Here is a 52,646-nt window from a genome sequence, read left to right on the forward strand (position 1 = left end):
TTCATTATTATCAAGTTTAAATCCCAGTTCTTCTTTGCCAAAGACTCGCCAACAAGGAAGTAATTATCCTGCCAGTGAAAATAAACTTGCAACAGACTCTCCAAATACTTCTGCGGACTTAAATCCTTCAAATAACCTTTCCTCAGAAGAAATTGAGTCAACAATTCAACCTTCTGTGCTTTTGTTTTTACCTTCAGGATTTAAATTGAACTTTCAAGATGGCACTTTTTTGCATCTTTCTAGTTCTCAACTGGATTTGTTAAAAGAACAATCGCCCTATTTTAAGAATCTGTGGTCAGGCAATTTTAAAGAAACTCTTCAAACTCCTCTTGCTTTGACCCAAAAAGAGTTTACTTGTCTATTCCACTGCTTGCTAGATGCTCATTTTAAAGTTCCCTTAGAAGAAATCCCTTCTATTATTCAACGAGCCGATTATTATCAACTAACAGAAGTGGTGAAAAATTTAGAACAACAGCTGCTTGATGGGTATAAATCAGAGAAATTTGAGCTATTTAATTCCAGCGAAGACAGTCTAGTAGAATTAAAAGAACTTTTGAATTTTGCCCATCAATATCACTTAAACGCTTTAAAAAATTATTTAGAATCTACAGTCGTGAGCACCTTATTAAATCAGACGTCTGATTTAACGGAATTTGAAAAAATTGTAAATTACTTCGCAAATGACATAGAAGAACTTAATTTTTCAAAAAAAGCTTATTTGACTGATGCTCATCTGTTAGCGTTAAAAAATTGCAAAAATTTAAAAGCGCTTTATCTTGAAGGTTGTAAAAACCTCACTGATACTGGATTAGCACATTTGTCACCTTTAGTTGCTTTACAGCATTTGAGCCTGTTTAATTGCGAAAATCTCACTGACGCTGGTTTAGCGTATTTGTCGCCATTAGAGAATTTACAACATTTGAATCTAAGCCATAGCAAACATTTCACAGATGCGGGATTAGCGCATTTATCACCTTTAGCAGCTTTACAACATTTGAATCTGTTTGGGTGCGAAAATCTTACTGGCGATGGATTAACGCATTTATCATCCTTAATGGCCTTGCAACATTTGGGTCTAAATTTTTGCAGAAATCTCACGGATGATGGATTAGCGCATTTAACACCTTTAGTCATTTTACAGCACTTAGATCTGAGTGGGTGCCGCGATCTCACTGACGCTGGATTAGTGCATTTGACACCCTTAGTTGCTCTGCAACATTTGAATCTAAGCTATTGCGATAAACTTACTGACGATGGATTAGCGCATTTGACACCTTTAGTAGCCCTGCAGCATTTAAATCTGAGTTGGTGCTGTAATCTCACCGACGCCGGATTAGCGCATTTAAAATCCTTAGTCTCATTAGAGCATTTAAATCTGAGTTGGTGCTGTAATCTCACCGACGCCGGATTAGCGCATTTGACACCTTTAGCGGCCCTGCAGTATTTAAATCTTAGGCGTTGTAGAAATCTTATGGACGCTGGGTTGGTGCATTTGTCAACTTTAGTAGCTCTAAAGAATTTGGATCTGAGTTGGTGCCCTAATCTTACCGATGATGGATTGACGCATTTGACACCTTTAGTGGCCCTACAGAATTTGTATCTGGGTATGTGCAGTAACATAACTGATCCTGGGTTGGCGCATTTGACCTCCTTAGTGGCCCTGCAAAATTTAAATCTGAGTTTTTGCAGTAATCTCACTGACGCTGGGTTAACGCATTTAATACCTTTAGTGGCTCTGCAGCATTTAAATCTGGGTTGGTGTCCTAATCTCACTGACGCTGGATTAGCACATTTAACACCTTTAGTTGCTTTACAGCATTTAGATCTGCATGATTGCTTTAAGCTTACTGACGCTGGATTAGCGCATTTGACTCCCTTAGTGTCTCTACAGCATTTAAATCTGAGTGGGTGCCGTAAGCTCACTGACGCTGGATTAGCGCATTTAACACCTTTAGTCACTTTACAGCATTTAGATTTGAGTGGATGCCCTAAGCTTACTGACGATGGATTAGCGCATTTAACATCCTTAGTGGCTTTAAAGCGTTTAGTGTGGGTGCCGTAATCTCACTGACGCTGGATTAGCGCATTTGAGGTTTACAGGGGATTTAAAGCATTTAGTTCTGAATAATTCTGTGTGGTAGGTGCGAACTGACACAGCTTGAATTGTAATAATAAAGAAAAATAAATGTGGAACTAGTAAAAAAGATAGAAAAAGTGTTTTAAAAATATTTATATTCAAAAACAAAAAGGTTTTAAAATTAAATAAAGCAATTTTGAATAAACCCCTTCTGAATAATATAATTTTACAGTAATTTTTCTTTAATAAACCAATTTTTTCTAAAATTCGCTGAGAACTAATATTTGTGAGATCTACTAAAGCTTCGATTTTTCAACCTTAAGATTTTCGAAACCTGCATGAATTACTATTTGACTGCTTGTGTAACATTATTTTTCGATATTACGTAGCCTAACTCAACTTTACAAATTTGAGCTCCTTTGCCTTTATCAAGCGTGAAAGTTCCTAGGACTTTTTCGCCAAGATATCCTGCCTTAAATCATAGATGCTACTCAACAACATTTTTAAAAATTCTACAGCATCATTTCGAGAGAGGTAGCTGTTTCACATCATGTATTTTGTAAATTCACCATTTATTGCCCATTCTATAAAATTATCTACATCTCTTAGATAGTGTAGTCACGAGACTTCTGCCCATATAGCAATACATCTAATATGGGCTGCAGCCAAGAATGAGGCTGTGCTCTTTGCATAACGGGTCGCTATTCCTCTCCAGCGCTTCAAATGTAAAAATGCATTTTCCACCAAATGCCTTAACTTATAGAGATCTTTATCGTATTCTCGACCAGTTATGCGATTCTTTCGTGGAGAAATCACCACTTGCATTCCCTGACTTTATAGCTTGCTCAACGATTGCGTCACTATCATATCCTTTGTCTGCCAGTAACCGCTCAGCTGTAAGACCAGCGATCAAATTGCTTGCTTGAGTACAACCTGCTGTTGTGCCTTCTGTAATCATGACCCTGATCGGCAGACCGTGCGCATCCACGGCAAGATGCAATTTTGTATTGAGCCCCCTTTTGTATGACTCATGCTCTGATTACCACCTTTAGCTCCCGCTGCATGAGGATGCACTTGACAATGCGAAGCATCTATCACAAGCCATTCATCATCTGGATCGTCAATCAGCACCTCAAGCAACTTTTCCCAGACTCTCTGATTGCGCCATCGGATAAATCGCCGATGAGTATTGCTCCAACCACCGTAATCTGGAGGCAAATCCCTCCATGGAGCTCCCGTTCTTAATATCCAAAATACTGCATTGATAAAAGTCCTATTATCTCTTGTTATACCACCCCAAGCCCCTCTTTTTCCTGGCAAATGAGGTTCCAGTAAATTCCAAACTCTGTCGGATATATCATGTCTTCTGTGCGCTTCCATAAGATGCTCCATTGATGAGCTTAGAAGAGTAGCACATTTAAGCATTTATTTTATTTCTCGTGACTATACTATCTAAAATAATTTTTTTAAATTTATTTTTAGTTCTTGTTGTTTATAATCAGATATTAAATTTTCTCTCCAACCTTTTTTGGGATAAAACTATTCAAATCAAATAAAAAGAAAAAACTAACATCAACAAGCTTCTATACAGCGCATATACTTTAGTTATTAACCAGATGTTAGCGAATAGCCAACACAAAAGGAGAGAAATAATTATGCGCATTCTTGGACAAATAGGAAGCGTATTTAATTAAAATCATTCAGTTGCGTCGTTTTAATTTATTTTGAATTAGAATCCCTATGGCTATGCTAAATTAATTGATGGCTGACTAAGACTATCTAATTTTGTAAAATAAGCTATAGATCAAGCTAATTATAAAGGCGGTGGCAACAAATAAAAAATTATAGTAAGACTTGGAAAGATTTTCAGTCTTTTTTTGAAAAGGGTAGCTCAAAAGAATTATTGAGCTACCTTTTAATTTCAATTGATTGCAGAACTAGCAGTAGTAGATTTTCCATGAAGAGGATAAATTTCATCGTCAATAATGACAATCTCTTCGTTTTCCACTGTCACATGACAACGACGTCCTTCATTAGGATTCATCAAAATCCGCTCTGCTAAAGGGTCCTCCAGAAATTGTTCAATGGTACGTCTTAATGGACGAGCTCCCATTTCTACTTGGAAGCCTTTATCTACCAAGAAATTCTTAGCCGCATCATCAAGCTCAATAAATATTTCGCGTCGAGCTAGACGTTTGCTAAGTTTTTCAATTTCTAAAGAAATCACATGCAATAGATTGTCTCGATTAAGCGGATGGAAAATAACGATGTCATTCAAACGGTTAAGAAATTCAGGTTTAAATCGTTTTTTGACTTCGCTTTCAATTTTCTCCTTAATATGACTATAATCTAGCGACCCTTCAGATGCTCCAAAACCAATCTCAGTACTTTTCTTAATAAGATCAGCCCCCAAGTTAGAGGTCATGATAATAATTGTATTTCGGAAATCAACTCTTCTTCCAAAAGAATCTGTCAAACGCCCTTCTTCAAGTATTTGTAACAGAAGATCCATGACATCAGGGTGTCCCTTCTCAATTTCATCAAACAGGACCACTGAGTAAGGTCGCTGTCTAACTTGTTCTGTTAGCTGTCCACCTTCTTCATGCCCCACATAGCCAGGAGGAGAACCTGTCATGCGACTGACGGCAAATTTTTCCATATATTCCGACATATCGACTTGAATGAGTGCATCTTCGCCGCCGAACATGTTAATTGCCAAAAGCCTAGCTAAAAGTGTCTTCCCAACTCCTGTAGGACCTAAAAAGAGAAAAGCTCCAATTGGACGATTTGGATCTTTAATGTCAGCTCTACTTCGACGAATGGCACGGCAAACTGTTTTGATAGCGTCTTCTTGGCCAATAATTCCTTCTTTTAAGATCTCTTCCATTTTGAGAACTTTTTGTAGCTCACCTTCAGTTAATCGATTGAGAGGTATTCCTGTTTGCCTTGCTATCACATTTGCTACATCCTCATCCTCAACAATGACTTCATGCTCTTCTTTGTTAATTTCCCATTCAGCTCGAATTTGTTGTAACTGCTCACGCAAGGTTTTCTCTTTATCACGTAATTTGGCAGCTTTTTCATACTCTTGCTTACCAATAGACTCTTCTTTAGCCAACCTTGTGGCCTCTATTTCTGACTCATACTTACTAATGTCTTGTGGCTGATTCATCATAGAGATACGCAGTTTGGCGCCTGCCTCGTCAATTAAATCAATCGCCTTATCTGGTAGAAAACGCCCATGAATATAGCGATCCGATAAGACCGCGGCAGCACGAATTGCTTGGTTAGTGAAAATGACTTTATGATGTTTCTCATACTCAGGTTTTAAACCATAAAGAATTTCAATAGTATCATCAACACTTGGAGGAGCAACTAAGATTTTTTGGAAGCGACGTTCTAAAGCTGCATCTTTCTCAATGTGCTTCCGATATTCATCAATTGTTGTTGCGCCAATACATTGCAATTCTCCACGAGAAAGAGCTGGTTTTAAGATATTTGAAGCATCTATAGCTCCTTCAGCAGCACCTGCGCCAACAATTGTATGCAATTCATCAATAAACAGTAAAACATTCCCATTTTTCTTGATTTCATCCATAACAGCTTTAATACGTTCTTCAAATTGTCCTCTGTATTTAGTACCGGCAATCATTAAAGCTAAATCAAGTGTAATTAATTTTTTCTTACGTAAAGTATCAGGCACATCCCCTTTTACAATAGCTTGAGCAAGCCCTTCTACTATGGCAGTTTTACCGACTCCTGCTTCTCCGACTAAAACTGGATTATTTTTTCGACGCCGACACAGAATTAAAATGAGTCGCTCAATTTCTTCTTTTCGACCTATGACTGGATCCATTTTGCCTTCGCGACACATTTCAGTTAGATCGTGTCCATAAGCTCTTAAAGCCGGCATTTTATCATTAGCAGTTCCAGCAGCTACTTTTTCGTAAGAACCTTTTCCCCCACTGCCAGGTGATGGGTTACTTGGACTAATACCAGCTCCACTAATGGGAGGAAGTTGTAAGTTAAAAGTTTCAAGTTCTTTTAAAACCTCTTTACGCACTTCTTTCAAATTGACATTTAAATTTTCTAGAACTTGTGCGGCAACGCCATCTGTTTGTCTTAACAAACCAAGCAATAAATGCTCTGTCCCCACATAATTATGATTTAGATTGGCTGCTTCTTCATTTGCAAACTCAAAAACTTTTTTTACTTTTCCAGTTAAGGCTGGATCTCCGTAAACTTGGATTTCAGGTCCGTATCCTACTAATTTTTCTACTTCACTGCGCACGGTTTCAAAATCAATATTAAGGTTTCGTAAAACGTTAACCGCAACACCTTGGCCTAGTTTAAGTAGTCCTAAAAGGACATGCTCTGTGCCTAAATAATTATGATTAAGTCGCTGCGCTTCTTTTTTGGCTAATTTAATAACCTGTTTTGCACGATTCGTAAATTTATCAAACATGTTGAACTCGCTTTTTTTTAGAATATCAGATGCTTTGATTTAATGATGGTCTATTATCATTGAACCATTGAATAAAGTGCAAAAGACTCTTTCGCTGCAATTAAATTTACTCTCAAAATTCAATTATATAAGTCAGCGAAATGAATTTGAAAGCAATCAACTGTTTGTGCCCAAATGTAGTTTGCATCTCTATTTTTTGCAAAAAAAAAGTTTAAATAAGTAATTTGATTATAAATTATTAACTTCTAGGAAATTGGAAATAATGGATTTTTATTATTTTTAATAATAAGCTTTCATTTATTTTTTAGCAATCACATAAAGCAACTGCTAAATATTAAAACCTTTTGCAATTTTAACGGCTAATAAACGGGCTTGCAAAACTCTATCATTCACAGAAACCCCGTCAAAAGAATGACCTGTAAAAGTGAATTGGGGATAAAGAGATAAGGATTGAGATAAATTGATTAAAGTTAGGTAATGTCCAATTTGATATTGAGGGATCGCCTGTTTGGCTAAAGAAACATAAACTTCATCTGGCACAGAATCAATCGCCAAATGCCTTTCGATAGAAGATAATGCAAGGGCTAATCCTTTTTGCCTATCATCTATCTGAGGGTGCTGAGTTCCCCCCATCATAACTGTTAAGCGAGTGTGTTCAGGAGAAAAATTTTGCTTAGGAAACACTGCAGAATCCCATACACATCCCAAAATTGATTCTTTTTCTTGAAAGGGAATTAAATAACCAAAGCCAGATTTTTTTAAAACAGGTCGACGATAACCACAATTGACAACCATCACAGAGGTGGATTCCATAGACTGTAGCAGTGAAGCCGTTTCACTAAACTCTGAACCAAGTAAAGGAGCCAATTTTGAAGCTGGCAAAGTAGAAATCAAATGATCAGCTTTAAAAACTTTTTCGTTATCTAAAACAACTGTGGCCCCCTCTTTTTCCATTTCAATCGCTTTCACAGTAGAAGAAAAATGAATATTAGCATCTAGTTGATGCACGAAAGATTGTATTAAATATCCCATTCCTTGCTTAAAGGAAAAAAGAGGTTGTTTCATCCAATATGAAACAAAAGCGCTAGAGGATTTTTTTTCTTTTTTTTGATTCCATATCCCTTTAATTAAAGATCCGTTTTCCTGTTCCCACTTCCAAAAAAGAGGAAAACAGCTTTTCATGGATAATTTTTTGCAATCTCCGGCATAAATTCCTGAAACAAATGGATCAATTAAACGGGAGGTCCATTCTTTTCCAATACGTCGACTAAAAAATTCTTCTATAGATTCATCTTCTTTTAATGACCTTGGAGAATTTAAATCCCGATAAACCGCTTTGAGCCATCCTTTAACAAGAGGGTTAAAAAGAATATGAAAAAAGGAACTGGGTAAAGGCTGTAATTTTTTTTGAAAATAAAGAAAACGAAGGTTCGCAGAAGAATGTGCCCCAATGACTTCATCACATAATCCTAATTCTTCAATGAGTTGAAGCATTTCTCTTCCAGAGCCTTTCGAACGGCAACTGCGTGGACCTGTCTCAAACAAAAAATCTTGAGAATGAATCGTTTGAATCCACCCTCCGGCTCTTGAATTTGCTTCTAACAAAGTAAGTTGAACGGAAGATCCTAATAGTTTTTTCAAAAACCATGCTGTTGCAAGTCCGCTAATTCCAGCACCTAAGATCACGATATGTTTAACCACGCCTTTCCCTCACAGATTCAACTAAAGTGCGAACTGCCTCTTCAGAAACATCAGGAAAGATGCCATGCCCTAAGTTTAAAATAAATCCTCGATCTCCTTCCATTTCATCTAATAAAGCATTTACCTCTTCCTTGATTTTGGGCAAAGGTGCATAAAGCAAATCAGGATCTAAATTTCCTTGCAAAGCAATGGGATAAGGAATGACATCACGCATCCGTTTTACCCGACAATTCCAATCTAATCCAACAGCTGCAGGGTTAATAGAAGCTAAATCTGGGCCGAAAACCGAGGATCCTCGGCAAAATAAAATGAGAGGGATATCTTTTTTTAATCCTTTTAAAATGTACTTTAAATAATTTAAAGAAAACTCTTGAAATTGACGATAAGAAAGAGTATTTGCCCAAGAATCAAAAATCTGTAAAGCATGTACCCCCGCATCAATTTGCATATTGAGATAAGCAATCGACCAATCTGCTATTTTCCGAAGTAAAGTATGAAATCCTTGCGGCTCATGATACATCCAATGTTTAATTTTTTTGAAGTCTCGGCTAGTTTTTCCTTCGATCATATAACTTGCCACAGTAAAGGGTGCTCCACAAAAACCAATTAAAGGAACATTTAATCGGGGTTGTAAACATCTAATTCCTTCCTTGACAAATTCAAGGGAAGTAAGATCCTCGGGCATCGCAAGTTTTTCAATATCATGAAGGTTAGTGATAGGTTTTTCTATAATAGGTCCTACCTTATCTTCAAAGCGAACTCCTACTTTTAAGGCTTCGGGAATGACTAAAATGTCTGAAAATAAAATAGCTGCATCGACTTGATAAGCTTCGATAGGCAATAAGGTAACTTCAGCAATCAATTCTGGATTGTGACACATATCTAAAAAAGAATATTTTTCTCTTAATGCTCGATAAGAAGCTAAATGGCGCCCGGCTTGTCGCATAAGCCAGACGGGAGGTCTGGAATTATTGCGACAATGCAAGGCTTGAAGCAGTCGATCATTAAATGAACTACTAATGATATTTGAAACAACAGAATTAGGTGCGTTATTTTGGCTATAAAATACGTTCAAGTATAGCCTCAACAGTAAAACCAAATTCTTTTGCTAATACACCCGCAGGAGCTGAGGCTCCAAAATGTTCCATACAAATTGCAATACCATCACGGCCAATGTATTTATGCCATCCAAGGTCAACACCAGCTTCAATACTGACCCTTTTACCAATATCTCCACCAAACAGACTTTCTTTATAATCTATAGGTTGCTTTTCAAATAAAGCCCAGCAAGGCATAGAAATAACGCGGACATTTTTACCAAGTTTTTCTAATTCATTTGCTACGTTCATCGCTAAACTCAATTCCGAGCCAGTTGCAACTAAAGTAAAGTCAGCCTTTCCTTTTTCTTTTTTTACGATATAAGCCCCTCTCCCCATTCCTTCCACATAAGGAATGTTTGTCCCAGCTAAATCAGGTAAATTCTGGCGAGACAAAATTAAAGCCGTAGGGCCTTTATATTGCAAAGCTGCAATCCAAGACATTTTCACTTCATAACTATCTGCTGGGCGGATCACTTGTAGTTGAGGAATAGCTCTTAAAGCTGCATAATGTTCAACAGGTTGGTGAGTAGGCCCATCTTCCCCTAAAAAAATAGAATCATGAGTAAATTGATAAAAAACTTGTGCATGTTGTAAAGCCGCCAAACGAATTGCATTACGCATATAATCAGAAAAAGTTAAAAATGTTCCTACAAATGGAAGAATCATTCCAGTCTGATAAAGACCAGTCGCTATTGTCGCCATCCCAAATTCTCGCACACCGAACTTAATATTGCGTCCATGAAATTCGTTAGGAGCAATTAAAGAAAACTTCTTTAACATTGTCATATCGGATGAAGATAAATCAGCTGATCCTCCATATAATTGAGGGATCATATCTGCTAAACTATTGAGAACTTCTTGAGAAGCTTTACGTCCGGAAATTGGAGCTTTAATCATCAGATGTTGAAGCTTTTGCTCGAAATCATCGGGAAGTTTGTGATGTAGCATGACTTCTAATTCTTGGAATTTAGAAGGATTTTCTTTTGCCCATTCTTCAAATATTTGCTTCCACTCATTTTGTTCTTTTGCATCGGAAACAAGCTTATTTTGAAAGTAGTTGATGACAGCTTGAGGAACATAGAAATCTTCTTGAGGAATGCCTAGTTCATCTTTAGCTGCTTTAATCTCTTCTACTCCAAGAGGTGATCCATGGGCTTTATAAGTCCCCCCTTTATTCGGGGCTCCTTTCCCAATAATAGTATGAGCTATAACTAAACAAGGCTTTTCCTGATAGTGTCGAATTTGAGAAAATACAGTATCAATAGCTTCAATATCGTTTCCATCTATTTCAAATACATCCCAACCATAAGCCTTATAACGAGTTTTAGTATCTTCTGAAGAACTTTCTGCTAACGGTCCATCTAAAGAAACGTGATTCGCATCATAAATAGCAACCAAATTATTCAATTTTAAATGACCAGCTAATGAGGATACTTCTGAAGAAATCCCTTCCATTACACAACCATCGCCCATTAACACATAAACTTTATTATTAAAAATGGGATGCTTTTCTGTGTTAAATTTTTCTCCAAGAATTTTAAATCCAAGTGCTTGACCGACAGCATTACCTACACCTTGCCCTAAAGGCCCCGTCGTTGTTTCCACACCATCCGTCATAAATGATTCTGGATGGCCTGGAGTTGGGGAATGAAGCTGCCTGAAATTTTTGATGTCTTCCAACGTGATTTTGTAACCAGCTAAATGTAAACAAGAATATAACCACATGGATCCGTGTCCAGCAGATAAAATAAAACGATCGCGATTGAGCCATTTAGAATCTTTGGGATTTTGCTTAAGATAATAACCATATAAGTATGCACCAAGTTCAGCACATCCCATTGGAAGCCCTGGATGACCTGAATCTGCTTTTTGGACAGCATCCATCGAAAGACCTCGAATGGTATTTGCTATTTGTTTCATGATTTGCTTTTGCTCAGAATCGAGAGGTTGAGGCACTGAAACTTGAAGATGGCTGCTCATATTTTTCACCAAATAAATTTAAAGATTAAAAAAACTTAATGTAGCTCTAATGCATAAAAAGGCGCAAGAAAAAGGGTTAAAACCTAAACTTGCCGTTTTCCCACCCCCTGGCTTTTAAAAAAATTGAAAGATAAATAAACTTTTAATAAGTATATAAATTTTAATTTAAATTCCATTTTTTAAAATTTACGACTACCGTTTATCCAGCTATTTATGAAATCGTCTAAGAACAAGCTCAAAATGAGTGACTAATTCCTCGTTATTTTGAGACATTAACTCAAGTTTTTACGCATGCTCATTGATTCTATCAGGTTTTTTAAGATATGACGCCTTTTTAAGTATTTAAGCAAAAAGAATGTGGTTATCCTACTGTTTATGGAGCAGTAATCCATTTTATAGAGGGGATTTTATCACTTGGGAAACTGATGCCTTAAAGTAACTTTATTGATTAAATATGTCGAAGAAATTTTTATTATTAATATCCCACACCTTCATTTTAGGCTTTACATTAAAAAAAATACGTTCTATCAACGTTTTTCTTACCCATCCTCTTGAAATGTGAAAATCTCTTCTTAAAACAACAACTTTTTTATCAGCTTCTTTTCAAGCAAAATTTTTAAATAAAGCTATTCTTTTAAAACACAATTTTTTAGCGCATTTTTAACAGCTAATATAGTCGAAAAGTTCAACTTTTCTATACAAAGTTAATTCAAAGCTGGTTTGATGTTTGGTAAAACTTGAATTTTACACCTTAAATCCTTACATTTAATTCTAAAATTTCATTAATAACCTAAACGATTTTTAAGTAAATAAACTCAAAACTCAGGTTAATAACTCTCTCGGTCAAAATCTTACACGAGCAATTATGTTAACACAATCTATCAGACGTCAATTCTTAGAATATTTTAAAAAACATCAACATCAAATCGTTTCTTCCTCTTCAGTTCTTCCTCACGACGATCCAACTCTTTTATTCAACAATGCAGGAATGAATCAATTCAAGGACGTTTTTTTAGGGAAGAGTTACCGCGATTATAACCGTGCAGCCACAAGCCAAAAATGTATTCGAGTAGGAGGAAAACATAACGATTTAGAAAATGTTGGTCACACGAGCAGGCACTTAACATTTTTTGAAATGTTAGGAAACTTTTCATTTGGAGATTATTTTAAAACTCAAGCCATCCAATTCGCCTGGGAAGTTTCTACGCAGGTCTTTGGATTCGAACCCGAACGAATTTGGCCAACAGTTTTCCGAGAAGATGATGAAGCATTTGAGCTTTGGACTCAATATGTTCCAGCTGAACGCATTACTCGTTTCGGAGAAAAAGATAATTTTTGGGCAATGGGAGATACAGGCCCTTGTGGGCCCTGCTCGGAACTCTTATACGATCGAGGATCTGATTACGGAAATGCCACAAAACCATCCGAAGATTCTTCTGGAGAACGATTCTTAGAATTTTGGAATCTGGTTTTTATGCAATTTAATCGACAAACTTCGGGTATTCAAAATCCTTTACCTAAACCATCCATTGACACTGGTGCGGGACTCGAGCGAGTGATCAACTTAAAAATGGGAGTTAATAGCGTTTTTGAAACGGATATTTTAAGAAGTATTATTGCTCAAATTGAATTACTTTCAGGAATTGCCTATCATCCACAAGATCAACAGTCTGCTGCTTTTCGAGTCATCGCTGATCATTTGCGTTGCCTCTCTTTTGCTATTGCCGATGGTGTTCAACCTAGCAATGTTGATCGAGGTTACGTACTAAGAAAAGTTCTTCGAAGAGCTGTTCGGTATGGACGAACATTAAAGCTTGAAAAACCATTTTTAGCCGAAGTTCTTCCTCAATTAGTTTCTACTATGGGTAGCGATTATCCAGAACTTGTTAAAGGGCAAGATCGTATTGCTGAAATTTTGACAATCGAAGAAGAAGCATTTATTCGCACTCTCAAGCGAGGTGGAAATATTCTTAATCAAGTGATTGAGAAATCACGGGCAAGTCATCAAATAATTTCTGGTGATGATGCGTTTAAACTCAAAGATACTTATGGGCTTCCAATCGAAGAAATTCTCTTAATCGCTAAAGACTCAGAATTAAAAGTCGACGAATCACGCTATCAACAATTAGAAGAAGAAGCAAAGCAAAGATCTCGTCATGTTCATAAGACTGTTCATCAAATTGCGGGAGAAAATATTTTCGCAGATTTTGTCAAAATTCGAGGTGAAACTAAATTTGCTGGATTTACACAAAATTCTTTAAAAAGTTCAGTCGTAGGGCTTTTTGTCAATGGAGAATTCGTCGAAGAAATGCAATCTGGGCAAGAAGGACTTGTCTTCTTAAGCGAAACCCCCTTTTATGCTGAAATGGGTGGACAAGTCGGCGATACTGGAACATTAGAAAATTCGAATTCCAGGTTCATTGTAGAGGATTGTGTGGTACCTTATAAAGGTTTGATCGCACACAAAGGAAAATTGAATACAGGTTCTCTCAAAAATGGTGAGATGATTACAGCCTCGATTGATAAAAAACGGCGACAAAAAATTGCCAACAATCACACGGCAACTCATTTACTGCATTGGGCATTACATCAAATACTTGGAGAACATATCAAACAAGCAGGCTCAGTTGTCGATCCTCAACGCCTTCGCTTTGACTTTAGCCATCATAAAGCTCTTTCTTTAGAAGAAAGCCGACAAATTGAAGACTTGGTCAATCAAAAAATTAGAGAAAACCTGCCTGTCAAATGTTATGAAATCAAGTATGAAGAAGCACAAAAAAAAGAAGATATTAAACAATTTTTTGGTGAAAAATATGGTTCAACTGTTCGAGTGATTGATATTGACTATTCAAAAGAACTCTGTGGAGGCACTCATACGCCAGCTCTTGGAAATATTGGACTTTTTAGAATTTTGAAAGAAAGTGGCATTGCAGCAGGAATTCGAAGAATTGAAGCAGTCACGGGTGCAGAAGCAGAACTTTTACAGCGACAGGATGAAGATTTAATTCGCACATTGGCTCAACAATTAAAAGTCCCTATTCACCAGGTATTAGAGAAATTAGAAAAACTTCAAGAAGAAAATAAGCAATTTATTGCTGAACTTAAAGAAATCAAAAAGAAAGAACTTAACGTTTTAATCGACGGTTTTATAAAAAAAATTGAACAATTAGGAAACATTTCTGTTTTAATTTTAGAAACCGCGCTTTCTGTCGAAGAATTGCGACTTTGTGTAGATTTAATCAGTGATCAAATTCCTTCTGCAGTAATTATTTTAGGGGCAGCTTTTCCTGATAAATGTCAAATTTTAGTAAAGATCAGTGATGACCTTGTTAAGCAAGGTATTAATGCCAACGAAATTATTAAAATTTTAATGCCTATTGTAGAAGGAAGCGGGGGTGGAAAACAACATACCGCACAGGGAGGCGGTAAAAAACCAGCTATGTTAGGAGAAGCCTTTAAGCAAATACGAATTTACTTAAAAGAAAAAATGAATGTGAAATAAAGATTTGACGGCTCAGATTTACACATCAAGCCGTTTTTTTAAGCTACCAAAATTTTTATTCATTCAGACTTGGCTACAGATTAATCTCAATTTGTCTAGCCTTAATCATTAATTTAATTGTAGAATGAGACTAGCATACCCTTAAAATTGGCTTATTCTTGATTGATTTCAAATATCACATGAACATTTGCTCGCATTTCAACGTGGCCAATTTCAATAGGAACCTCATAAGTATTTCCAGAGCTTTGTTTAGTTGCCATCAACATTCTTGGTGTTGAATAATTCTGTTGATTAGGGTCTAAATCTAGAGACAAAACACGAACAAGACGGACATTTGCAGCTTTAGCTAAAGCATTTGCGTCTTCAAATGCGTTTTGGGTTGCCAGTTGAATGACTTCCTGACGATAAGCTTGAGGATTATTCAAATTGAAATTGATTTGACTTAATTGATTGGCTCCGGCCTCGACAACAATCCCAATAATTTTCTCGATCAAACTGAGCTTACTTGTTTTTATATGAATCGTATTCGTAACTTCATAATGAGTAATTGTAGAGGCTTCTTTTTTTTCTATTGAATCAATAGAGTGATAAATAGGTTGAATCGTAAAATGCCCTGTTTGGTAATCTTGAACATTTAAACCTAAATCAGTGAGCTGCCCAACTACTTTACGCATTTTTTCATTATTAGCTTGAACTGCTTTTTTAGATTCAGGGTCTTGTGTGACGACAGAAACACTCATTTCCAATTGGTCAGCAGGTTTAAAAATAGTTGCTTCCCCTTTTACCGTTAATTGTGGCAAATTAGAGCTATTAAATTCTTCCCCATAAGCTTGAGGGGAAAAAAAATACAAGATTAAGAATAGCAAACTCATTTTCTGCTTCATGACTTTCTCCCTTTTGTTAAGCTTGTTATGACAACTGTGCTTAAACTAAATAAAAAAAAATAAACGATAATCTAGCAGCTGCATACCTTAAACTTAAAATCTATTTACTATGTTAAATAGTATTTTTAAAGTTTTATTTTTAGTAAATTTACTCATTCACAAAAAATTTGTTTTGGATGGTTAAATTTTTCAGAGGAGTTAATTACTTTGAATGGAAAAAAAGGAAAGGGAGTTGAAATGTTCTCTTATAATTCTACATAATAACTAAAAGTTATTCCTTTTTTAGACTAAGATGTTTCATTTGCCTCTTTTCGAAAGACATGATGACATAATATATAACTCAAATAATGGATTAAAAAACTCTTTGCCCATGATTTTTGAAAAGATGTTAAAAAGTGAGCGAATTCTTGCTCTTCAAAAAGCTTTACAGCATACCAAAGATATCCTTTTGATTGAAGAGTTATGGAATGCTCCAAAAGCCTTAATTGCAGCTCTTGCTCAACAAGTCACCGGTAAACACGTTTTAATCTTAACAGGCTCCAGTCAAGAGGAAGCTCGACTTTTTCATGATTTAAGCTTTTTTACAAACTGCCCAACTGTCGACTTTCCTTCTTGGGAAACACTCCCTTCAGAAAATGTTCCTCCTAGCCCAGATATTGTTGGCGAGCGATATCAGCTCTTAAAGAAAATCAATTCGTCAAGCGAGCCTCATATCATTTTGACTAGCTTACAAGCTTGTTTACAAAAGCTAATTGCTCCTTCTGCTTTTCAAAAGCTCTATCTCACACTTAAGGCAAATGAGAGCTTTTTTTTTGATGATCTTATCCAAAAACTTAATTTGATGGGATATCAACGAAAATTTATCGCTTCTGATAAAGGAGAGTTTGCAGTACGTGGTGGAATTATCGATGTATTTCCTGTTTCCTCTCCCGATCCTTACCGCTTGGAGTTCTGGGGAGATGACTTAGAATCTATTCGTATTTATGATCCAATTGGGCAAATATCGGTCAGAACAGTCGAGCAAATTGATATTGCACCCGGCTTAGAACTTGAATTGCTCAATCAATCAAATGAACAGGCTTCTTTTTTAGATTATTTAGGGCCTGAAACATTAATTATTTTTGATGATCTTCTTGCCTTAGAAGATCGATACGCCTCTTTAATTAGCTTAGGAGCGAATAATAAATTTTTTAGTTCTATTGAAGAATTTCTTCAACTATTGACTCCCTATCAAAAAATGTTTTGGTCACAAAAACCAATTGAAGAGCTTAGTGAAGTCAAACACCTAGATTCTAAACAAAGCGGTTATTATTCTCAGACGACAATTTTTCACAACCTCAAGTTTCAAATGTTTAATCGTGATTGGACCGTTAAACGTTGGCGTCATCCTTTTAACACAATTACAAATTATTTTATTTCTCAAGAAGAACAAGGGGACTTTAATGGGGATGAAATTCTTTATCGTCTGCCTTCTCTTTCCCATGAAACTTTTAGACTTGATCTTTTATGTGCAAGTGAATTAGAAGAAAATAACTTACGTCAAAAACTCCTTTCAAATAATATCCATTTACCTAAGCAAACCACTTATCAAATCGGTTATCTCTCAAGTGGCCTTGTCATTCAAGATGAAGAATGGATGATTTTACCCTTAACGGAACTAACGCATAGATATAAAATAAGGCGACAAAAGCTTCGAAGTACCTATCATACCTCTCCTGCTGAAACATATGATTTAACTCCTGGAGAGATGATAGTTCACTTAAATAATGGGATTGGACGTTATCTTGGAATCGAAAAAAGGGCTAACCACTTAGGCATTCTCAGTGAATTTTTCACAATCGAATATGCTGATCAAGCTAAGTTGTACGTTCCCTTTAATCAAGCACACCTTATCACTAAATATCTTGGATCCAATGAAGTCATTCCGAAATTACACACAATCGGGAGTAGTAAATGGAAAAAAACAAAGGAACATACAGAAAGAGCAATTCTAGGCTATGCTTCTGATTTACTCAAAAGCTACGCAGAACGAGAAATTAAAGAAGGCTTTGCTTATCCTATCGATTCTGCGGATTTACAATCTTTTGAAGGTGAATTTCCTTTTTCCGAAACCGAGGATCAACTGGCAGCCATCTCCAGCATTAAACAAGACATGATGTCTAAAAAAGCGATGGATCGTCTCATTTGCGGAGATGTAGGCTACGGTAAAACAGAAGTGGCTATGCGAGCGGCTTTCAAAGCTGTGACAGATGGAGCTAAACAAGTGGCGGTTTTAGTCCCCACAACAGTCTTAGCCATGCAACACTTCGATAATTTTCTAGATCGTATGGCTAATTTTCCAATTAATATTGGAATTCTTTCCCGCTTTCGTACTCAAAAGCAAATTCAAGAAACATTGGAAGGTATTGCTAACGGTTTTATTGACATCGTTATTGGAACACATCGCATTATTGGTGAAGATGTCAAATTCAAAGATTTAGGCCTTGTCATTATTGATGAAGAACAACGTTTTGGAGTAAAAGCCAAGGAACATCTCAAGAAAATTAAAATTGGAGTTGATTGTCTCACACTTTCTGCAACTCCTATCCCTCGTACTTTATACATGTCTCTCATTGGCGCAAGAGACATGTCAGTCATCAATACCCCTCCTCAGGATCGATTACCAACAAAGACTATTATCACAGAACCTAGCGATCAAATTATTCAAAATGCCCTTTTAAGAGAATTGTCTAGAGATGGTCAAGCATTTGTTATTCACAACCGTGTGGAATCAATCTACTCTGTGAGTAATCGAATTAAATCTCTTTTACCACAAGCGCGTGTTTTAGTCGCACATGGACAAATGCACGCCGATGAAATCGATGCCACATTCCATGCTTTTAAAAGCGGTCAAGCAGATATCTTAGTCGCCACAACGATCGTGGAAAATGGAGTAGACATTCCTAACGCAAATACGATCTTAATTGATCGTGCAGATCATTTTGGTTTGGCGGCGCTTTATCAACTTCGTGGAAGGGTTGGAAGATGGAATAGAAGAGCGTACGCTTATTTTTTGGTACCCAACTTAAGAGTAATGCCTGAATTAACACGTAAGCGCCTTCAAGCATTATCTGAAGCGAGTGGATATGGAAGCGGAATGAAAGTGGCCATGCGAGATTTGGAAATCCGCGGGGCAGGTGACATTTTAGGCTTAGAGCAATCAGGACATGTATCTTCGATTGGATTTCACCTTTATTGTAAAATGCTAAAACGAACAATTCAGACATTGCAAGGCAAATTACCAAGCATCGTCACAGAAACCAAAATCGAATTAGCTATTGATGCCAGACTTCCAGAAGATTATGTCAATGAAGTCAGTTTACGTATGGAAGTTTATCAAAGATTAGGTGAAGCTTTTTCACTTGAAGAAGTAGATTCCATTTGGTCAGAAATTCGAGACCGATTTGGGCCTCCTCCAGAACCAGCGCAATGGCTCTATCATTTAACACGCATACGAGTTCACGCTTCTCGCTTTGGATTTACTCTCGTCAAACAAGAAAAACTTTCTTTAACAATGGAAAAAGGCAAAAAAGGTAAAGATCTTATAATTCGGAAAATTCTGATGCCAAAATTTAAATCTCCCCAAGAACTTGAAACTAAAATTGTAGCAGAATTAAACCTAAAATTCTAAAGAATGTCATTAAATCTGCCTGCACAATCCGGTTTTTCAAAAAGAAAAAAACTTTTGCAAAAGTCAACTCCAACTCGCAAAGCCAAATAAAGAGACAAAGGAACAGTGAAAGCAAGGGAAAGATGTCGCTAACATTCAGGAGAAACAATAATTAAAAATTTTTTTTCATAAAGGATTAAAAAAATGTTGAGCAATATCAATAGATTTGCGTAAAAGATTTCACACTAAAAGAATGAGTTGGCTCTTATTTCGCAAAAAACATCACTGATGCAAATTGGAATCATTTTTTTATTTCCTCACTTAGAAAACGACAAAAGCTGGTAGGAAGATAGAATTGATAAAACCTACCTATACGACACAAGACTGCTATTTATATAAAAATAGGGAAAAAAGACCATTATCGAAAGAATGCATTGCTGCTCAGGCTGTGGATATAAAACAATCTGAGATTTCAATGCTCCGTAAAACAGTTTAGCCTCGGATTGGATGGCCGAAGAACAACTTCTAGAAGCCTTCGTTTTAGTCGAGAGAGCAGTCAGGACTTCCAACGATAGATCAATACTCTTTTATGCTACAGATTTGGAAATTTTTTAACCTAATTATCTTTTTTTGATCAATATCCCTTTGTTAAGGCTGGTATAGTTTGGCCTGCATCTTTGGATAACGAAGAAGGTATATTTTATAAAAATTTTCGGCTAATACTTTTAAAATGGCATAGAAAGGTGTAGCTAATAATAATCCTATTAACCCATACAGAGATCCTGCTGCTAAAAGAAGTAAAATGAGAGTTAAAGGATGAATATTTAGCCTTTGTCCCATAATTTGTGGAGACACAATATTTGATTCCGTTTGTTGAACAATAGCGAATACTGCAATGACTTTTAAAGTCATTGTAGGGCTATGGGATAACCCTGTTAATACAGCGGGCGTAATAGCTAAAAAAGGCCCCAAATAAGGAATCGTTGTTAAAACTAAAGCCATAATCGATAAGATCAAAGCGTACTTTAACCCAATGATTAAATAGCCTATAAATAACATACTTCCAACACTAAAAGAAATTAATACGAGTCCATTAATATAATTGGATAACGTTTCATCTATATTTTTTAAAATATTGCGCACATTTTGTCCAAAATCTTGAGGAAGATGCTGTAAAAATCCCGAAGCAAAATCACGATCGTCTTTTAACAAATAAAAGACTATGAAGGGGATGACTGCTAAAATTGTGGCTAAACGTGTAAGATATCCTACAATATCTAATAAATTTTGACTCAAAATTGCTGTCGCGTATTGGATTAAATTTAGTAGCCTCCGTTCAATTTCTCCCTCTAAATCAAGTTTAAATCCAGTTGGTAAAACAAAGGTTTGGGAAGAGTTTTTAACTTTTTCCAAAGTTTCTACCGAGGTATTAGCAAAAGCTACAATTTGCGTAGCTAAAATAGGAAACAAATAAGCAAAAAAGATTACTAATACGATTCCAATCAAGACATAGGTCAATAAAATACTAAAGAAACGAGACATTTTTAAATGTTCAAAAAAACAAACTAAAGGTCTTAAGAGATAGTAAAATAAAAAAGAAAAAACAATGGGAATAAAAAGAGAAGAAACAAAGTTAAAAATAGGTGATAAAGTAGTAGCGACATACGAAAATGCCAAGATAATTAATAAACCAAGTAAAATTCCGAAAGAATATTTAAAATATTGGTTATAATACCACGGAGAAAATATTCTTTTAACGACTCTCTTTTCTACAAAAGGCTTATCATTTTCCATAAGATTCCTGAATTTTTACAAATGCTTTTTTTTATTTCTTTCTTCGCGAGCTATTTATCTAACTGCCTTTACTTATTTAAAGCAATGCGTTTTCAAGCTCTTTATTGTGCTAATATTTTTTTTAAAATATAATTAATATAAAGAAGTATAACTTTTTTTTCCTTTGCAATTTGCTTGAATGAAACTAAAAATGGAAATACTTTTTATGAAAACTCATCGGCATGTCGATTTAGAAAAATTGGAGGAAATTAAGCGTATTTGCTTTTTACATCTTCTGGAAGATGGATTATTCTCAAAAAGTTCTTTTGATTTAGATCCAGAAAAAATGACAAAGCTTTACTCTAGAGCCTATCAATTATATACGGCTGGTAAATTTCAAAACGCTCAAGCAATATTTAGTTTGTTAGCTCTTGTAGAATATAATGAATTTAATTTTATTTACGGTTGGGCAAGCTGCTGTTTGATGTTGAAAGAATATGAAAAAGCAGCTGAAGGTTACATTCGATGCGGAATGCTTGATCTTAAAAACCCTCTTCCTTACTTTTATGCAGCAGACTGTTATTTGAATAAACAGGAACGAGTTTCAGCATGTATTGCACTGCAGATTGTGATCAGACGAGCGCAATTAAATTCTCAATACTCTGAAATTCAAAAACGAGCGGAGATGACATTAGAAACATTAATGCCTAGTCAACAAAAAAACAAAACAGCCGAGGCATCATGACTATTAATTCTAACTCTTTCTGGGCTGAACAACCAGAGCCTTTATCTATAGCTCTTTCACCTCCATTTTCTTCTATAAATTTACAAAAAACTTCTCTTGTTGATAAAGCGAATTCTTTCGAAAAAACAAATGAAGATTTTATTTCTTCCATCACCCCTTCGGATTTGCCAACTTTAATAGAGCCTAATAGCTTAACGCTTCAAACAACTTCCCTGCAAAAAGTGCTCGAAAAAAAGATTCAAGGAGCAACTGAAATTGTGGAAGAAGCTTTAAAGCTTTTAAACCCTAATTTGACTGAGAAAACGAACAATACGCTTTCAAAAGAAGTCATCGAGATGAAAGATTCTTTGCAAACTTTCTTAAAATTGATGGATACCACCCTAACCCATTTTCATCCCACACGAAGTAAAATGGATTTTCTAGAAACCTATGATAGCCGGGCATTAGTCAACGCAATACTAAAATTATCAGAAATACGCGTACGCTTTTCGCGAGAAAATAATTCTTTTCAATCTCTTTTTAAAACACTACCTGCCGCACAAATTAAGATTTTAGCCCCTCTTATAAAGTTTACTTTCGAAGAAATTTGTCAACGCCTTTTAAAATTAAACGAAGAAAAAAAAGATTTAGGTCACGATGAAAAGATAAATGAAGATCCCATGGACACATTTAAACTATTTTGGAAATCATTTTTAAATAAGGAAATTAGTTTCGAGCAAAAAGAAATTCACCCTTTAATTGCTCAAAATCTAAGTTTTCTTCCTCTTCCGCAACTCGCTAATAAAATGCTTTCTGAATGGTTATTAGAATCATCGTTACTAACATCTAATTCTAAAGAAGAAAAAACACTGGTTACTAATTCTCCCGTCGAATTCAATATCTTACCTTTTGATATTCAGCAAACTCTCGATTTACTGCTTATCAAAATTATCATTCATCAAGCTCTAGGTTTTGTAATGATTCATCAAATCAATCCATTATTTGATCCTTTTGATTTTGGGCTTCAGGTTATTCATCAATGGTTGAAGGAACGGATAGCCGAGCTACTGACTAACAATATCGACGGTTATGCATCTTTAGATACAGCGCTAGAAAAAAATCTTATTAAAAAAAGCTTAATTGTTTTTGCATTGATTATTTCTATTGGTTATGCAGAGCAAAGCCATTCCTCAAGAATCAAAATAGCTCAAACCCTAAAAAAAATAGCTTCTCAATCTACTTTACACGAGCCTTTTTTTTATGCTAATGCTGCTCTCATTTTAATGCAGGGATGTGAAAAAGAGGGAAATCAATTAAGGATTCAACAATTTATTCGCTACCTTGCGAAAGAAACAGAAATTAACGGCGAAGACATGGAAAAATGGAGAGTACTTCAATATTTATTAATTGAGATGGTGAAAAAAATTTTAACAATTTCAAACCTTCCCATTTCTTCGGATGTCGATCCTCTTCATGAAGAAAACTATTTTTCTATGATCATTCAAGGGTAAACTAGGCAAGAATAAATCCGTTTAAAAAAAACAAGTTGTCGTTATTTTTAAACGGATCCTTCGTTTTAAAAAGAGAATTTTAATCCAAAATAGTACTTTCAAATCGCTTTCGATTTCCTCTAAAAATCCCTTTAGCTTCATTTTTTAAGGCAATATCCAAAGCACGCATAATTTGAACGCCTTTTTCGACATGTTCTCCAGTATAAGTCTTAAAAACATTTTCAGAGCTTTTCTTGGTTTTAATCCCATCCTTATTCAATGGGAGATCTGAAATCAATAATAAAGCCCCTAAGGGAAGCTTATGGCTATAACCTCCCATAAACAATGTAGCACACTCCATTTCAATAGCTTGAGGACGCGTAGCTTTTAAACGTCTGCGAAATTCTTGATCAAACTCCCAAAAACGTTTATTGGTTGTATGAGTAATTCCCACATGATAAGCCGTCTGTGTTTCATCTAAGACATTTGTCACAATTTTCTGAACGAGAAAATTAGCCAAAGAAGGAACTTCCGCCGGAAAATAAAAATCTGAAGTGCCTTCCCCACGGATTCCTGCAATAGGAACAAAATATTCACCTATCACATAATGCCTTCTTAATCCGCCACACATTCCAAGTAGTAAAGCGGCTCGAATGGGCAAAAAAGCACAAAGATCCACAACCAATGCAGCTGCAGGTGAGCCTATCTTAAAATCTAAAATGGAGACTTTTTCAGTAGGAGAATGAGCTACTTTAAATGTCGACCCTTCAATGACAGGTACTTCTCGACTATCGGCAAAATATTGCACATACTTAGAAAAATTTGTCAGTAATACGTATGGTTGAAAATCTTCAACTGGAGATCCAGAATAACGCTCCAAGGTATCTCGGGCAATTTTTTCTTGCAATAATCGCTCTTCTTCTATTTCGAGGAAATTGTGATTCATAATCATTCCTTTAATCTAATAATCTAATCGTAAGGGCCAAGTAAAGGTCCAAATATTGGCTTTTTTTGTAACAGTGACATGATGGTAACAACAGTCACAGCAGATCTTTTTTGAAACAAATGCATCCGATGTTCATATTTATTGCGATTTTCTATAATATAACCCCATTTTGGACAACGATAATAACGGAGAACAAGATCCCGAGGAAGGTTTCTCTGTTGTCTTGGATCATTGATGATTTTTTTATTTCCAAAAAAGTTGATCATTAATGTCTCAAATAATCCTTTCTTTGTGGATTTTTTCTAATGATGATTTGTTCTCCTCTACATCAAGATCAGCCATTTTACAATCAATGATTCCATGATTGGGCTCAACTTATTCGTTTGGTAAAGGTTTATCATTTAGATAATCTTTATATTTCTTAAACTATATATTCAAACCTCTTGATGAATTTAAGCTAATACTAGTTTGATCTAACTTAGCAACTTCAGGAAAAATTCAGAAGTTCTTTTGATGATTCAACGATTTTGTTTCATTTAATGCATAAAATGGCGTTTTCAAAGAAAGCAAATTTCTGGACTTTCCATCACTTTTTAACGTATAGTGAATGATCTAAAAAATTCAAAATTTGAGTTATTAGGTTTTTAGTAAAAAGTTTTATCATTTATCAATGACATTAAAGCTTTCATTTAATTACCTAAAAACAACTTTTATATTTATCAAACGCGAATTTAGAATAAGTAATGGATTTTTTTACTTATTTCTAATCCCGTTATCAAAATAAGATTTTAGCAAAGGAATGTGATCTATGGCACAAATGAGCACAAGCGAAATCAGGGGTGGAGTAAAGGTAGAGGTCGAAGCACAACCCTACACTATCATCAGTAATGAATTTGTCAAACCAGGTAAAGGGCAAGCCTTTAACCGCATTAAAATGAAACATTTATTAACAGGACGTGTCATCGAGCGTACATTCAAGTCCGGAGAAAAGTTAAATCTTGCTGATGTTGCCGAAGAAGAAATGCGAATGCTTTACAAAGAAAGTGATGGGGTCATCTTTATGGATGAGAAAAGCTTCGAACAAATTAAGATTTCTTTAGAAAGCATTGGAGAGACTGTTCAATGGTTATTAGACGATCATGTCTATGAAGTGATTTTTTACAATGGAAATGCCGTTAACGTTGAACCTCCTACATTTATGGAAATGGTCATTACAGATACTTCTCCTGGCGTTAGAGGAGATACGGCATCAGGTAGAGTTTTAAAACCAGCTATATTGGAAAGCGGTGCAAAAGTTCAAGTTCCTATTTTTGTAGAGCAAGGTGAAAAAATTAAAGTAGACACTCGTACTGGAGAATATGTTTCGCGAGTTTCGAGCTAATCAGTGCAACTGTCTAAAATTTCAAGATTACATGATCGAGCTACCCTGCTCGGTCAATCCCGTCAATTTTTTGCGGCCCGCCAAATTTTAGAAGTTGATTGCCCCTGTCTCAGTTTAAGAGCATCTATCGATGCCCATATTGACTTAATTCCCGCACTTTATCATCAACAAGAAACCTGCTATCTCCATTCTTCTCCCGAATATGGAATGAAACGTCTTTTGGCTGAGGGCATAGGTGATTGTTATCAACTTTCTCACGTTTTTCGCGATGGAGAATTAAGTTCTAAGCATAATCCTGAATTCATGTTGGCTGAATGGTATCGTTTAGGATTTGATTTAGAACAAATGATTGAAGAAACAGTTGCTTTTATTCGTTTGTTCTTAGGTAACCTCTCCTATCAAACCATTAGTTATCGAGATCTTTTTCTTAAATATACAGGGATTGATTACTGTTTAGCAACGAATCAAGAATTATTTGCTTATATTCAAGCCCATCAAATTCCATTTTATACTTCCATTCTTGAAGAAGGACGGGATGCCCTCCTTAATCTTATTTTAGGAGCTCAAATTGAGTCGCAATTAGGACAACAAGAATTGTGTGTGTTAGCTTATTATCCAGCTACACAAGCTGCTCTTGCTTGTAGACGCAAGCATGGCGCAGAAGAGGTTGCAGAAAGATTTGAGATTTATTACAAAGGAGTTGAATTAGCAAATGGTTACCACGAACTTACAGATGCCAAAGAACAAGAACAAAGATTTTTAGCCAGCAACAAACAAAGAATCGATCTTGGCAAAAAATCACTCCCTTTAGACTTTTTATTTTTAGAGGCTTTAAAAAAACTTCCTGATTGTTGTGGCGTTGCTGTTGGATTTGATCGCTTGATGATGTTGCGACACCAATCGACAACTATATCAGACGTCATTGCTTGGGGATGGGTGGAAGCATAAAATCCAAAACTAATGGCAACAATAAAGAGCTTTCATTAATAAATTTATTTTGAAAAGAATTAAAGATTCCATCCCAATGTAAGAGTATTGCCTAATAACCCCGTAAGATTGACAACTAAGAAAGAGAAAAATAAGCAAATATAGTAAGAGCCCAATCCCTTGGAAGAATCGCGGCCATATTGATTGCGCAAGTGGCATGCCCATAGAGCCAGAATGACAGTGACTACGCCAAAATAGCGATGCCAAACAAATACATCATTTAGTGTATCAGGGTAAAATTGGCCTAATGACAGCGCAAATCCCAACAAAGCAGTAATGGGCACTAAAACTGCCGTAGAAATGATCATAAAAACAGCTGCATTCTCAAAAAAAGAAGTTCTATACCAAGCAAATAAAATTTCTGCAAAAACAGCCATAGTAAGCAATGCGATGGGAAAATGAACAAAAATGTGGTGTAAATGGCCAATTTTGACCACCCAATCAGTCCAATTTTTTTCTGGGATATAGTCTATACCTTGCATTTGAGCGATAAATGCCTTAGGATGATGTTCTTCATAAGCTTGAAGAAAGGCCTGTGATAAAAGTAATAGACCAATTAAAATCCATCGATTCTTCATTATTACTCCGCTTCCGTACAATTACAAAAAATCTTCTCACAAAAAAGCATTTTTGTGCAGCTAATTGCAGAACAGGCTTATTTTCATTAATTTTTATTTATTTACCCCCCAAATTCAAGCGGAAAACTGAAAATACCTTGCAGATCAATCCGAAAAACTCCAGAAAGTCCGCCAAGCAGCCTAGACTAAAGAATTAAAGATGCCTTAATAAGTGTTTCAACTCCCAAAATCATCTAAAATAATATTTTCTCGCGGAACTCCATACTCATCTAATAATTTAAGCACACTTTTATTGTGCATTGGAGGGCCGCAAACATAAAATAAAGATTCTTCTGGATAATCCATCTTTTTAAGCTGTCCTTCTTCAAAAGCTTTAAAAAGAAAGTTTGTTTTGATAGGATCTTTGGCAGGCCAGCCTTTTTCTAAATCTTCTGGGAGTGGTTCTGATAAAACTAATCGATAAGCAAAATTAGCATACTCTTTTTCTAATTTTTCATATTCATTTTGATAAATATTTTCTTTTAAAGATCTTGCCCCATACCACATGGTTAGTTTTCTTGAGGTTTTTTCAGTATTGAATAAATGAAGAATGTGGCTTCTCCCAAAAGAAGAACCAGCACCTCCAATTAAGAAAACCAATTCTCGCTCATCATGAATCATGAACGACTCTCCATAAGGGCCAGACAAACGAATTTTATCTCCAGGTTTTAAACCAAACGCATAAGATGAACAAATGCCCCAAGGAACATCATTTTGCATTTTTCCATTTACAAAAGGTGGTGTCGCAATACGAATATTAAAAATTAACTTCCGTCCTTCCGCAGGATAAGACGCCATCGAGTAAGCTCTTATGACTTCATTGGGTTTTTGAGGTAAATGGGAAAAGTCAATTTCTTTACCAAATAAGCCAAATTTTTCCCAATCGGCATAATATTTGGAGTTCATCGTTGTTTTCCAATTTTCTGTATTTGTTTTGAAAGAAGGGACATGAAATTGTAAATATCCTCCCGATTGATAAGGAACTTCTTCTCCTTCGGGAATTTCAACAATTAACTCTTTAATAAAAGTAGCAACATTATCATTACTTAAAACTGTTGCTACCCATTCTTTAACTCCTAAGGCATGCTCATCAACTTGAACTTGTAAATCCCTTTTTAATTTGGATTGACAGGAGAGGCGCCAACCATCATTCAGTTGTTTTTTTGAAAATGTATCCATATCAGTTTGTAAAGGAACACTAGCTCCTTCAAGGATTTGAACTCGACACTGTTTGCAAGTAGCTTTTCCCCCACATGGACAAGGAATGGGAATACCATGAGAGGTCAAAGCATGAAGAAGCGTTCCTCCTCCCGGAGTATGAATAGTTAAAGCATCATCTTGATTGATTTTAATTGTACACGTTTCAGAGTTAACAAACTTGGCCTTTGTAAAAAGAATTAAAGCTGCTAAACCGACACCTATCAACACAAAAGCAGCAATTGCATATAAACTTAAAACAGGATCAAATCCTCCAGAATCAGCAACAACAATCGGCAATATTTTTTCGGGAATAGTGAGCTGAAATAAACACCGGAAAGCGAAAACAGTATCTAGAAAAAAAAAGTAATTTATCATGCAATCCTACAGATCAACAAAATGTTAAATGATTTATTTCTACCCTCAGTCATTATATTATACAAGGTATAATCTGCTAGTATTTTCCCAGCAATAAAAATGGTAAGCTCATTTATTGATACCCTTAAGTTTTATTTTTCTTTGAGAGTTTGATCTTTTAAAACAAGTCTATTATTGGCAAAAACTTCCTAAGTGCATAAAATGCCAAACTTGATATTTTTTATGAATGAGGAGTTTTTTATGGTTAATTTAAAAAAAATTGAGACAATGCAGGCTCCAAAAGCTATTGGTCCTTATTCCCAAGCTGTGTTAGCAGATAAACATTTGTATGTTTCTGGACAGCTAGGCATTGATCCAACGACAGGGAAATTAGAATTAAATGATATTTCTCTCCAAATCAATCGGGTTTTAGATAATCTTGAAGCAATTCTTAAAGAAGCTGGATGTACATTTCAAAATATCGTTCGTTGCGATGTTTTTCTCAAAGATTTAAATGATTTTGCAATCGTTAACGAAGCTTATAGTAAACGATTTTCTCATTCTATTCCCCCAGCAAGACAAACTATTCAAGTGGCAAAACTTCCTCTAGACGCATTAGTAGAAATCTCTTGCATTGCTATAATTTCTTAATATTAATGAATTTTTAAAGGTATTCAAATGGAAAAAGGCTCTCTTCAAATACACAGTGAAAATATTTTACCAATCATCAAAAAATGGCTGTACTCTGATAAAGACATTTTTATGAGAGAATTGGTTTCTAACTCCTGCGATGCGATTCAAAAAGTTAAAATATTACGTGATCAAGGAGACGTAGAAGTTAAAGATGAAGATTTTCGTATTGATATTCAAATAGATAAAGAAACTCGTATCCTAAAATTTATCGATAATGGAATTGGAATGGATGCGGAAGAAGTAAAAAAATATATTGCGCAAATAGCTTTTTCGGGTGCTGAAGAATTTTTAAATAAATATCAATCAAATCAAGAAAGCGAACAAATTATCGGTCATTTTGGTTTAGGTTTTTATTCTGCTTACATGGTCGCTGATAAGGTAGAAATCAACACACTTTCTTATAAAAATGAGGCTGAACCTGTTCTATGGATTTGTGACGGATCATCTGATTATGAAATGGATCGTGGGACTAAAAGTAGTAGAGGAACAGAAATTACTCTTTTTATTAGTAAAGATAGCGATGAATATTTAGATAAAGAACACTTAAAAAAAATCTTAATACACTATTGTTCGTTTCTCCCTTATCCCATTTATTTAGATGGTCAGCGAATCAATGAGTTTGAACCCTTATGGATTAAATCTGTTTCTGATTGTACAAAAGAAGATTATTTAAATTTTTATCACCAATTATTTCCTCTAGAAGAAGACCCTCTTTTTTGGGTTCATCTTAACGTCGATTATCCTTTTCGTTTAAAAGGAATTCTTTATTTTCCTAAAATCAAACGTGATTTTGATATGAATAAAAGTCATGTTAGCCTTTACTGCAATCGAGTTTTCGTCTCAGATAACTGCAAGGATTTAATTCCCAACTACTTAAGTGTTTTAAAAGGAATTATTGATAGTCCAGACATTCCATTGAATGTCTCCAGAAGCTATTTACAAATGGATCGCACTGTTCGACAACTTGCAAGTCATATTTCTAAAAAGGTTTCGGATAGCTTGTCTACCCTTTATAAAACCGACCGGGAAAGGTTTATTCAAGCTTGGCAGGATAGTTCTGTTATCGTCAAATTAGGAATCTTAGAAGATGATAAATTTTATGAAAGAGCTAAAGAGTTTTTAATTTGGAAAAATACTGATCAAGAATGGTTGACTATCCCTGATTATTTAGAAAGAAATAAAGAGAAAACGAAAGATAAAGTTTTTTATGCTACTGATGAGAAAATTGGCGCTCACATGATGGATATTTATAAACAACAAGGTATTGAAATACTATCAGCTAATAGCCCTTTAGATCCTTATCTAATCAATTTTCTAGAAAATAAATTAGCCCCTATCACATTTCAACGTATTGATGCTGAAGTACATGAAAATCTAGTGGATAAAAGCCGAGAAAAAACAGTTCTGGATGCTGAAGGGAGAACTGAAGCAAGCAAGCTTGCTGAATTTGTGCAAACTAAACTGAATGATGATAATGTTGAAGTCCAAGCGAAAAGTTTGGCCTCTGATTCACTTCCAGGTTTTATTGTTATTGATGAGAAACAACGGAGAATGCGTGAATACATGATGCGCTTAGATCCAGAAGAACGTAATATCCAAATGTCTTTGTTTAATAAAAAAACTTTTGTGATTAACACAAACAACTCTCTTTTTGAATCAATTCAAAAGCTAGACCAACAAAATCCAAATTTGGCAAAAGATTTGACCCAAGAAGTTTATGAGCTTGCCCTTCTTTCACAAAGAGAAATGGAACCTCATTCTTTACATGAATTTGTTAATCGAAGTAATCGTGTCTTAGAAGCTTTAACAAAAGAAGCTCTTAAAAACACATAAATCTCTTCGCTTGAACTCAAAGAGGCAATATGCTACATATGGCCTCTTTTTACTTTTTCAAAGCGTTAAAATTATGACAACCACGTATACGTCCAACTCTAGTATTGAATTCAAATACAAGCCATTCTGGTTTTCTTATTTTATTTCCCTTTTAAGTATTTTTTTAAATTTGTCTTTATATGGTGATGATCTTGCCTCAAAAACTGTTTACTTAACTTGGCAAAAAGATCCTACAACAACAATGACAATTCAATGGATTTCTTCTAAGAAAGAAAAAGAAGTGCAATTATTTTACCGACAAAGTACAGAAGCCAATTGGATACAAGTAAAAGGAATCATTTTTAACTTTCCTCATTCTCCTTCGTATTTTATTAACAGGGTAGAACTCACTAATTTAGAACCCGACACTGAGTATATTTTTAAAATTGAAACAAATAGTCAAACTCATCTATTTCGTACACTTCCTTGCTCTTTACAAAGACCTCTTCGATTTGTCGTAGGTGGAGATATGTATCATGATGGGATTGATTTGATGATTGACATATGCAAACAAGCAGCCAAAACAAATCCTTCTTTTGCGCTTGTAGGAGGCGACATAGCTTATGGTGTTGGAGCATCATACATCCCTTTCCAAAAAATCGAGCGTTGGATAGAATGGTTAAAAGCTTGGCATCTATCCATGATTACTCCTGAAGGAAGATTAATTCCCATTATTGCAGCAATAGGCAATCATGACCTAATAGGACATTATCAACAAACCCCAGCACAAGCCAAAATCTTCAGTTCTCTTTTCCCAATGGCTGAAACTAGCATTTATAATGTCTTTGATTTTAATTCTTATTTAAGTATCTGGTTGTTAGATTCAGGGCATGCCAACCCTGTATCAGGTCAACAAACCACTTGGCTAAATCGAACTTTAAGGGAAAGGCAGCATATACAACATCGTTTTGCGATTTATCATGTACCCGCTTACCCTTCCATTCGTAATTTCAATAATAAACGAAGTTCTATTATCCGAAAATTTTGGGTACCTGCTTTTGAACAAGGAAATCTTCACGCAGCTTTCGAACACCATGACCACGCCTATAAAAGAACTTACCCTCTCTTGCAAAATAAAATTCATCCCAAAGGAATAATTTATTTAGGAGACGGTGCTTGGGGAATTAAAAAAGCGCGACAGCTTAAACATACGCAACCCTCATATTTAGCTAAATTTATCTCTATACGTCATGTAATTATTGTAACTCTTCAGCCAGATAAACAATATTTTATGTGTATTAATGAGTACGGCCAAATAATTGATGAATATCAGCAAAATTTAGAGAGCTCCAACCCAAATACCATACCAAATCTCAATTATCCTTAAAAAAGCTAACAATCTAATACATTTTATAATTTACTGATAATCAAAACATTCAATTATTAAAATGTTGTTTTTGAAATTTAAAATTTGATATAAAACTTATAAATAAAATTATAATTATACATAATACATTCTAAGGAGATAGGCGTGGAAAGGTTGATATATTTGTTAACCGTGCTACTATTTTGTTTTGCTCCTGTTATTAATCTTTTAGGAGAACAAACACAAACAAATAAAGTAGGTACATTAATTGTTAATTATCAAACAAATGAAAAAGGTCATCGCCTAGATCGTGTCCGTTTTTGGTTAATTAATGAGAACAACGAAAAAACACTATACCCAAAAAAAGATGACTTCCTTGCGAATACCCACACCTCTTCAGAACGTACAGTTGTTATCAGCCATTTACCAATTGGCCAATATCGAATTGAGTTTGTGCTTCCCAATGCTGATGATTTTTTTGAAGAAATTCCGGTTCGAAAAATTATTTTGACAAGTGAAGCTGTTCTCAAAGTGGATCAAGAAATTCATATTCGTCATAAAACAGCTCATGACGTCGCCATGTCTGATTTTAAAGGGCCAAATAATACCTTATCTATAAGCAATCTCAAGTTTTTTTCCCCTTCTTTTTCTTATTCCCTTTTACCTCGTTATATTTTTCCTTCTGAAAGTATTCCTCTGAAAATGGCTAGATTTAGTTTAACAGTTAATCGATCCGTTAGTTGGAAACTCTTATTAAATGGACAAATCATTCATTCTTCTATTGGATCTATCACTAATTTACCGATTCCTCCCGGAAAACATTATTATGTGATAGCAGAAGAGCTTGCTGGTTATACCACCAAAACAATTCCATCCTCATCCTTTGATATCGCCCCTGATGAAAAAGTTTTAATTAAAATATTTTATCAGAAAGACTCCGGATATGTGAACTCAAAACACACAACTGCCAAATGAGGAAAAATCATTTAACATTAACTCTTACTTCTATTAATGATTTTAATTAGCTTTTTTTAAAACTTAATTTAGATAAACAAAATGGAAGTATTATTTGACAAAGCAGCGCTTGGGAACAGGTGAGCATCAAGTTTCTTATCAATTACCCAAATAGCTTACTACAACCTATCCAAATAAAATCTCATCCTTGAAAAACAATAGTTCACATCAATTAAATCCATACATTCTTGTTGAAAAGTCAGTTAAATATTTCAATAGAACTTTTTCAAGCTCTCTTTATTCCTTATCGCGAGAATGGTTAGGAGTTAAGCCAAGGTTGAGAAAATCCTTATGTATTTTCTCATTATTTTGGAAAATTGAAGTCGCAATCAAACCAATTTCTTTACAAATGATTTTTTACCTATGAAATTTCCAAATAGAAATACAAAAAACCAGTGGCAATAGAAATTTTTCCTCTAAACTTAATAAAAAAGAAGACCTACAGTTAAGTTTTGGGCTAGATTGGATTGATCATGCTTAGGCAAATCACAAAAATATCTCCAACTCTTTAAATAATAAAAGGGTATCGATCATGCCTGAGGGTTTTTACGATAGTTTTCACGCTTTCCCTCTAGCTCTTAATAATCACAAACCATACCTATACTCAGCACAAAAATTCAAGAGGCTGCTTTGATTTTAGTAGAAATGTATAGGAGGGAATGGGTATCAATTTTGGAATAAGTCTAAAAAAAACCCACTCACAAGATTTTGAAAAGAAGATGTTAGGCTAATTTAGCAAAGAAGTCAGAATTTCCGAAAAACTCCCTTTATTACCGGAATATGCCGATATTTATATGGACTTCAGTTCAGAGCAGCAAAAACATCTTCCTAAAATTCAAAAACTCTCTATCTCACATATAACACAGATTTTATAACTAAAGGCGCGAATGTTAAATTGATGAGTTCTCACGCTTTTTCTAAATTTTTATACTTTTAAATATTTTTTATTTACTTTTGACTCCTACTTAATTTTCTCAATATAAAATCAAAAAAATGTCTAAAAATCTCTTGGTTGGCTCAAAAAATTCAACTTAATTCCTTTATAATTAAAAATATTAAAACAAATTCAATAATTTTTAATTATTTTATCTGTTTAATTATAAATTAATAATCAAATTATATAATTCAATTATACATTTATTATTATTATTGTTTTAGGAGGAATTTATGGCTTCACCTGCTGGAGGTCCAATCCATTCAAGTAATCTTATTCCTTCATATTTTTTTGAAACAAAAAAACAAACAACTTATAAATTAATTGATAATAATCCCCTTTTTCCAGTCAATCAAACTTTATTACCCCCACTAAAATTTTCAAATTCCGAGCGATTGAATTTATTATTGGAGGAAGAATTAGATGCTTTAATTGTTCAAAAAGAAAAACAAATTACGCAAACTTTAGAAAAAATAGATGAAGTAATACACGGTAGTCGTTTTTATAAAATGATTTTGGATTTCACTAAATGGGCACATGAATATGCTGATACTGGGAATGACACTGTGCAAAATGGAATAGAATATCTCCAAAATTTGCTTCCGGAAAAATTAATCAAAGAAGGAACGATCCTTGGAAATCATTTAGAGTCTTTAGATGAGATAGCTGACCATGCCGGGAAATTTTTGAATGCTCTTGATTTAGGAGTAAGTGCTTTAGTGTTAATGCATAAAACAAAGATTTTAGAAATTTCAAAAAAAGTTTTTTTAAGTTTAAAAAACGAATATGACATAAAAAAAGAAATGCTTCAGGATAAGAAAATTTCCAAAAGCGAACAAAGAGAAATTAAAAAAATTTTAGCTACATTGGGAAAAATTATTAGTGAATTAGAAATTAAGCTTAAAATTCAAGAAAAGCAAATCAACTTACAAAAAACTAAGTATCAATTAAAAGTCGGTAAAAAATTCTTTTCATTCGTCAAAATTCCTTTAAAATATCTTCCCATTGATCAAACTACTAAGGCCTTTCAATTCCTCTTAACAGGTGTCACTGTTGCAAAAACAGCTTTATCACTTATTCTTTCTGGATTCGTTTTACATAGAGCTGTGACTAATCACTGTGTTTATACAGGGTGGACAGAAGCGTTTAAGCAATGGAAAAATCGTCAACAACCAACTAGTCATATAGCAACCCAAATGGAGCCCCCCCTTCAAGTTCAATTTCCTGAAATTTTAAATGAAATTTCTGAAAAAAACTTTCAGAAATTTCAAGAAGAGCTAGATAAGCTCATTTATCACCCAACGATGGTTTTTGAAGAAATTAAACAAGAGCTTAAAAATTTTGGTATTGAATTAATGGAAGATATCAATACAACGAGTGAATTAATTGATCATTGGGAACTTCACGCTGAATTTAAGCAAGATTTGATTTTTAAATACACGGACTTTGCAATAGTTTTAGGTCAGCTCGATTATCTTATTCAAACAAGTAAAAACTTACTGATTAAAAGAGAAGCTGTTACCAGAAAAAAAGTCTTACAATTAACTCCTCATTTTGAAGAACTCAAACCTAAAATTGTTGAATTGAAAAAGAGACAGTACGAACAACTTGCTGGGCAATTTAGAGTTTTATATGGAGAAAAATTTTCTAAAAAAAACTTATCTCCCCTTCTTTTTGAAAACCTACCGGAAAAAGAAATTGAACGTATTTTAAAAGAACAAGAAGCTATTTTTAATGAACAGAAAATCATCAAGTTACAAAACATTGCGAATCAGCTTCAACTCGGTTTTACAATTTCTCGTTTTAAGGACAAAGCTCACATAATCAATGCTTTTGAACGTATAATCGTTTCAGATAAACAATTTGATCGATTTATGAAAAATTATACTTCAGCAGACCTGTTATATTTTTATGTGGACCATCAAGAAACTTTAGAACATATAACGAAAAATAGCCTTAAAGAAATGATTTCAAAAAAACATGAAATCGAGCGAAATTTTACAAAATTTAAATTAGTAGAATCAGGGACACTTTTTACCATAGCTTCGATTTTTGCCGTTATTTCTACTACCTTCGCTATTATAGGATTATTAACCACACCTGTCGCTGGCGCTGGTTTTATCTTAATAGGCTTATCTATCGCGTCGACAATTTTTTCGTTGGGGTTTTTAGGTGCTAGCTATTATCAAAAATCTAAATACAAATCTGCTTCTACTGCTGTAGAAACCAATTTGACAGATGTGAAATTAATGTTCAATCGAGTCCGAGCAAGAATTGAAGAATATTGCTCTCTACGCAAAAATAAAAAATTACAAGATATAGCTTTTATTTTAAAAAACTTACATAAAAAAGACGTTTCAACTGAGGAATATCAAAAAGCATTTAAAAAATATGAAGAAGCTAAGACTCAATATGCACTGAGTCAATCTAAAGTCCAAGAGTGGAATCGAAAAATAAAAGCAATACAAACTCGGATTAATAATGCACGTTTGCAAGACTTTGCAAAATCTGCGTCTTTAAGCATTACGGAGAGTCCACAAAATTTTGATACTTGGAAGGCTTTAAACGAATCATTATTAGCTATGGATTTAAGCTTATTGAGCGAAGAAACCAAAGTACTTCTTCAAACACAATTAGGGTTAGACATTGAAGTTTTACAAGCTCAAGCGATGAAAAATCCAGAATCTTTAAAAAAAGCTTTGCAAAAATTCTTCACATTAGAAGATTCTGAAATAGTTGAATTTATTCAATATCAACAAGCTCGTATCCAAGCAAATCTAATTCCTTCTATGAATCCTAATTAAGTGAAATTATGGTTTTACAACGCATTTCTTCTCTTTTAAAAGAAACTTTTTTTGATTGTTCCTATGTTGCAGCCTCTGAAATAGAGCCATTTGATTATTTGGTTGCCATTGCAGAAACGAACTCTAAAGAAAAAAGGAAAATGATTAAAATCATGGCTTTTGAACAGCAACTTGATCCCTCAATACTCAAAAAGATCGATAAAGATCGATGTTTCAGAATCCAGTTTTTGTATCAATTACCATTTGAAGTCACTCCACTTGCAGTAAATCAAATAGCAAGTTTGTTACTATTTCTCAATCAAAACTTAGATTGGCCTGGATTTGAATTAGATGAGTTAAATAATAGACTAACATATCGTTACAATTGGTTAATCAAAGAATCGGCTATTGACACAGCTCAACTAATCATTATTACAGGAAATCTACTTTTAAGCCTCGACATGTTTAATGATGCCATCAAGCAAATTGCCGACGGACAGCTGACTTTTAATGAATTATTAAGAGGAATTGCTGAATTCGGACATCGGACAAAAAATTAAAAAAATTTATAGAAATTTATCTTCAAGTTTTCGCTCATTTACCTTTTTTATTTTAAATTCAAATTTTGAAGCTGCATTAAAAAATTAAACTTTCAATTTCTTTTTTTAAACCTATCAATCTTAATTTTTAACGCTTAATTTTCAAAGAAAAATTATAATGATCTTTTTATCCAAACTCGGATAAATCTTTCTGCTTTTTTACTTTTATAAATTAATTTTTATCTTGGACATATTTTGTTTTTTATGTTAGATTTCAAATTAGGATTTTTTTAACCAATCTTAACTCTCTACTTAAGAGATATTTATGCAAGTTTCTGAAGCATTAAAACAAGTGCTCGCAACATCGGAAATGCCACTTAATAACGCTTCTAATGAATCAAGTTTTAATCTTCCAATTATTTTCTCTCAATTCTTAAAAGAAGGTTCTTTGATCTTTAATCCTAAAAGATTTACTTTTTTTAACGAAAGAAAACATCTTTTGGAAAAAGTGGGTATGGAGTTTTTGAAAGATAAACAGTCGGTTAATGCTGAAGATCTTATTTACTTAGATTTTATCAAAGATTTTTGCCAGTGGCATCAAGAATTTCAAAGCGTTCTTTTAAAGCACAATCAAAATATTGATAATTTTTTTTTTAATAGTGTTAAACATGTCGACACTATTCGAGAAAATGTTCAAGCTTTCATTAATCATGAATATGTTAAAGGCTATATTGCTCCCAGCTTTCCTTCCGAATTAATTAATAAAATTTGTGACTTTTTAGGATGCTTGGCTACCTCTATTAAATCGGGGAAACCTGTAAAAGCTTCTTTATCGAATGTCAATGAATGGTCATTTCAGCAAGAAGCTAAAAAGCAGTTAGATCAACTTTGTGCAAAATATTCTCATATTAAATTAGAAAAGAAATTAGAAAGAAGAATTAACAAGTGTTACATAAATATAGCTAAACAACAACAAATAGCGCTAAGCAATCGCTGGCAGAATTTAATAAAAGCCGGTTTCCATGAAATTCTTCCTCGCGCTTTACCTAAAATTTTCTTTATTTGTGCTAACTGGAGTTCTCATAATTTAAAGAAATGCGTCAAAAATGCTTATGATTTTAAAAGTTCTATAAAAGATTTACTAGATTTTAAAGGGATAAGTGCAGTGAAAGAAGATTGGATTGCAGACTTAGCTGCTCCAATGATTCAAGTTAATGTAACGGCAGAAGTAAATAACCAAGAGCAACTAAAAATAGATATTGATCAATTCTTAAGTTCTTTATCTAATTGCCAAACAATCGATAATATTCAAGAAATTTTAAAGAAATATTCTATTCGGATCGAACTTCCTGTCGATATGGAAGAATGGAAAGAAAACTTAGCAAATGATCGTTTTGTACTATTTTTATCGAATCGCTACCAAATTTATAAAGGTCAAAGGTTAGCAATCAACTCGGAAACAATTCTTTCTCATCTATCCAAAGAAAAAGAAGCTTACGAAAAACATTTGATGATTGCTAGCATTAATTTACAGCCTTTATTCGACGATCTTACAGCACTGTCTTTCGAAACAGGTACATCCAAATTAAAAGAACATCATTTGAATTTAAACTTTGAAGGAGCTCCTAATAATGAGCAACAGTGGAATGCCCAACTACAGGCAGGAACACTTCAAAAGATTTTATGTAAACAATGGGTAGACTATCAACAAACAGTTGCAAAGTTAACAGAGCAAGGAAGTCGAGTTGCTTTACTTACAAAAATTCAAATAGAAGCAACCTTATTGAACGTATATATATGTGAACAAATATTACGTATCTTTCTACTTATTTTACGATTTGCTATTTTCATGCCTTCGACCTTTTGGGATTTAAATAAATCCTTTTTACATTATTTGGTGAAAGATCTTCCTATTCCAGGCATAGGTTTAGTTTCTATCTTCTCTTCGAGAGGAGGATGCTCAACTGATAACTTATTTTTAGCTGGAATAAGCCACCTCTGTAGATCTGGCTATAAACCTAACGAATATAGTTTGGAAGGGTACCAAGCATACTTACAATTGAAAAAAGCTGAAGTTGTTGCCCAATTGTATTATTTTCATTATCTTGTTCGAAGGTTTCAATTGTTTATTCGCGTCAAAGTACTTGAAAAATTCATCTTGAAACCTCAAACTGCATCGGAACGAGAATTAAAGCTTGAAAAGCTTATTGGCCAGCTTGAAAGCTATCAACAAGAAAATCTAACTTATCAAAATCAGCTTAAAGACAAATTAGATAGATTCAAGATAAAAGATATTAATGCCTCTTTTCATCCAAAGTCATTAATACAAGATAAAAAGGGAAATGATTACACACCCCTACAACATTTAACAGATGCATTGTCAAATTTAGATTTGTCTTGTTTAAACGAAAACTCTCGGGATTTTTATGAAAAAAACTTAGGTATTGTGTTAAACGAGAAAACTCAGTCAAGTATTAAGGAAGAATTTCGAAAAATTTTTATTCAAAATGAATTTAATTTTTTTAAAGAATTTGAACATAGACAAGAAGCGTTTGTGAGAGTTTAAATTTTTAACAGATATTTTAAAAACACTTGCATCTTCAATTATTTTTTTTATTCAAACTTTTATATTGAAATTAATCACTACTACTGAATTTGTTATTTAATAGCAGTGATTAATCATGATTATTCTCTACTGATCTTCAGATAGTAATTCTACTTTTTTATCATTTTCATCTGCTTCAGGTAAAATATCTGTGATAGCTGCCTTATAAAATTCTAATTTGGCTCCATCATACATTTTAACAATGACAGTCTGCTCTCCCAATCGAACCACAGTTCCAATAATCCCCATTGCAACAACCCGATCTCCCTTTTTTAAGGCACTTCGCTGATCTTCTAAAGCTTTACGTCTTTTTTGTTCTGGTCTCCATAAAATGACATAAAAAAATAAAAAAGCAATTCCGATCATTACGAGAGTCTGCCAAAAACTTTGGTCTGGAGGAGGCAGGGCATCTTCTCCTTCACCAAATAGATAACCATTTGACAGGAATAGCAATGTTGTTAAAAAAGCATATAATTTAAATTTCATTTGTTTTCCTTTGTTCTAATTCGTTAAAAAAATACTTTTGACTGAGTTTATACCAAATTATAGAAATAAACTTATACTAATATTGAGAATTAATTTTTGAAATAACCGAATAATAGAAGAAATTTAAAAATCAACTTTACAAAAATTTATGGGAGTGTTAACAAAGCGATATTTTCCACATGAACAGTTTGGGGAAATTGGTCAACAGGTTGGACAATTTGCAATTGATATCCCCCATCTATGAGAGGGCCCAAATTCATCACTTGAGTTTTGGGATTACAGGAAATGTAAACTAGTTTAGGGGCTTTAAGGTCTAAAATATGTTTAATCGCTTTCGCATCTAAACCGATCCGAGGAGGATCTACCATTACAACATCTGGCTTTAGAGAGTTTTCCTGCGAAAGTGCTTCAAGAACTTGTCCCACATCTCCCGATTTAATGGTAACATTCGAAAGACCATTTTCTTTCACATTTTCTCTTGCATCTAACACAGATTCTCGACTTAACTCTATTCCAATAACCTCTTTGACATATTTAGCCGAGCAAATTCCCAGCGTCCCAGTTCCGCAATATAAATCGTAAACAACATGAGAAGCAGATAAATCGGCTAGCTTTAAAGCTTGGCTATAAAGCTTTTCCGCTTGCTCAGTATTAGGTTGAAAAAATGCTGAAGGGCTAATTCGAAAATTCAATGTTTGAATAGCTTCATTGACATCCGGTAAATAGAGTTTTTCTCGAATATGATCTGGACCATACAGGAGCATTTCATAAAAGTTGGTAGGTCTTCCCTTTGCAATTTGTTGTATTCGTAGAAAAACTGATAACTTTTGATCAGAATTAGAAAGCTCTATAGAATCCCGTAGAACCTGGACAAAACTTTGTAATTGGGATTTAGTTAAGGCATAATCAGGATTACCAGATACAGTAAGCATTACTAAGCGGTCCCCTGTCCTCAAACCTTCTCGTAGCGTTAATGTTCTTAAAGATCCTTTATCTTTAATAGCATGGTAAGCTTGTACATCTGAATTATCCCACCATTTCTGTATAGCTCTAGCGGCCTGAGCAAACCACCCATTCGCTAATAAACATTCTTTCATTTGAAATACATGTCCGCGTGTTCCTTGCATAATCAATCCCAAATAGCGACGACCAGCTTTATCGCTTGAAAATGTCAATTCCATTTTATTCCGATAATGCCAAGGAGAACTTGGAATAATTGAATGCCATTTTACATTTTCATTCAAGTAGGGTTTAAAAAGATCCTGAATAGATTTTTCTTTTTGCTTTAACTGCAGCTCGTAAGGCAATTGTTGCCAGCAACACCCTCCACAAGAACCAAAATGCATGCATAGCGCGTCAATACGATTATTTGAAGGCATGGTTACTTTTGGCAAACGGCTTAAATATTTGTCTTTCGTTTTTTTATATAAAATAGCATTGACCTGATCCCCAGGAATCGTAAAAGGAACTTCCACTTGAATTTCTTTTTGATTTGATAGGAGGAGGGTTGAGCCCATTCCGTGTCCATCAGTTGAAAATTCTTTAATTTGGACATCAATTGAACGTTGTTTCATTTAAATAACTAAGGGGGTAAAAAGAAGAATAAAGAAAAGGGGAGGTTTATAAAACCCCCCTGAAACTTTTTTTGCCAAGTTGGCTTATGCGCTAGTTTTTCTTGTAGGAATCTTAGCTGTTGCGCGCTTAACAGACATTTGTCTTGGTCTAAAGCTTGTTGATTTTGCTTTTGGCTTTGCTTTTACCGCTGCAGCTTTTTTCGCGGGTGCTGCTGCTTTTTTCGCTGGAGCAGCGGCTTTTTTAGCTGGGGCTTTAGCAGCTTTAGGAGCTGTTTTTGCAGGCTTTTTCTGGCCTTTTGTTTTCTTTTCAGAAGCAATAGACTCTTTACGGAATAATTTAGCAATTTTTTCTAATTTAACTGTACCTGTGCGAACGCGTTGAGAAGCTGCCTTATTACCATTTTCAGACTTTTCCAGATCTGAAGTGATATTTGATAATAATTCTCTTAAATTTTTAAATGTGTCTTTTAATGACATGTTTTGAACTCCTCCTATTTAGAGTTATAATTTCACCATTAACTAAATATTAACTTTGGATATATTGTGCAACATTTTTCTCATAAATTCCAATTTTTTTTCATTTTTTTTAAAAAAACACCCCATTTAGGACCTTTTGTCGTTCAATCCCCATTCTTTTGAAGTAGATCTGAACCTAGATTGAAATTTCATTTTCTCTTTCATATAAATGAAATCAAAAACGTTTTAAAGTTTGCTGTAGAGTATTTTTCACTCTTTTCTTAATACTCAGAGGTCAATAAATATTAAATCTTTAATCAAATCAAATTTCGATTTAACCTCTAAATCACAGTCTTAATCCACACAGCCAGTTCATTCTAATTGCATTCAACGTTAATTAGCTTGTGATAGCAGAGTCAAGACTCCCAAACTCATTCGATGATTTTAGAGACATGATGAAAAATTGTCGCCATTCTGCTATATTGTTTAGATAAATTGACTCTCAGAGGACTGATGAAAAAATGCCTGTTTTTCTTTTTTTATATTATTAGCTGCAGAACCTTTCTATCAGCAGAGTTGGCAGATTTAAATTCCTCGAAAAAATTTCAACATGCTGAAAGGTTAAAAGCTGAAGGACACTATGAAGATGCTCTGCACTATTATTTTTTCATGGATGAACATTTTGAAACGACACCTGAGCTTTGTCAATCAATGCATCTATCACAAGCTCACTGCCTCTTAGAATTACATCAACCTGAGCTCGCTATTGATTTATTGACTCAGGATTCCAACCCTCACTCCCCCTATCAAAACTATTTGATTGGCCTAGCCTATCGACAACAGAAAAATTATCAATTAGCTTTGAATATTTTAAATACAATAGATAGTGATCGAGATACTGCATTAGGTGATAAAATCAATTTTGAAAAAGGGATCAATTACTTTTATTTAGGAAAGTCAAAAGATTCCGCTTTTTTTTTAAAAAAAATTGAGTGGTCTCCCCTTGAGCCAACTATGTATTATTTATCAAAGCTTTATCTCATTAGAATGGCTTTATTAAATAAAGAAACTTCTTCCGCAAAGGCTTCCCTTTTACATTTGCACGATAAATTACCCGATACTCATCCTCTTCATTTTGAAAAAAATTATTTAGAAGGAATGATGTATTTTCAAGATGGCAAATACCAAGAAGCAATTACTTACTTACAAAAAGTCAATTTTACTTCAAACTCTTATCAAAAAAAAGTTCAAGCTCATTTAGTAAAATGCTTTTTTAAATTAGCTGAGAAAGCCACAGATCAGGCAGAAGTAGTAGATTTCCTGACACAAGCAGAAGCAATTTTAAAAAATACTTCTGAGGAAATAAAAAATCTTCTTCTCTGCGATTTTTATTTGTTGAAAGCAGCTCGTTTAAATGATCCAAATGCTTACCAGCAAGCTAAAGAGATTTTGAAAAATTTAGCCACCTTTAACACAAAAGAAGGTCAAAGGCAAGCAAAGCTCAAACTTGCAAATGCTGCTCCTTGTCGAGTCGAGCGAATTGAACAGTATAATAAGCTTATTCAAGATGCCCAATCTGATCTCATTTTGCAAGCCGATGCTTGGTATTTGAAAGGTTTAAACGAGCTAGAAGAAGGACAAATTCAATGCCTATCTATTTCCTCACTTCCTCTCTCTAATATTTATTTTGAAGAAGCGGCATTATCGTTCAAACAGGCTCATCAACTCTATTTAAATATTCAACCGCAATCCGCAGGAGATGCCTTAAAAAATCAGATTTTAGCGAATTTTTATCAATCAGACGATTCTAAAAAAAAACAAGCTTTTAAACTCCTGACTGCGCTCACAAAAAATGGTCCTGATTCAGGTCAGTTATTAATCTTAGCAGGTTTAATTGTCACTTCCATAAAAAATCCTGATTCAGAAAACCTTTTGAATGCAAAAACCCTTTTAAAAACCTCTCCCAACTTTGATCAAAAAACCAATGAAAAAATTCTCAAGCTTCAAGGAATTTTATTGACCAAAGAAAATGATTGGAAAGCTGCTTACAATCATTTTTCTGACTTTTTTAAATGTTACCCTCATTCCATTGAAATAGGTGAAATTCTTTTTTGGATGGCCGATTGTTGCAGCCATTTAAATAATGAACAAGTGAGGCAGGAACATTTAAGGACTCTTTATCTGAATTATCCTCAAAGCCCTTTTGCGGCCCCAGCATATTTTAATTTATTTTCTTACCGAGAATATATGCAAGGACAGCGACAATCGATTAAGCACTTAGAAGCAATGCCAGAATTATTTTCTGAAAGCCCTTACGTAATTAGTGCTTATTATTTAATTGGCCTTGACCATTTAAAAAACCACATGACTTACAATGGCAAGACTCATCGCCGAAAAGATGAGATTGCTGCGATTGCCGCTTTCCAATCGGCAGAAAGTAAATTTGATGAGTTATTTGAAAAAAAGAAATTAACCCCTATCGACACAATTTACTACATTCATATCAAGTATCAGGCTATGCTGGAAAGAGCATTAGCAAATTTAGCAATTGCCGATCAATCCACATCAACCAAAAAAATGATTTATTTGGAATATACCGAAGATGTTTTTAAAGAACTAATTCAGGTCTTTCATAACCCAAATCCTCTTATCCAAACTACTCTATTTAAAGATCAATCCTATCCTAAAATCTTACAAGAAGCAGAGTTTGGACTCGCGCAAACATATACAAGACGAAATAAAATAGATGAAGCTTATCAATTATTCGATCAATTGACTCAAAAAGCTCAGCAGAATATTACAGAAAACAATTATTTACTTGCGAAGGCTTATTATGAAAAAGGAGTACTTTCTCAAAAAAAATACAATTACTCCCAAGCTTTAAATGATTTTCTACAAGCGGAAGAAGTCAATCATGCTTTCAACTTCTTAAGTCCCGATGAAAAATTGGATTTATGGATTCAACAAAGTCAGTGTTATAAAGAGCTGGGACAACTAGAAGAAGCTATGTTACTTCTCTCGAAAGTCATTAATGACGAAGCCATTTCAAGTTTACGGGTTAAAGCTATGTATTTAAGAGCAGATATTTATACTCAACAAGGCAGACCTGAGCTTGCCTTGAAGCAATTGGATGCTACCTCAAAAAAGGGGGGCGAATGGAGCAAAAAAGCAAAAGAAAAAATGGAAAAAGATTATGCCTATTGACTATTTATTGTTTGAACCCTGTTTAGCAAATCTATTTTTTTATGGCTCTAATTGGAACATTATTTTATTAATCATCATTGGCTGCTCAATTCTAAGCGTAACGATTTTTATTGAAAGATTGATGCAAATACAAAAATCAGAAATTGATACTAATCAATTTATTATCTCTATGAGAAAAACAATTAAAGAAGGAAATATTGTTGAAGCTATTCAAATTTGTGAAAAAACTGGCGGAACAATTGCTACTATTATCAAAGCAGGATTGATCAAACATAATCGTGATAAAGAACAAATTGAATCAGCCATGGAAATTTCAGGGCTTGTAGAAATTGCCCGTCTTGAGAGAAACGCCAAAATTTTATCTATTATTGCTTACATTGCACCTTTAATTGGCCTGTTAGGAACTGTTTTAGGATTTATTCAAGCTTTTTCAGAAATGCGTTTAAGTGGACTTGTAGATATTTCTGCCACAAGGATTGGAGAGGCTATGGAATATGCTCTAGTTACAACTGCGGCTGGACTGGTAGTGGCAATCCCTTCTGTAATAGCTTATAATTATTTGGTGAGTAGGGTTGAAGGATTTGTTTTAGAAATTCAAACAGCCTCTGCAGAAATTGTTGATCTCCTTTTAGATCGTGAAGAGGAGTTTTAATGAAATTTAAAACTCGCTTAAAGTCCTCGAATGCATTAATTGATTTAACACCCCTTGTTGATGTTATTTTCTTGATGCTTATATTTTTTATCGTGACTTCAGATATTCTTCCTCTGAAATCATTGAATATTGAAAATCCTCAATTAAAAAAAGACTCTACTCCCCTAACAACTCAGCTTCTTTTAGTGATGGATGCCCAACAAGTCATCTATTTAGGATCCAAAAAAAGCATTGTCGATTTTTCTTCCTTGCAGAGCGATTTAGAAAATGAAATACAAAATTTAAAAAAACAAAATGGAGGTATTTGGCCCACCGTTGTTTTAAGTGTAGACCGACGCATTGAGTATGGATTATTTTTAAAGCTCTTTGCAATTGCACAAGAATGCTGCCCACATTTAAGGCTTGTTTATCAACCTTTAGAACATTTGGAAGAATTTTGAGATGTTGAAACTAGAAAAATGTGCAAAAAGTTGTCATATTACCATCTCTTTAAGGCACCGGGATACATTTTTTTCTCCTTTACTGATCAAAGCATTGGTGTTTGCACTCTCCATGCATTTCGTTGCAATCCTTTTATTTCATATTAAACCCTTTAAAATTACCTCAACTTTTCTTTATCCTCCAATTCAAGTAGAAGCGGAGCCTTCTTTCGAGATTTCTTCTCCATTCCTTCTACTACAAGAAGACGAAAGCGTTCAATATCTAACCCCTCCAACACCGATTGACAATCTCTCCTATTTCTTTCCCGTCTCTCACTTTCAAAATCAAACACAACTTCAATTAATCGATTTTGCTTCTATAGAAGAAAAATACTGGCCTATTTATTCACCTCCTCTAACCATAGAAAAACCTGCCATTACACTATATGTTTCGGGAGATTTATCTGCTTATCCCTTATCAAATTCTGATCCTCGCCTAGAATCTAAAATATTGCTCAACAATCCAGCTAAAGATCCTTATTATATAAATTATAAAGTAAAATTAGATGAAAAATCTGGAGTTATTTTTTGGTATGAACGTGTTCAGTCGAGTGGAGTCGTTGAGAAAGATTTCCTTACCGAGCAAATCCTTTTAAATACAAAATTTAAGTCTTTCTCAACCACCTTTGTACCAGTATCAGGTTGGTTAAATTTTGTCATTTACTAATAGGGGTTAAAAATGATTGAGCTTAACTTTACAACAGCGTTTATGCTTTACTTGGGTGTTACCATAAGTGCTTTATTAGGAACATGGGTTTACTCCCATTATCGAACACGTAAGCAAACTATTTTTTCAACAGAACAATCTTTATTTGTATGCGAATATTGTCACTTTGCTTATTTAGAAGAAAATATAAAAGAACTCAATCGTTGTCCGCAATGTAATCTTTTTAATAAACAAAATTATTACAAACACCTAAATAGATAAATTTAATTTATTTATTAAATTAAAAAATTATTAACACTAAAATGTATAAATTATTCCCAATTCAGAAAAGTTTTATTATTAACTTCAAACTATTATTAAAGGTATTGTATTAGCAATTATTAGTATTAACATTTCACCTAACTTGTCTTATTATCAGCAAAAAACTTATTTAGTGGTCCTCTCTCCCAAAAAATTTTTGATAGATTTACTCTTGGATCCTTTAAAAACTCTAAAAAATAATTTATGGCGGATAAAAAAATACTTACTTTTAAGAAATATTGAAAACAATACTAACAATGTCTTGTTATTTGCTTTATCGTTTAAAGTTTCTTAATCAACTATCTAATTGCATGGTTTTCTTATTAAAATGCTTTCTGTCACAAACCATCTCGTCGATTTGCTTAATAAATCCCCTTAATATTTAAGTTTTTATATTCCTGCAAATAAAACTTTTGTCTACCTTGGATACAACAGCTTAACGGTAACTTTAGCAGAAATAGTTTTCTTTTAAAGTAGAAGCAAGTTGGCATCATTTTGATGATAGCTTATCGATAATGTTGACTTCCTTTCGTTCGACTGAATTTTTTGAGACGCTAATATTAGCTCTAGATTTAATTCTGTATTGGATAAATTCTCGCCAAAGTCATTATGATTTTTTCATATTTTTGTAGAAAATTTTGCCCAATTTTGTTTTCAGATAATTTATTTATCTTTTCTCAATTTCCTTTAAATAAAAAACATGAGCGAATTCATGAATAGCTTTATTGGGGGATGCCAGGGCAAATAACAGGCAGTTGGCAAGGGAGCCTAAAAGAAAAGGAAGGAGGCAAAAAAAAGGGCCTTAAAACGGGGTGTTTTAAGGCCAAAAAGAAAAGTTTGGCGGCGACCTACTCTCCCACACTCTTGTGTGCAGTACCATCGGCGATGAAAGGCTTGACTTCTGAGTTCGGAATGGGTTCAGGTATTTCCCTTTCTCTAATGCCACCAAACGAAAATCATAAAAGGTTTAAGTTTCACTTATCAAAATCAGCTCTTGAAAACAATCTCACACGCTTGATTTTTTATTTCGCACCACACTGTTTGTGCTAAAGGGAATGGTTTTCATCCTTTAGAAAAAAAGGTGGTCAAGCCGATCGACCGATTAGTATTGGTAAGCTCAACGCATTACTGCGCTTACACACCCAACCTATTAACCACATGGTCTATATGGTGTCTGATAGGGATACCTTATCTTGAGGGAGGCTTGGCGTTTATATGCTTTCAACGCTTATCCGTTCCGAACATAGCTACCCGGCAATGCTCTTGGCAGAACAACCGGCTCACCATTGGTTCGTCCACTTCGGTCCTCTCGTACTAGAAGCAGCTCCTCTCAAGTATCCTACGCCCACAAAAGATAGGGACCAAACTGTCTCACGACGTTTTGAACCCAACTCGCGTACCGCTTTAATTGGCGAACAGCCAAACCCTTGGGACCTTCTTCAGCCCCAGGATGCGATGAGTCGACATCGAGGTGCCAAACCGCCACGTCGATATGAACTCTTGGTGGCGATAAGCCTGTTATCCCCGGAGTACCTTTTATCCGTTGAGCGACGGCGATTCCACATTCCACCGCCGGATCACTAAGCCCGACTTTCGTCTCTGTTCGACTTGCAGGTCTCACAGTTAACTTGCCTTATACCTTTACGCTCTACTCGTGATTGCCAACCACGATGAGGCAAGCTTTGGACTCCTCCGTTACTCTTTAGGAGGATACCGCCCCAGCAAAACTGCCCGTCTGACAATGTCCGAATCCCAGCTTCATGGGATTTCGTTAGATTCCCGACTTATCAAGACCAGTATTTCAACGACGACTCCAGCCCACCTGACGATGAGCTTTCTTAGTCTCCTGGTTATTCTACACATGACAAGTCAAGAGCCAATATCAGAGTACAGTAAAGGTTCACGGGGTCTTTCCGTCTTATTGCGGGTAAACAGCATCTTCACTGCTACTACAATTTCACCGAGTCTCTTGTTGAGACAGTGCCCAGATCGTTATACCATTCGTGCAGGTCGGAACTTACCCGACAAGGAATTTCGCTACCTTAGGACCGTTATAGTTACGGCCGCCATTCACCAGGGCTTAAATTCAATGCTTTGCACTTAACGTGCTAACATCTCCTTTTGACCTTTTGGCATTGGGCAGGCATCACACCATATACTTCGACTTAGACGTCTTTGCATAGTGCTGTGTTTTTGTTAAACAGTCGCCTGGGCCATTTCTCTGCGGCCACAGGATGCTTTAGCAGCGAGTGCTATCACAACTTGTGGCTCCTCTTCTCCCGAAGTTACGAGGATAATTTGCCGAGTTCCTTAACAAGAGTTCTCTCGCGCGCCTTAGAATATTCTTCCCACCCACCTGTGTCGGTTTTGGTACGGTCACCATCAACGATTAGAGTCTATTTCTTGGAAGCCTTGCGCTACGCTATCGGTTCCCCCGAAGGTTTCCCTTAGTGACAACCTGGTCTTCCGTTAGCGGATTTACCTACTAACCAACCTCATTGCCCCACGGACACATCCAATGGTCCGCGCGCTTAACGTACTCCGTCGACCCGTCACCAATGTTTTAGGTGGCGCAGGAATATTTAACCTGCTTTCCATCACCTACGCTTTTCAGCCTCGGCTTAGGGACCGGCTAACCCAGGGAAGACGAACTTTACCCTGGAAACCTTAGGTTTTCGGCGAGGAGGATTTTCACCTCCTTTATCGTTTACTCATGCCATGCATTATCACTAGTATGCGCTCCAACGCTCCTTACGGTACATCTTCGACGCTGCATACTACGCTCTCCTACCGCTTATTCTTTAACAGAATAAACCCGCGATTTCGGCTCTATGCTTTAGTCCCGGATATTATCGGCGCAGAGTTTCTCGATTGGTGAGCTGTTACGCACTCTTTAAATGATGGCTGCCTCTAAGCCAACATCCCAACTGTTTTAGAAACTCCACTTCCTTACTCACTTAGCATAGAATTAGGGGCCTTAATCGGCGATCTGGGCTGTTCCCCTTTTGACAACGTAGCTTATCCCACGCTGTCTATCTCCCGGACGACTTTACAGTATTCGGAGTTTGATTTCCTTTGGTAGGTCGGTAAGACCCCCGCGTGAATTCAGTGCTCTACCCCTGTAAAGGGCTGTCCGAGGCTAACCCGAAAGTTATTTCGAAGAGAACAAGATATCTCCAAGTTTGATTGGCCTTTCACCCCTATCCACAACTCATCCAAAACTTTTTCAACAGTTACTAGTTCGGTCCTCCACAAGGTGTTACCCTTGCTTCAACCTGGTCATGGATAGATCACTTGGTTTCGTGTCTGCGCCAAATGACTTAACGCCCTTTTAAGACTCGCTTTCGCTTCGGCTTCGGAATGAGATCCCTTAACCTTGCCATTTAACGCAACTCGCTGGCTCATCATGCAAAAGGCACGCCGTCAGCCATTCCCAAATTATTGGGCATAGGCCTTCGACCGTTTGTAAGCTATTGGTTTCAGGTTCTATTTCACTCCCCTAACAGGGGTTCTTTTCACCTTTCCCTCACGGTACTGGTTCACTATCGGTCATTAACGAGTATTTAGCCTTGGAGGGTGGTCCCTCCGGATTCAGACCGGGTTTCACGTGTCCGGCCCTACTCAGGTGCTCATCTAGCTAGCTCTCTTTTTCGCATACGGGGCTTTCACCTTGTATCGCCTAACTTTCCAGAAATGTTCTGCTAAAGTTCGCTAGCCATTGTGATGAGTCCTACAACCCCACTAATAAATTAGTGGTTTGGGCTCTTCCCACTTCGCTCGCCGCTACTATGGGAATCTCTGATTTGATTTCTTTTCCTCTGCCTACTTAGATGTTTCAGTTCGGCAGGTGTCGCCTCCTTAACCTATGGATTCAGTTAAGGATAACCAGACATTACTCTGGTTGGATTGCTCCATTCGGATATCTCCGGGTCAATGCTTTTTTCCAGCTCACCGAAGCTTTTCGCAGGTTTCGCGTCCTTCATCGCCTGTTAATGCCAAGGCATCCACCAATAGCCCTTAATAGCTTGACCAAAAAATTTTAGTCTCAAGCAATTAAGTATGAGTTACGACTCACATAAGCTGATCGCTTATGTCACTTAAATTTTTGTGTGAAGATTATTCTCAAGCGCTGATTTTGATCAGTGAATTTGTGATGACTTTGGTCATCTTTACTTTTCACGTTTCTTGTTCTTTCGAACAATCAACGTTTCAGATTAAACTTGATTCTTAAACTTTTATGACTTTCAAAATA

31 protein-coding genes, 2 rRNA genes and 3 pseudogenes are annotated in these 52,646 nt (G+C 35.0%); 19 read left to right on the forward strand and 17 right to left on the reverse strand.

Annotated features, from left to right (window positions below; all coding sequences use genetic code 11):
* The coding region (locus TY19_RS10465; protein ID WP_042282379.1) for a BTB/POZ domain-containing protein at nt 1-2,062 on the forward strand (2,062 nt) is incomplete at its 5' end.
* A gap of 633 nt (nt 2,063-2,695) precedes the next feature.
* On the opposite strand, the pseudogene TY19_RS13085 reads toward TY19_RS10465, so the two are convergent.
* The 6 genes and pseudogenes from TY19_RS13085 to tkt all read right to left on the reverse strand — a co-directional run bounded on the left by TY19_RS13085 (nt 2,696) and on the right by tkt (nt 11,323).
* A pseudogene (locus TY19_RS13085) lies at nt 2,696-3,457 on the reverse strand (IS5 family transposase).
* A 541-nt stretch (nt 3,458-3,998) separates the two neighbouring features.
* Nucleotides 3,999-5,993 (reverse strand): annotated as a pseudogene (locus TY19_RS10480) (ATP-dependent Clp protease ATP-binding subunit); the annotation flags it as partial.
* A gap of 87 nt (nt 5,994-6,080) precedes the next feature.
* Nucleotides 6,081-6,542 (reverse strand): annotated as a pseudogene (locus tag TY19_RS27380) (Clp protease N-terminal domain-containing protein); the annotation flags it as partial.
* Nucleotides 6,543-6,869: 327 nt separating this feature from the next.
* Nucleotides 6,870-8,243, reverse strand: a complete 1,374-nt coding sequence (gene hemG, locus TY19_RS10485; RefSeq protein ID WP_042282385.1) for a protoporphyrinogen oxidase — start codon at nt 8,241-8,243, stop codon at nt 6,870-6,872.
* A complete protein-coding gene (gene hemE, locus TY19_RS10490) occupies nt 8,236-9,318 on the reverse strand; it encodes a uroporphyrinogen decarboxylase (RefSeq protein ID WP_226988517.1) in 1,083 nt (360 codons plus the stop codon). The genes hemG and hemE overlap by 8 nt, the downstream gene beginning before the upstream one ends.
* The gene (gene tkt, locus TY19_RS10495) at nt 9,302-11,323 is read right to left on the reverse strand and encodes a transketolase (RefSeq protein WP_042282387.1); all 2,022 of its coding nucleotides are present in this window, start codon (nt 11,321-11,323) and stop codon (nt 9,302-9,304) included. Before tkt ends, hemE begins: the two co-directional genes overlap by 17 nt.
* A gap of 865 nt (nt 11,324-12,188) precedes the next feature.
* On the opposite strand from tkt, the gene alaS reads away from it, so the two are divergent.
* Nucleotides 12,189-14,825 carry an alanine--tRNA ligase gene (gene alaS, locus TY19_RS10500; RefSeq protein WP_042282388.1) on the forward strand — a complete coding sequence of 879 codons (2,637 nt, stop codon included), beginning with the start codon at nt 12,189-12,191 and terminating at the stop codon, nt 14,823-14,825.
* A gap of 152 nt (nt 14,826-14,977) precedes the next feature.
* On the opposite strand, the gene TY19_RS10505 is transcribed toward alaS, so the two are convergent.
* The gene (locus TY19_RS10505) at nt 14,978-15,709 is read right to left on the reverse strand and encodes an SIMPL domain-containing protein (RefSeq protein WP_052354913.1); all 732 of its coding nucleotides are present in this window, start codon (nt 15,707-15,709) and stop codon (nt 14,978-14,980) included.
* A 385-nt stretch (nt 15,710-16,094) separates the two neighbouring features.
* Between TY19_RS10505 and mfd the strand changes: the two genes are divergently transcribed.
* Nucleotides 16,095-19,379, forward strand: coding sequence for a transcription-repair coupling factor (mfd, locus tag TY19_RS10510; RefSeq protein WP_042282425.1), 3,285 nt, complete (start codon nt 16,095-16,097; stop codon nt 19,377-19,379).
* A 627-nt stretch (nt 19,380-20,006) separates the two neighbouring features.
* On the opposite strand, the gene TY19_RS10515 is transcribed toward mfd, so the two are convergent.
* Nucleotides 20,007-21,152 (reverse strand): AI-2E family transporter, encoded by a 1,146-nt coding sequence (locus TY19_RS10515; protein WP_052354914.1) that lies wholly within the window; start codon nt 21,150-21,152, stop codon nt 20,007-20,009.
* 190 nt (nt 21,153-21,342) lie between these two features.
* On the opposite strand from TY19_RS10515, the gene TY19_RS10520 reads away from it, so the two are divergent.
* Together TY19_RS10520 and TY19_RS10525 are read left to right on the forward strand one after the other, a co-directional pair.
* A complete protein-coding gene (locus TY19_RS10520; protein ID WP_158383178.1) occupies nt 21,343-21,876 on the forward strand; it encodes a SycD/LcrH family type III secretion system chaperone in 534 nt (177 codons plus the stop codon).
* Nucleotides 21,873-23,366, forward strand: coding sequence for a hypothetical protein (locus TY19_RS10525; protein WP_042282393.1), 1,494 nt, complete (start codon nt 21,873-21,875; stop codon nt 23,364-23,366). The genes TY19_RS10520 and TY19_RS10525 overlap by 4 nt, the downstream gene beginning before the upstream one ends.
* Before the next feature lie 79 nt (nt 23,367-23,445).
* Here the strand turns inward: TY19_RS10525 and TY19_RS10530 are convergent, their stop codons facing one another.
* Together TY19_RS10530 and TY19_RS10535 are read right to left on the reverse strand one after the other, a co-directional pair.
* On the reverse strand, nt 23,446-24,291 hold the full coding sequence (locus TY19_RS10530; RefSeq protein ID WP_042282395.1) for an AMP nucleosidase: 846 nt from the start codon (nt 24,289-24,291) through the stop codon (nt 23,446-23,448).
* A gap of 23 nt (nt 24,292-24,314) precedes the next feature.
* A complete protein-coding gene (locus TY19_RS10535) occupies nt 24,315-24,557 on the reverse strand; it encodes a hypothetical protein (RefSeq protein WP_042282397.1) in 243 nt (80 codons plus the stop codon).
* A 542-nt stretch (nt 24,558-25,099) separates the two neighbouring features.
* On the opposite strand from TY19_RS10535, the gene efp reads away from it, so the two are divergent.
* Together efp and epmA are read left to right on the forward strand one after the other, a co-directional pair.
* Nucleotides 25,100-25,672 (forward strand): elongation factor P, encoded by a 573-nt coding sequence (efp, locus tag TY19_RS10540; RefSeq protein WP_011176075.1) that lies wholly within the window; start codon nt 25,100-25,102, stop codon nt 25,670-25,672.
* 3 nt (nt 25,673-25,675) lie between these two features.
* Nucleotides 25,676-26,620, forward strand: a complete 945-nt coding sequence (gene epmA, locus TY19_RS10545; protein WP_226988518.1) for an EF-P lysine aminoacylase EpmA — start codon at nt 25,676-25,678, stop codon at nt 26,618-26,620.
* Nucleotides 26,621-26,679: 59 nt separating this feature from the next.
* Here epmA and TY19_RS10550 read toward each other — a convergent pair whose 3' ends face one another.
* Complete coding sequence (locus tag TY19_RS10550; RefSeq protein ID WP_042282399.1) at nt 26,680-27,237, reverse strand: DUF2231 domain-containing protein; 558 nt, start codon at nt 27,235-27,237, stop codon at nt 26,680-26,682.
* Between the two features lie 216 nt (nt 27,238-27,453).
* Nucleotides 27,454-28,851, reverse strand: coding sequence for an NADH:ubiquinone reductase (Na(+)-transporting) subunit F (gene nqrF / locus TY19_RS10555; RefSeq protein WP_226988519.1), 1,398 nt, complete (start codon nt 28,849-28,851; stop codon nt 27,454-27,456).
* A 240-nt stretch (nt 28,852-29,091) separates the two neighbouring features.
* Here nqrF and TY19_RS10560 point away from each other — a divergent pair, with 240 nt between their 5' ends.
* The 7 genes from TY19_RS10560 to TY19_RS10590 all read left to right on the forward strand — a co-directional run bounded on the left by TY19_RS10560 (nt 29,092) and on the right by TY19_RS10590 (nt 40,537).
* Complete coding sequence (locus tag TY19_RS10560) at nt 29,092-29,481, forward strand: Rid family detoxifying hydrolase (protein ID WP_039360282.1); 390 nt, start codon at nt 29,092-29,094, stop codon at nt 29,479-29,481.
* 27 nt (nt 29,482-29,508) lie between these two features.
* On the forward strand, nt 29,509-31,356 hold the full coding sequence (gene htpG / locus TY19_RS10565; protein WP_042282402.1) for a molecular chaperone HtpG: 1,848 nt from the start codon (nt 29,509-29,511) through the stop codon (nt 31,354-31,356).
* A 73-nt stretch (nt 31,357-31,429) separates the two neighbouring features.
* On the forward strand, nt 31,430-32,722 hold the full coding sequence (locus tag TY19_RS10570; protein WP_052354915.1) for a purple acid phosphatase family protein: 1,293 nt from the start codon (nt 31,430-31,432) through the stop codon (nt 32,720-32,722).
* A gap of 144 nt (nt 32,723-32,866) precedes the next feature.
* On the forward strand, nt 32,867-33,676 hold the full coding sequence (locus tag TY19_RS10575; RefSeq protein ID WP_148300676.1) for a hypothetical protein: 810 nt from the start codon (nt 32,867-32,869) through the stop codon (nt 33,674-33,676).
* A gap of 1,206 nt (nt 33,677-34,882) precedes the next feature.
* Nucleotides 34,883-37,453, forward strand: coding sequence for a hypothetical protein (locus TY19_RS10580; RefSeq protein WP_042282405.1), 2,571 nt, complete (start codon nt 34,883-34,885; stop codon nt 37,451-37,453).
* An 8-nt stretch (nt 37,454-37,461) separates the two neighbouring features.
* Nucleotides 37,462-37,992 carry a hypothetical protein gene (locus TY19_RS10585; protein WP_042282406.1) on the forward strand — a complete coding sequence of 177 codons (531 nt, stop codon included), beginning with the start codon at nt 37,462-37,464 and terminating at the stop codon, nt 37,990-37,992.
* Between the two features lie 304 nt (nt 37,993-38,296).
* Nucleotides 38,297-40,537 (forward strand): hypothetical protein, encoded by a 2,241-nt coding sequence (locus TY19_RS10590; RefSeq protein ID WP_042282408.1) that lies wholly within the window; start codon nt 38,297-38,299, stop codon nt 40,535-40,537.
* A gap of 126 nt (nt 40,538-40,663) precedes the next feature.
* Here the strand turns inward: TY19_RS10590 and yajC are convergent, their stop codons facing one another.
* From yajC to hctA, 3 genes are all read right to left on the reverse strand, one after another.
* Nucleotides 40,664-41,062: a preprotein translocase subunit YajC gene (gene yajC / locus TY19_RS10595; protein ID WP_042282410.1), complete on the reverse strand. Its 399-nt coding sequence runs from the start codon at nt 41,060-41,062 to the stop codon at nt 40,664-40,666.
* 146 nt (nt 41,063-41,208) lie between these two features.
* Complete coding sequence (gene rlmD / locus TY19_RS10600) at nt 41,209-42,636, reverse strand: 23S rRNA (uracil(1939)-C(5))-methyltransferase RlmD (RefSeq protein ID WP_042282412.1); 1,428 nt, start codon at nt 42,634-42,636, stop codon at nt 41,209-41,211.
* Nucleotides 42,637-42,720: 84 nt separating this feature from the next.
* Nucleotides 42,721-43,113: a histone H1-like protein HctA gene (gene hctA, locus TY19_RS10605; RefSeq protein ID WP_039360321.1), complete on the reverse strand. Its 393-nt coding sequence runs from the start codon at nt 43,111-43,113 to the stop codon at nt 42,721-42,723.
* 555 nt (nt 43,114-43,668) lie between these two features.
* Here hctA and TY19_RS10610 point away from each other — a divergent pair.
* From TY19_RS10610 to TY19_RS10630, 5 genes are read left to right on the forward strand one after another with little or no spacing between them, the layout of a single operon-like run.
* Nucleotides 43,669-46,296, forward strand: a complete 2,628-nt coding sequence (locus TY19_RS10610; RefSeq protein WP_226988520.1) for a hypothetical protein — start codon at nt 43,669-43,671, stop codon at nt 46,294-46,296.
* Nucleotides 46,286-46,948, forward strand: a complete 663-nt coding sequence (locus TY19_RS10615) for a MotA/TolQ/ExbB proton channel family protein (RefSeq protein WP_039360327.1) — start codon at nt 46,286-46,288, stop codon at nt 46,946-46,948. The genes TY19_RS10610 and TY19_RS10615 overlap by 11 nt, the downstream gene beginning before the upstream one ends.
* Entirely contained in the window at nt 46,948-47,388 is a 441-nt protein-coding gene (locus TY19_RS10620; protein ID WP_011176094.1) for an ExbD/TolR family protein, read from the forward strand. The genes TY19_RS10615 and TY19_RS10620 overlap by 1 nt, the downstream gene beginning before the upstream one ends.
* Nucleotide 47,389: 1 nt before the next feature.
* Nucleotides 47,390-48,094 (forward strand): hypothetical protein, encoded by a 705-nt coding sequence (locus TY19_RS10625; protein ID WP_042282417.1) that lies wholly within the window; start codon nt 47,390-47,392, stop codon nt 48,092-48,094.
* A gap of 12 nt (nt 48,095-48,106) precedes the next feature.
* Nucleotides 48,107-48,355: a hypothetical protein gene (locus TY19_RS10630; RefSeq protein WP_042282419.1), complete on the forward strand. Its 249-nt coding sequence runs from the start codon at nt 48,107-48,109 to the stop codon at nt 48,353-48,355.
* Between the two features lie 874 nt (nt 48,356-49,229).
* Here TY19_RS10630 and rrf read toward each other — a convergent pair.
* Together rrf and TY19_RS10640 are read right to left on the reverse strand one after the other, a co-directional pair.
* Nucleotides 49,230-49,344 (reverse strand): 5S ribosomal RNA (gene rrf, locus TY19_RS10635).
* A 131-nt stretch (nt 49,345-49,475) separates the two neighbouring features.
* Nucleotides 49,476-52,425, reverse strand: a 23S ribosomal RNA gene (locus TY19_RS10640).
* Nucleotides 52,426-52,646: the final 221 nt, after the last annotated feature.

It is taken from the genome of Candidatus Protochlamydia sp. R18, assembly GCF_000648255.1.
Classification (GTDB): Bacteria; Chlamydiota; Chlamydiia; order Chlamydiales; family Parachlamydiaceae; genus Protochlamydia; species Protochlamydia amoebophila.

Excerpts from the sequence above, each read along its gene's own strand:
- tkt (WP_042282387.1), bottom strand. The coding sequence starts at position 11,323 with ATGAGCAGCCATCTTCAAGTTTCAGTGCCTCAACCTCTCGATTCTGAG.
- alaS (WP_042282388.1), top strand. The coding sequence starts at position 12,189 with ATGTTAACACAATCTATCAGACGTCAATTCTTAGAATATTTTAAAAAA.
- TY19_RS10505 (WP_052354913.1), bottom strand. The coding sequence starts at position 15,709 with ATGAAGCAGAAAATGAGTTTGCTATTCTTAATCTTGTATTTTTTTTCC.
- mfd (WP_042282425.1), top strand. The coding sequence starts at position 16,095 with ATGTTAAAAAGTGAGCGAATTCTTGCTCTTCAAAAAGCTTTACAGCAT.
- TY19_RS10515 (WP_052354914.1), bottom strand. The coding sequence starts at position 21,152 with ATGGAAAATGATAAGCCTTTTGTAGAAAAGAGAGTCGTTAAAAGAATA.
- TY19_RS10520 (WP_158383178.1), top strand. The coding sequence starts at position 21,343 with ATGGAAATACTTTTTATGAAAACTCATCGGCATGTCGATTTAGAAAAA.
- TY19_RS10525 (WP_042282393.1), top strand. The coding sequence starts at position 21,873 with ATGACTATTAATTCTAACTCTTTCTGGGCTGAACAACCAGAGCCTTTA.
- TY19_RS10530 (WP_042282395.1), bottom strand. The coding sequence starts at position 24,291 with ATGAATCACAATTTCCTCGAAATAGAAGAAGAGCGATTATTGCAAGAA.
- TY19_RS10535 (WP_042282397.1), bottom strand. The coding sequence starts at position 24,557 with ATGATCAACTTTTTTGGAAATAAAAAAATCATCAATGATCCAAGACAA.
- efp (WP_011176075.1), top strand. The coding sequence starts at position 25,100 with ATGGCACAAATGAGCACAAGCGAAATCAGGGGTGGAGTAAAGGTAGAG.
- TY19_RS10550 (WP_042282399.1), bottom strand. The coding sequence starts at position 27,237 with ATGAAGAATCGATGGATTTTAATTGGTCTATTACTTTTATCACAGGCC.
- nqrF (WP_226988519.1), bottom strand. The coding sequence starts at position 28,851 with ATGATAAATTACTTTTTTTTTCTAGATACTGTTTTCGCTTTCCGGTGT.
- TY19_RS10560 (WP_039360282.1), top strand. The coding sequence starts at position 29,092 with ATGGTTAATTTAAAAAAAATTGAGACAATGCAGGCTCCAAAAGCTATT.
- htpG (WP_042282402.1), top strand. The coding sequence starts at position 29,509 with ATGGAAAAAGGCTCTCTTCAAATACACAGTGAAAATATTTTACCAATC.
- TY19_RS10570 (WP_052354915.1), top strand. The coding sequence starts at position 31,430 with ATGACAACCACGTATACGTCCAACTCTAGTATTGAATTCAAATACAAG.
- TY19_RS10580 (WP_042282405.1), top strand. The coding sequence starts at position 34,883 with ATGGCTTCACCTGCTGGAGGTCCAATCCATTCAAGTAATCTTATTCCT.
- TY19_RS10585 (WP_042282406.1), top strand. The coding sequence starts at position 37,462 with ATGGTTTTACAACGCATTTCTTCTCTTTTAAAAGAAACTTTTTTTGAT.
- TY19_RS10590 (WP_042282408.1), top strand. The coding sequence starts at position 38,297 with ATGCAAGTTTCTGAAGCATTAAAACAAGTGCTCGCAACATCGGAAATG.
- yajC (WP_042282410.1), bottom strand. The coding sequence starts at position 41,062 with ATGAAATTTAAATTATATGCTTTTTTAACAACATTGCTATTCCTGTCA.
- rlmD (WP_042282412.1), bottom strand. The coding sequence starts at position 42,636 with ATGAAACAACGTTCAATTGATGTCCAAATTAAAGAATTTTCAACTGAT.
- hctA (WP_039360321.1), bottom strand. The coding sequence starts at position 43,113 with ATGTCATTAAAAGACACATTTAAAAATTTAAGAGAATTATTATCAAAT.
- TY19_RS10615 (WP_039360327.1), top strand. The coding sequence starts at position 46,286 with ATGCCTATTGACTATTTATTGTTTGAACCCTGTTTAGCAAATCTATTT.
- TY19_RS10620 (WP_011176094.1), top strand. The coding sequence starts at position 46,948 with ATGAAATTTAAAACTCGCTTAAAGTCCTCGAATGCATTAATTGATTTA.
- TY19_RS10625 (WP_042282417.1), top strand. The coding sequence starts at position 47,390 with ATGTTGAAACTAGAAAAATGTGCAAAAAGTTGTCATATTACCATCTCT.
- TY19_RS10630 (WP_042282419.1), top strand. The coding sequence starts at position 48,107 with ATGATTGAGCTTAACTTTACAACAGCGTTTATGCTTTACTTGGGTGTT.